Genomic DNA, 57671 nt, shown 5'->3' with positions numbered 1-57671 from the left:
GTGATCAGCACATGACCTACGGGAATTGCGCAGCAGAGTCTGAACGCCCTCAAAACAACCCCAGGGCCGGCTCCGCACGTCTGTCGTCAAACGATCGTTTGCCGACACGGCCTTCGGGGATGGAGCACTCGTCGTCGGGGCCCGCGTCGCAATTAGGGCACGCGATCTTGGTACAACTGCGACGGGTTCTGCGACCGCTGCTAGCCTGCCGTCCATGATCAAGAGCGGACTGGCAGGCCGAATAGGCAGCATGGCGGGGGACAGCAGGCCGGAGCGCGTGCTGATCGCCGCCAGTTTCGTCAACCGGGTCGGCAACGGTCTGTTCAACGCGGCGTCGGCGCTCTATTTCACCTTGGTCGTGGGCCTGCCCGCGGTGCAGGTCGGCGCCGCACTCACCATCGCCGGAGTGATCGGCTTGTGCGCGGGGATACCCGGAGGGCACCTCGCCGACCGGCGCGGGGCGCGCACGATCATGATGGTGGCCCTCGCGGTCCAGGCGCTGTCGATGGCGGCCCTCGTCCTCGTCGAGAGCTGGGCCGCGCTCACGATCATCGCGACGGTCGACCAGATCGCCGCGGCGGCCGGTGGGGCGGCCTGGGCCGCTCTGGTGGTCCGGGTCGGGGGTGATCGCCCGGCCCTGTTCCGGGCGAAGTTGCGCACCTTCGTCAATCTGGGCGTCATTCTCGGAACGGTGGGTGCCGGGCTGGCCTTGGCCGCGGACACCCGTGGCGCCTATGTCGCGCTGATCCTCGGCAACGCGGCGAGCTTCGCCCTGTGCGCAGTGCTTCTGCTCCTGCTGCCCCGCTATCCGGTGCTGGCAGCACCGCCGCAGCAGCGTCGCTGGCTCGCTTTCGCGGACCGCCCGTTCCTGACGTTCACCGCCCTCTACGGGGCCATGGGACTGCAATACCCGGTGGTCTCCCTGCTCCTGCCGATCTGGATCTCCGAACACACCGAAGCGCCGCGCTGGACGGTGGCCGCACTGTTCGCCGTCAATGCCGCCTTCTGCGTGCTGATGCAGACCAGGATCGGCTCCCGGATCGAAACCCCGTACGACGGCGGCAGGGCCTTTCGCACCGCGGGGCTGCTCTTCCTCGTCAGCTGTCCGATGATGGCGCTGGCGGCGTACACCCCTGTCTGGGCGGCAGCAGGACTGGTCCTGGCAGCGATCTTCGTCCATAGCCTGGCAGAGGTCTGGGAGTCCTCGGCGTGCTTCGCCCTAGGCTTCGGTCTCGCCCCCGACCATGCCCAGGGCCAGTACCAAGGTCTCCTCGGCCTCGGCTTCAACGCGGGCCAGGCTCTTGCCCCCGCGATCCTCACCACGGTGGTGCTAGGCCTCGGCACGGCGGGCTGGCTGCTGCTGGCGTTGTTCTTCGCGGCGCTGGGCGCTGCCGGCCCCTCTCTTGCCCGCTGGGGCATGCGGACCCGGCCGCAGCCGGGCGTTGCTGCGGAAGCCACGGGATGACCACGGAGTAGGTGTGTCAGGCCGCTTGGCCGTAGCCGTCCACGCCGGGGACATCGCCGCGCAGCGGACTGAAGTCGACGTCCAGGTGCGGTCGTACTCCTCGGGCTGTATGCCGAGTTCGTGGGTGGAGTACTCGCCGAAAGCGGCGGCCGGAGGTGCGGGCGAGCTGCCGGGCCTGGCGCTCGGGCCGCCCGCACCCTGGACCGGCTCGCGCGTGCCCTCGTTGACAGCCCGGAGTTCACCCGGACCGCCCTGGACGCGGACGCCTGGCCCCACAGCGGGCCCTCCGCTCTTCTGTTCGCGAGCCTGCTGCACCTGTCCGGCCGGATGGAGGGCGCCCAGTTCTGGTTCCAGTACGCCGCTGGTGCCGGTTCGACTACCGCAGCCCGCGCCCTCTACCTCCTCCATCTGTCCCGGGCCGAGGTCGCCATCGCCCACCATTGGCAGGCGCAGACCACCAGCCCCACCAACGACGACGAGGCCGGCCTGCCGGTCTTGCCGGCCGTCCCCAATGACCTGGAGGTCGCTCGGGGTGCCTCTGTCATCTGGTCCTCGCCCCCCATCTCCACCACCGACCTGGCCACCAACCCGCCGACCAACCCCAAAGCCGTGCGTCAATTCCCACCGCCGCTGCACCGCGCGATGACCGCTCTCGTCCCCCGTGAGGACATCGAGTTCGGCGAGGTCTACAGGACCACCAGCCAGCTCGCCTCGGCCTTGGCCCGGTGCGCCCGCCTCACCCCCGCCGGACTCACCGCCGACGCCAAGCAGGGAGCCCGAATCGCCCGCCGAGCCCCCCAGCGGCCAGCCTGCTCCAGCCTGGCCGCCGCCCACCGGGCCCTGCGCGTGCTCGAGGTCGTCCACCGCCACGGTGGCGGGGTCCGCCTCACTCAGATCGCCCGGGAGACAGGACTGGGCCAGCTCCACATCAACCAGGCTCTGCAGCAACTCGTCCGCGCCCAGCTCGCCGCCCCGATCACTCCGGACGTCTACACCGCCGGCTCCGCCCTGCAGCTCGCGGCCGCCGACCGCGACCGGATGGGCGAGCTCCGCGACACCCTCGGATACCTGCGCGACGCGGTGGGAGCGGCCGTCTACATCGCCAGCTACACCGAGGGAGAGGTCTCCATCACCCAGTACGCCGACGGCCCGCGCACCCCGGTCGTGCACGAATGGGTCGACTTCCGTGAAGCTGCCCACGCATCCGCCGTCGGCAAGGCCCTCCTGGCCCAACTCGGCCCCGACGAACGCCACGACCACCTCAACCGATACCGCATGGAGCAGTTCACCCCCCACACGATCACCAGCCCGGAGGTACTCTTCGACGAACTCGACGACCGCTGGCCCGGCCAGCCCCTGCTCGATCTGCAGGAGTACACCCTCGGCACCGTCTGCGCCGCCGTCCCCATCGGTACCGGCACCGAACCCCAGTGCGTGGCCCTGTCCCTGCCCACCCCCGACCCGGACCGGCTCCAGCAGGCCGCCCGAGTCCTGCGCAACGAAGCCGTCGCGGTCGTCCTCGCACTCCTCGTCGCCGGCGACGACCTCCGCACTCCCCCCACACCACCTGCCACCCCGCACGTCACGGCCCCCCGCGGCCACTGACACACCATGCACCTGCCCCGCGGCCTGTTCGGCCGCGGGGCGCGCTGTACCGCGGCAGGGGCCTGAGCCCCGCTTCGGCCAGTCGGAGGTGCGAGTCGTGTGACCCGTTCTTTGCGGAATTCTGGGCGAGGACAGCTGCGCTGGGCGGCCGCAGTGTCGGTGTACTTCAGTGCCAGGGCCTGCGGACCGCCGACGCGGAGGGCGTCGGCGCCGAGTCGGGCGCGTTCCTGTTTGGCGGTGCAGCCGGCTACGGCCTCGGAGAGGGAGTCCGGCTGGGCAGCGGCGTGGCCATGTGGCCTTCCGGTGCGCTGCAGGTGCCGGGTGAGCGCGGCCGCGACGAGCTCCCACTGCATCTGGCGGTTCGCGAACGGCTCCCCGGCCTGAAGGCCACCGTCGTTCGTGCTGAACAGCGCCCTGAGATCCCGACCAAAACGAAGATCGCCGTGGGCCCAACCTACGCCCGCGTGGGCCCCATTGGGGTAAGCATGCCCGGATCCCGCGCCGCCCGCCTCGCGATGCTGGCGTATTGCGGCGCTGTTCTACGGAAATCGACCGGAGACAACAACCTCTCCCATGCTCCTGGCGGACCGGCCCGGATCGTCGTCTGGGGCGCTGTCCGCCGTCCCGCCGCGCAGCCGATCCGCGAAGGCATACGGCGTGTCCGGCCGGTTCATGCCGCCACAGTCGTCGGCGGGCCAAAAAGGGAGGGTGAGCTGCAGCTGTCCAGAAGTGCCATCGCGCTCACGGTTTCGGCCGAACCTCTGGGGATACTCGCCTGGCCGGGCAATTGGACGAGCGCGAGTCGCTGAGTGTCACGACCGGCTGACGCCGCAGGTCCGCGGCGTGCCCGCCGCCGCTGTTCGCCGCAGGGTGACCGCCCAAGGCGCCGTCAACTATTAGCCATTAACCAGAATCCAAGGCATTAGCCGCTAAGAATTCCCCAAATTGCGGTTCTGGTCTGAAGTTTTCCTGTGATCCGACTCACTACGGAAACCCTTTGGGCGGGATCCGTCAAGCGGGATACGTTCGGGGCACACGCAGCTCGCCGGCTCTGACCAGGCCAACTGGGCTCGTAGACATGGCAATTCGCACGGGGGGCGGAGCCAGGATCGGTTCGGGGCCGAAAGTGTCCAAGCCGCCGGCTCCACGAACAGGTTCCTGATCTCCGCACCCCTTTGTGCGTGACACAAAGGAAGAATACGTGAATCGCAACACGGTACGCATCGGGGGCGTCGCTGTACTCGCGGCCCTGGCCCTGGGTCTCGGCGGCACCGCCGCGCAGGCGAGCACCGCTCCTCCTGTTCCCCACGCCATCACCGCGACGACGCAGGACCAGCAGCAGGCGATCCGTTTGCTCGCCAACGGCCTTCTGAACTCTCCCATCGAGTACAGCGCAGCCGAGCGCGCTGAGCTTCAGGAGATCGCGAACGGCGAGAGCTCCACCGCCGGACGGCTCGACCCCCTCATCAAGCTGCTCAAGAAGGTTCCGGGCTTCGCCGCGGCGGTCGCCGGGAAGTACAGCGACTTCAAGGCGTGGTACGACGGCCTGTCCTGGTACTGGAAGGCTCCGCTGTCTGCCGCTGGCGTGGCTGGCGACCTCTACACCATCTGGGAGTTCTTCCACTAACCGGCAAGCCGAGCTCTGACTGAAAGGGGGTGCGCCGCAGCCACAGCTGCGGCGCACCCCCTGCATCGTCGCCCGTCACAACCCGAGAGGTCATGAGTCATGAGTAACCACTCGTACTCCATGCAGGAGGAGAAGCAGAAGCCGGGATGGTCACTGACCGTGCTGCTCTTCGGCGCGGTCAACGCCGTACTCAACTTCGGCGGCATCTGGTCATGGTGGACCTTGCTCTGGGGGCCGCTGTTCGCCATCGGTGTCGGGGCCATGATGTACGAGTGGCGGCTGCTGGCCCATAGCCGGTGGCGCATGAGCAGCCTGGAGTGGATATTTCTCGCTGTTGCCCACGTCGGCCTCGCCGCCTCGCTCGCAGCCGTCTTCGGCATCCTTCGCCCCTGACCCACTGGCGGCCAGCTTCAGCACAGCGCGAGCTGGGCGAAAGAGCTGCAAGGGCCACCCGGTGTCCCACAGCCGTCCGATCGGCCACCGACTACGGCGAGGCCCCCCAAAGCGGACGGCCGCCAGGCTTCGACCACGAGACCTACAAACAGCGGAACACCTCGAGCGGTGCATCAACCGCCTCAAACAGTGGCGCGGCCTGGCCACACGAACCGACAAACTCGCCATCGCCTACCAGGCCGCACTCCACCTCGCCGGCATCCTCTTTTTTTGCGGTCAACGGCATCACCTCGCCGCGATGGGTGACGGCGAGCACCTCGCAGGCCGCCGTGCTCACGGCGGCCTGGCGAAAGGGAGAAGTCAGCATTGACGCCGTGGACCACGCGGGCCTGTTCGATGAAGTCGTTCATCGCTTCCTGATGCTCTTGCCTGTGGCGGTTCAGCAGCGGCCGCAGGTCTTCCGCCCAGCAGTCCACGAGGAGAACGATCCGCTCCCGCGAGGTAAGCAGAGGTACCTGGCGGAGCGCCTCTTCCGCCGCGTCATGGAGGTCCAACATGCCGAAGGCGTCCACAAGCAGGTCGGGGCGCGGCACCGAGGCCAGGGTGCGGGAGGTGGACGGGCCGTTCCACAGTTTGCCGCCCTCGGTGCCGGCTTCGGCGCAGACGACGCGGAGCCAGTGCGGGTCGGCGGCTTCGGACAGGGTCCGGCCCCGGTACCCCCACACCCGGCGGCCGGTGGCTCGCAGGCCGAACTGGTCGGCGGCGTGCTGCTGGGCGGCCAGCATCCGGTCGACGGTGGTGGTGGCGGGGGCGTCGACGACTCCGTCGAGCGCCATGAACAGCTGCGCGCTGATCTTCCTCATGCCGGTTCTCCGCACACGATCGCGGCCATGGCACGACCAAAGTAGACGACGCGGGCACGTTGAACCCGGTACGCCGCCGCTCCGCCGTTCCGCGCGCCCCTACTTCACGAACTTCAAGACGGCGCGGCCGACTTTCCACGCTCCGCGGGCTGCCGCGCCACCCTCCACTGCTTTCTGACCGAGTGCGCGCATGCGAGCCCGGTCTTCCGTGGATGCCGACTGGTACGCCTCCTCGGCTTTCACTCCCGCATAGACGCCGCCCGCAGCGCCCGCGGTGACACCGACGACCATGCCCGTCGGGCCGGCGATCAGGAACCCCGCGATGCCCCCGCCGGCAGTTAGCGCCGCTGTCACGGCGGGGCCGACGACGTAGCCCACGGCCACGTCCGGTGCCGCTTCCACGAGGGTTTCGACATAGTCGAGGTACTGTTTGTCCGCACGCGCCTTGCGCAGATTGCGCAGGTATTCTTCCTTGTCTTCCTCGAAATTTCCCACCGTTGATCCTCTGCTGCGGCGATGAAGGTCTTGACGAAGACCTTGAGGAGGAACGAACTTGATGATGCCGGCGGCCCCAGCCTCGCGGGAGGCGCCCACACGACCGCGCCCACGGCAATACGGCGCCGTCACCTTTTGAGCCTGCCGCATGGATCCGAACAAAGGCAATCCCCTTCCTGATACGAATGCGCATCATGGAAGAAGAAAGGATTCTCTAACGGAATATCAATGTGTCTGCCGTGACAGGTGGAGACGGCAGGCAACGCGCGGGGCAGGGGCTACCGGTCTGCCGCGGGGCGCCTCGTCAGGAATTCCGCGAAGCGCTCCCCCCAGGTACGGGACGAGGAACTCTTGCAGCTGCTTGACGCCTGCGCGACAGACCTGGACATCGCACGCCCGGCGACGGCCCTCACGGACGCGCTCACGGCGTGCGGACTCTCAGGGGCGCGGGTCGAGTCGATCGGCCCGCAGGTCTGGCCGGCTCGACCAGCCCGGTGGCCAGCGGGGAGATGCTGTCTCCGAACCTTCGGCGCAGCACGCCGAGTTTCTGCGCGAGGCGGGCGCGAGTGGACCGCGCCGGTCCCGGTGCAGTTGCCGGTGATGTTCCGTCTCGGCCGCGACGCCGTGCCGGGCATCTGGGGGCAAGTGCCGGTGTGGCGGTCAGAGGTTGATCAAGTCGCGGACGGCGTCGGTCAGCGTACGCGCCTGGTCGGGGTGGTCGAAGTAGTACTCGCGGATGCGGTCCGCGAGTTCACAGTCGACCGTGAACGGCTGCGGGGTAGCCGGCAGGCATAGTGCCGCACGCGCCGCATCGTCCAGGTGCTCGGCCAGCGGCTGGTAGACCCTCGCGTCGGCTTGGCCCATCAGCTACTCAAACGAGGGGCGCGGGCCGACCTGCGTGAGCGGCCTGGTCGAAGTCCTCCACGACCTCGTCAGCCGCCCCCGGATCCGGCACTTCCATTCCTACGGCAGCTGTGGCTGGCACCACTCGAAGTTCCACAACGGGCCGGCCCGCATCCTGTACCGGGCGAAAGTCAACGAGCTGCTGCGCGAGGCCGGCACGGGCTACGAGCTGGCCGCAGAGGGCGAGGACCTGGGGCGATTGGTCGCCGTCATGGACGACGCCCGCAGCGACCTCGTGCACCAGGCGCTCAACGACAGCCCGCCCGACATCACCGCCGGCGTCCGGCACGCCATCGCGCTCTTCCGTAGCCGTGACGCGTCGCCTGAGAGCAAGCGGTCGGCGATCTTCAACCTCGGCCGCATCCTCGAGGAACGCCGCGCCCTGATCAAGGAGCAGCTCGGGAAGGACGAAGGCGCCCTCTTCGAGATCGCCAACCGGTTTGCAGCGTGACCGCCGGACTTCCCGGTTCCGGGTTTGGAGCACCGGCCGGGCAGGAACCATGGCCCGCGTGAGACGTCGCGGCTCTTGCGACGCCCCACAGCTGCACGGATGCACGGCGCCAAGGAACTGGCTCCCTCTAGCTCGGAGTGCCGATGGACTGCACCAATTCGCCCCTCGATTTCACCCAGGTCGCGAACCTCTACGCGCAATTGTCCGGCACACTCGCGGGGTTCGCCCTTGCGGCCGTGTTCATCGTGGTCTCGCACCTGCTCGGCGGCGCCCCGCCCGTAGGTCGCCGGGAAGAGGCGCTGGACAAGGCGGTGCCCGTCCTGCTCTCGGCGCTCCTGGGTCTCATCTTGACCTCGCTCGCGTACTGCATCATCGCGTCCGACGGCCAGAACACCGGCCGGGCGATAGTCGAGCACGACGTCGCGGGCGTCGCGTTCTCTGTCTCCGGAGCGATGCTGATCTTCGCGGCCATCCTCCTCCTGGAGAGCGTGCTGCCGCACACGGCGGCCGACCACGGGCGCCGCCTGCTCGGCCAGTGCGCGCCTCTGCCGATGTTCACGCTCCTGTGCAACGGGGTGTACGAGTACGGCAGGGCGTACTACACAACGGTGCCCGGTTGGCTAGGCCTCCTCATCGCAGGCCTGCTCGTCCTGCTGCTCGGAGTCTCCGTGGTCGGCTACATCGCGTACGGCCGTCCCGGCTTGGACGGAGTCCGTCTGGCGGGGGACGGGGCGACGCGGGGGATCGCCGGGGGCGGGCTGGCGGTCGTCACCGTGTGTGTCCTGCTGGTGAGCTGCACGGTCGCGCTCGGCGGGAGCGGCTGCCCGGTGCCGATGGCCGGCGTGGTGGCGGTCATGGTGGCCGGTTTCCTGGCGGCGGTCGGCCTCGCCGTCTGGCTGTTCCTGACCCGCCCACCACGTCCCGTGATTCCGGTACCCGCACCGGTACCCGCGCCGGCCTCGGCCCCCGCCCCTCCGGCAGCTCCGGCAGATTAGTCGCGGCCGCCTGCCGCGTGCTGCCCCGCAGGCGGCGCAGGGGACTCCCATGCCTACGCGGAGGCCCCGGCCGCGACGTTCCCGACCCGATGAGCCAGGAAGAGAACACGTTCAACGACTGCGCCGTGATGATCGAGGCCGGCACAGCCCTGCACATCGGACGACGCCGCCCGTAACGCGGATGATCAGCCGGCTGCGGCGGACAGCACCACATCCACGAGCCTGTCCGCTGCATCCGGCCGCCCATGCGCCCGAGCCCGCTCCGCCATCGCCGCCCGCAGGGCGGGGTCGGTCAGGAGCGGGCCGACCGCGCTCTCCAGGGCCTGCCCGGTGACCTCGCCGAGCAGAGCGAGTGCCGCACCCGCGTCGGCCAGATGACGGGCATTGTGCGCCTGCTCATTCCCGGCCGACGTGGCGAGCGGGACGAACACCGCCGCCTTACCGAGTGCGGTCAGCTCAGCCAGAGTGCCGGCCCCGCTCCGGGACACCACGATGTCGGCCAGCGCCAGCACGTCAGGCAGCTCCGGCCCGACGAACCCGGTCAGGTGATACCGGCCGGCGAGAACCGGGTCCAGTCCGGCAGCGGCCACCCGCAGCTCATCGACGTTCGCCGGACCACACTGGTGGATCACGTTCGCGTGACTCAGCAGCCAAGGCAGCACGTCCCGGATCACAGCGTTGATCTGCTGGGCGCCCTGCGCCCCACCGGTGACATAGACCGTCGGCAAACGCCGGTCGAACCCGTACAGGTTCAGTGCCTCGACCGCCTTGTCCGCCTGACCGCCCAGCACTTCCGGCCGCACCGGGTTCCCGGTGACGACTGCACGCTCGCGCACGTTGGCAGGCAACAGCGGCAGCGAGGACTCCGAGGACACCGCGATACGCGTTGCTGAACTCGCGAGCTTGCGGTTGGCCAGGCCAAGCCGGACGGTCTGCTCGTGCAAGACCAGCGGACGGCGGCACAGCCGCGCGGCCAGCCCGGCCGGGACCGCGACGTACCCACCCGTCGCGAGGACGACGTCCGGCTGGAATCCGGACACGATCGTCCGAGCCTGGGCCACACCGAGCGGCACCCGCGCCATGTCCTTGACATTCGAGGCGGACATCATCTTGAGCGGGTTCGCCGAACGACGGATCTTCCCCGTGGCCACCGTCCTGAACGCGATCCCCTCCGCCGGAGCGACACGCGCCTCAAGACCCTCCGCGGTCCCGATCCACAAGACGTCCAGCGTGCTGCCCGCGTCCGCGAGGCGGCCCTGCAAAGTCCGGATCGCCGTAAGAGCCGGGTAGGTGTGACCGCCAGTCCCACCGCCCGTCACGAGCAGACGGAACGAACGCGGGAGCGCGGAGGAAGTGTTCACCCCACGCACCCTACTGGCTTCCCAGCCCCGCACAGTGACGTATCCAAAGCGGCCCGGGAGGTGCACCTCCGGTCAGAGTCAGACTTCCGACCTCGCGTTCGGCAGCTGCGGGCATGCCCGCAGTACGCCCCGACGCGGGCCAGCCGGAGTGGCTGCTCAATCGGCTCGAGGAAGGAGGCCGTCCGTGTCGCCGGGGAGCCGCCATGGTGCTCCCCGCCGACGCGGGTGGTCCGGCTCCAGACCCGGTTCCATGGGATACGGGGCCGTGGTCATGCGTCCTGCCCGACCGCCCATGACGGCTTGATCACTACGACAGTCTGTAAGGCCAACTTCATGGATGGCAGTGAGTTGGGAGGGCAAGGTGGGGGTTGATGCGGGGTGACAGGCGGCAGGCGGTACAGCGCCGTGGTCTGGCCGGGAGGTCACCCAGGCGGCCGCAAGCCGCCAGGCCTGGCCTGACCGACCCAACCCGGCCGGCTCCCTGAGCCTCTCGAACATTTTCCCGATCGCCTCGGGAGACGCCGGAGCTGGCCAGAAGGCTCCGTGAGGTCAGGCTCCGGAGTGGGCTGGCTTCTGCTGCGCCTCCCGCAGCTGAGTGCGGCACGCGTGGCATAGGGAGTTCGCCCCGACGCCGTAGCGGCAGCAGGGTTGGCGGCACTTCGCGCAGGGGCCGATCTGGGAGGGGGCGCAGCTCAGTGCGGGCGGTCTCGTGGACGGCTGGGGTGTGCTCACTGGTGAGGGCCTTTCGACGGGTGACGGTCAGAGCAAGAACGCTGTAGGAATCCGAGATGCTGAGCGTTTCCACCTGGAATAATTGCGATGGTTGAGCACAACTCAACGGCCCTGTGGAGCGGATAATTGAGCAGGGCACGGGCCCGATCGGGGCCCGTGTCCAGGTGCTGCTTCTGCATCGCTACCGGCAGGCAATAATCGGGATCCGTACTGGTCACCTATGCTGCCCGGATGACCGCACCGTCGCCCCCGCCACTGACTCTGGAAGCCGCCAGGGACCTTCAGAACATGCTCGGAGCCGAGATCGGCCCCGGCCTCAGCGAGTGGGAACTCGACGCGGTCGAAGCTCGGTTCGGCTTCACTTTCTCGGCGGACCACAGGGTCTTTCTTGCCGCCGGGCTCCTGCATGGGTCGCGAAGCTGGCCCGACTGGCGGAACGGCGACGCCGAGGACCTGGCCGAGCGGCTTGCCGGACCGGTCGAGGGCGTGCTCTTCGATGTGGAGCACAACGGCTTCTGGTACCCCGGCTGGAGTCCGAGGCCCGCAGGGACATCCGACGCGGTGCAGATCGCACGGTCCGAGTTGGCGGCCGTTCCGCAGTTGGTCCCCGTCTACAGCCACCGCTACCTACCTGGCACAGCAGGCGAATGCGGCCACCCCGTGCTGTCCGTCCACCAGACCGACATCATCATCTACGGGAACGACCTCGCCGACTACATACGGAACGAGTTCATCGGCCGGGCGAGCAGCCTTCCCGGCCACTCAACCGTTGGCTTCTGGTCGTACTTCGTCCACGGCGGTCCCGGCACCGACGTCGCCACGCCCATCCCGTACACCCCCTATGCCGTCAGCGCGCAGGAGGCTGTCGAGTGCCTCCGGATGCTGGCACTGGAGCGCCTGATCGGCAGACAGCACTACCCGCACCAGCTGATCGAGGCAGCCCTTACGGCGTTGGTCCTCGAAGTCGAAACGGAGTCGCTTCCGCTGCTCGCCGACCTGCCGCGCACCGAGCATGAGAGCGCCGATGCGCTCTTCGACCAGGTACTGGCTGAGCTGGGCCTGACCGAGGGCCTTCCCGTCGATGGCACCGGTATCCCCTGGGAGGCGGCACGCTGGGAACTCGTGCGCTGGTGGCTTCGGCTGATCGTGAACGGGAGTCTGGCCCCGGGGGCCGGCGGTGACGTGATCACGTACGAGGGCTGGGGCGCACTGGCCCGGCCTCAGTCGCTTCGGCCGCTGGTCGACCAGGTCGGTGCGTACAACGACTGGGAGGCGATCCGGCGCGGCACACGCGAGCAGTTGGCCGGAGCGATCGTCGCGGAGGCCGAGCGCCTGCTCGACGGTCCCTGGCCACCGCTGGACTGATCTTCCGGAGGTCCGTTTCGGACTGCTGAACTATCCAACATTGCTGATGTACCGCTGAGATACGAGCTCGATAGCTGAACTACATCGGGCCCCTACAAACGCTTTTCCGCTGGTTATCCGCGTGGGGCTCGGGTTCTGGTGGTGGCGAGGGTGGCCGGGCGGAGGGCGCCGGGGCCGTAGCGGGCTCGAGCGCGGTCGGTGATGGCCTCGATGGCGAGGGCGCGGTCGTCGCCGGGGTCGAGGGTGAGTTGCTGGGAGGCCTCTGCCGCAGGGCGGAGGTCTTGTGCCCGCAGGCTGATGGCGCGGACGCGGGCCCTTTGAAGGCCGAGCAGGTCGTAGAGCTCCCACGCGCTGGTGGCGAGGGGGCGGGTGTGGGCTGTGGGTTCGGTCAGGGTACGGCTGCGGGTGCTGCTGGTCCGGTCGGCGTAGCGGACCAGCAGGGTGAGGTTTCCGGCGGCCTGCTGGTCGTCGCGGAGCCGTGCGCCGAGCTCTTCGGTCAGGTCCAGCAGGGTCTTGCGGTGCTCGGCGGGGTCGAGGACGTCGTGGTCGAAGGTCCGTTCGGCGCTCATGGATTTTGCGATCGGCACGGGCTGGACGGTGCGCAGGTCCTGGCCGTTGGCGTGGGCGTGGAGGGAGCGGCCGGTGGCGGCGCCGAAGAGACGGACGAGAGTGGGCACGGGGGCGTCCGCGATGTCGCCGATGGTGTGCAGGCCGTAGGTGCGCAGTTTCGTCGCGGTCGCGGGGCCGACCTGGTGGAGTGCTGCGGCGGGCCGCGGCCGCAGCCACGCCTGCACATCCCGGGCCTCGATGACCGTGGTGGCGCCCGGCGGGGTCGCGGCGGCCGCCATCGCGGCGAGCATCCGGTTGGGGGCGATCGCGCAAGTGGTCTGCACGCCGTGCAGGGCCGTCGTGCGCAGCCGCAGGAGAGCGGCCACCTGTTCCGGAGTGCGGTTCCAGTAGCGGAGCGCGCCGGTGATGTCGAGGTGCGCGGCGTCCGGGGGGATGGCCTGGACCCGCGGGGTGATGCCTTCGGCGAGGGCGAGGAGCTGCCCGTACAGGTCCGGGTGGGCGCCGTAGGGGAGGTGGAAGTGGGCGTGGAGGATGCGGCGTTCGTTCATGGCGGTCACCCGGCGCTTCCGGGGCTGGTGTAGCCGAGGCTCTTGAGGTCGGCTGAGCGGGTGCCGGCGGGCTGGAGGTCGGCGTAGGGGTGCAGGCGCGCGCCGGTGGCGCCGTTGGCGAGAGTCCGCTGCCGCGCCGGGCCTTGGGCGGGCGTGGGGGCGAGTTCACTCTGGCCGAGGAGGGAGAGGACGGCTTCAGGTCCGTGGTCGCGGCGCGCGGCTGCGAGTTCCTCCAGGTCCCACACCATCTGCCCGACCACCGTGCGGCGCGGGCCGCGGGCCTCCACGGTGCCGCGTACGAGCAGAAGGGCGGAGTGGAAGACCGTGTGGGCGACGGCGTCGTGGCTGTCCTCGAAGAACGCGATGTCGACCAGGCCGAATCCGTCCTCCAGGGTGACGAAGATGACGCGCTTGCCGGAGGGGATGGGCGGGGTCTGGGTGGAGGCGCGCACCCCGGCGACCAGGACCTTCTGTCCGGGGTGCATGGTCGTGAGGTGGGCGGCGTCGGTGGCGCCGACTTCGCGCAGCAGCCGGTGGTGGTGGGTCATCAGGTGCTGGGACACGTCGATCTTCAGCACGCCGATCTCGGCGCTGAGGGCTTCGCGGCTGGTCATCTCCGGCAGGCCGGAGGGTTCGGCGGTGACGAGTTCGCCGCCGAGGGGGAGCTGGCCGTCGGCGGGCCGGGCGCGGGTGTGGGCGTGGAGCTCGGCGGTCTGGAGGAGGAGGTCGCGGCGGGTGAGCGAGCCGCGTAGCGCGTCGAGGGCGCCGATCTGGATGAGGCGTTCGGCGATCGGCAGTGCGGGGCGGGCGCGCTGCCAGAAGTCCTGGAGGCTGTTGTAGGGCTGGCCGGCCGCGATCCGGGCGACCTGGTCTTCGCTGATGCCTTTGACCGAGGACAGAGACAGCCGCACGCCCCACACGCCGGGCTCGGTCTGCTCGATGCGGTAGTCAGGCTGGGAGTGGTTGATGTCGACGTTCAGGACGGGGACGTGGTGGCGGCGGGCGTCGGAGACGATCACGCGCGGCGGCCACATGCCCGGGTCGTGCTCCAGCAGACCGGCATACAGGGCGGCCGGGTGGTGGGCCTTGAGCCACGCCGACTGCAGGGCGGGCACGGCGAACGCGACGGCGTGCGCGCGGCAGAAGCCGTACGCGCCGAAGCCCTTGATGATCTCCCAGACCTCGTCGAGGACGGCGGGCGAGTAGCCGCGGCGGCCCGCCTCGCGGCGGAACCAGGCCTCCACTTGCGGCAGGCGTTCCTTGTCGGCGAGCGCGCGGCGGGCGACCTCGGCGAGCGCGCGGTCGCAGCCGGTCAGGACGGAGAACATGTCGATGATCTGCTCGTGCCAGATCGTCACCCCGTAGGTCGAGGACAGGACCGGGATCAGGTCGGGGTGCGGGTATTGGGGTGTGGCGCCGTGGCGGGCGGCGATGTAGAGGGCGGGCATGCCGCCCTTGACCGGTCCCGGGCGGAAGAGGCTGATGTCGGCGATGACGTCCTGGACATCGCGCGGCTGGAGCCGGCCCACCAGGTCCTGCTGACCGGGCGATTCCAGCTGGAACATCCCGACGGTGTCGCTCCGGCGGATCAGGTCGAAGGCGCCAGGGTCGCCGAGGGGGACATGGTCGGGATTGTCGAGGTCGATCTGCCGGCCTGAGGTCCGGCGGATCTCCTTGACGGCGTGCGCCATCGCGGACTGCATCCGCACCCCGAGTACGTCCAGCTTGAGCAGGCCGAGGTCTTCGACGTCCTCCTTGTCGGCCTGGACCATCGGGTACTGGCCGCCCGGGGTCGGCTGCACCGGCAGCCGGTCCAGCAGCGAGGAGTCGGACAGGATCACCCCGCACGGGTGCATGGCGATCCCCCGCGGTAGGGCGTCGAGGCCTTCGGCGAGCTCCCACAGCGGCCCGAACGAGTCGGCCTCGGCGGCGAGCTGCTTCAGCTCCGGGAGCGTGGTCAGCGCGTCGCGGATGTCGCAGGCCCGGATGTGCGGGAACGACTTCGCGATCCGGTCGACCGTCTGCGGCGCGATGCCGAGGGCGAGGCCGGTGTCACGCAGGGCATGCCGGGCCCGGTAGGTCTCCGGCATCCCTGTTACCGCGACCCGCTCGAGCCCGAACCGTTCGATGATCCGGTCGTAGACCTCCAGCCGGCGCGCGGACTCCACATCGACGTCGATGTCCGGCAGCGACGACCTGCGCACCGACAGGAAGCGTTCGAAGAGCAGGTCGTGGTCCAGCGGATTCGCCGTCGCCACGAACAGCGCGTGGTTGACCATCGAGCCGGCGCCCGACCCCCGGGCCGCGACCCGGATGCCCATCGCACGGACGGCGGCGACGACCTGGGCGACCGCCAGGAAGTACGCCTCGTACTCCAGCTTCCCGATCACCCCGAGTTCGTACTCCAGCTGCTCGACCGCCCGCCGCTCTCCGTCCAGGCCGCGCGCGAACATTCCTGCCTCGCAGCGCTGGCGCAGCAGCCGCAACGCACCGCCCGGCCCCGGCTCGGCTCCCACCACTTCCGGCTCGGGGAAGTGCGGCCGGCCCAGCCCCAGGTCGGCGACCGGATCGACGACACACTCCTCACCGGACCGCGTGGTCTCCGCGAGCAGCGCGGCCGCGCGGCCCGGGCCACCGCCGGACGCCTCCGCAATCCGCTCCGCGGCCGCCGCCATGGAGGCGGGGTCCTTCAGCCAGCGCTCGCCGCAGTCCAGCTGACGGCGGTCGATCGGCCGCAGCAGCCGGGCCGCATCGAGCACGTCGGCGATGCGGTGCTGGGCAGGGTCGGCGTAGCGGACCGCGTTGGCCAGCACCGCGCGGATGCCCAGCTGGTCGGCAAGACCGAGCGTGCGCGCGGCCAGCCGCAGCGAGCCCGGACCCGTACCGGGCACGCCCCACCACACCGTCTCCAGCCGCAGGTTCCCGCCGGCCACCTCACGCCACGGCGCGAGCAGCCGCTCGGCCAGGTCCGGGCGCCCGGCCGACAGAGCACGCACCGGCTCCGACACCGGCCCCAGCAAAACGAGCAGGCCCTCGTCCGCGTACCGGCCGAGCGTCTCCCACGACACCACCGGCGGCCCGCCCGCAGCACCAGCGTGCGCGGCCGACACCAGACGGCACAGCCGCCCCCACCCCGCGGCGCTCCGCGCCAGCAGCGTCACCCGCAGCGGCGGCTCCACCACATGCACGCCACCGCGCACCGGCGTGCGGGGGCGGACCGCGGAGCCGGGGGGAGCCGGTGAGCGGGGGGCGACGGCGACATCGACGCCGAAGAGGGGGCGGATCCCGGCGTCCGTGGCCGCCTTCGCGAACCGGACGGCCCCGGTCACGGTGTCGCGGTCGGTCAGCGCGAGCGTTTCGATCCCGCGCTCGGCAGCCCTTCGCACCAGGTCGCGGGGATGGGAGGCGCCGTAGCGGGCGGAGTAGCCGCTCGCTACGTGGAGGTGGCAGCCGTTGGTCATGACCCACCTCCCGCGAACGAATAGTTTCAGCCGGTATGGCCGGAATCTCTCCCTCCAAGATGTCGAACTAAAATCGAACAACGCGAATCGGTTACTCCGAAGTAGGAATGCGATCACCGCTGTGACTGAGTACTACATCTGTCCAATGAGCACCGGACTTGTCGTGCTGTGCATTCGAGTTGGCGGGCAGGGAGCCCTCGCGGATCGTCGTGGTCAGGGCTGTTTCTGTGATGCCGCACGATCAAGGTTCGGCGGCACAGGACATGTCTGGTCGGTTCACCAACGGCTGAGGCCCTTGCCAGTTCGGATGCTGTTGGTCAATTCCGGGCCTGGCGTGACGTCGGCCTTCAAGACCTGTTGTGGTCTTGAAGGCCGACGTTGTCGCATGGGGTGGGTACGGATGTCGATGGAGCCGAAGAGGCCTGAGAAGATCCCGGCCGGGCGGTGCGAGTGGCGAGAGCCTCGTTCCCACACGGAAGCCTGGCGATCCGGGTGAGGGACGAGCTAGAACCGCTGTTCATAGATGAGGAGTTCGCGGACCTGTTTCCGTCGCGAAGGCGGCCTGCCTGGTCACCGAGATGCCTGGTGCTGGTGCTGCAGTTCGTGGAGGGCCTGACCGACCGCCAGGCGGCAGAAGCAGCGGGGCACAGATCGACTTCAAATACGTCCTGGGCTCCGGCTGGACGATCGATTCTGGCTGCCAGGCCGGGACCCTACTGCGCGCCTCTGACAGGCCACGATGCATGCCCTGGCCTCCTCCGATGGGGGGCAAGGAGCTGATCGCCGCAAACGATTCGGGCGATGGCCGGCGAGATCACCTCATTGCCTTCAGCGTCGCGCTGCAAACCCTTCCTGAGCGCCTTCCGTAACGCCGCCTCGTTAAGGTCGATCTCATAGGACTTGCCGTCCAGGCCAGACTGCGCGTCCGCCGAACCATCCAAGTCGTCAGAGACGGTGACCGTTGTCTTATTCGCGTAACCCGGATGATGCCCGCCCCGGAGACAGCCAAGTAAACCGGCCCATCTCGTTCGGCTAGCTTTACAGCTCGTGGCTGGCGCGACGGCTGGACGCGAAGAACCCCCGAAGTCGAAACCCGGGGGTTCTTATCTAGCTGATCACGGAAGGTAAAGCGCTGACGAAAGCCGCCGCTCGCCCTCACCGCCAGTCAGCCGCAGGCCATCCGGCTTGCAGAAGATCGAGGAAGGCTAGGGAAGTTGGAATAGAGGTTCGAGCTTGGATCCCCACGTGTAGACACCATCCCCACCCGTCAGGGGAAAACCGCTCCTGTCGCTGAGTGGAGCACCGGATGAGGCCCCGGACTGTTTCAGGTACGAAAATTGGTTGTATCCGCCACCCATCCCTGCCAGGCAGTCTTCCCACGTGTAGTTGCCTGCCGCGAGATATAAGGTTCGGGATGGGTCGGTGGCGCCTCCCATGATCTGCGACCATCGATAATTCCCCGCAGCCAGATATATGTCCCGATGGTGACACCCTATGGATTCAATTCCAGGGGAGGCGTCCAGATATTCGGTTTTCGTATTATAGGCGGCATTGGCTGCTGCACTTGCGGGCGCGGCGCCGATGATGCCGAATGCGAAGGTGGCCGCAGTGGCCCCCAAGGTTGCGATTATCTTGAACCTAGCCATACCGCCCCTTACCCACGCGAAATAAAGCAGTGCCGTTCGATTAATTCGAACAAAAATGTAACCTACTGTGGTTTCCTGTTTGCTGCAAGAGTCAACCGGCAGTTCGGCAAGGTGTGTGCTGTCAGGCGGCAACCTGACCAGGCAGTTCGTCAAACCGACACGAAAGATCGGCCGAAGGGCCGGGATGTCTCATGAGACATAGAGAAGTCTGGAGAAATCAGGCTGGTCGCGGTCGCCGATCCGGACTGGTCCCGGTACTACGCCACCCGTGCCGAGGACTCACGCTTCCCCAAGACCCTCGCCAAACGAGACGAGACCGGCCGACGGATCGGCGCCGACGGGATGCGGCTGCTCCAGGCCGTCACCGCGCGTGAAGCACCGAGGGCATTGCGGCGGTGCCGGAGGTGGAGATCTTGCGGCAGGTGTGGGTGCAGCAGTTCCACCTGGTCGAAGGCGAGGCGCGGCGCCGCGACCCAAAAGACCGGCCGCCGGACGCGAAGCGCCTGGTCATCCCCTATGACATCGAGGCGCCGGGCAGCGTGAAGCGCGACGCTTTCTGGGACGGATACGAAGTCCACCTCACCGAGACCTGCGGTGGGGTGGACACACCGGACCTGACCACGAACGTCGTCGCCGCCGATGCCACGGTCAGCGCCTTCGACCTGGTCCCGGCTGTCCACGCCGCTCTCGCCGAACGCCGGCTGCTCCCTGATGAGCACCTGGTCGACAGCTGCTACGTCTCCGCTCGCCAGGTCGTGGCCGCCCGGCGTGACCACGACGTGGAGTTGGTGGGGCGATTCCCGCACGCGGGTGGCAGAACCAGGCCAGTGCCTCTGGGACCAGCTAGCTGGTGCACCGAAGGAACGAACCTCCGCCAGGAGCCCAAGAACGGTGGCCGCGACAGCCTGACAGTCGATTCTACCGACGGTAGAATCGGGAGTATGAGCAGCAGCAAGCCCACGAGCATCAAGGCGACCGAGGCAACCCGCGACCGCCTGCGCCTCCTCGCGCAAGAGCGCGGCACGACCATCACCGAGCTCCTGGAGGAGCTCGCCCAGAGCCGGCTGACCCAGTCTGAGCAGGAGCAGCGGGCCCACCTGGCCGCGGCGGAACTCGGGCTTGAGTACACCGAGGACCTCCAGCAGGCCGGGCAGTCCGCCTGGGACAAGATCCGCACCCATCAGGACGGCGCCGCCGCGTGAGCCTGACGGCCGTCTTCGACCACACCGCCCTGGTCGCCCTCTACCGGGCCGACCCCTTCTTTACCGGTCTCTACATCGAATCCTCCCGGGGTACCGGCCGCGTCCTGATCCCAGCGCTGTCCGTCCTCGCCGCCGAACGCGCGACTCCCGGCGCCGGCGCCCACGCCGCCCGACTGCGCTTCGCCGAAGCCGTGCCCTTCACGACCGCCCACGCATTGGATGCAGGCTCCTGGCCCGCCACCGACTGGGCGGTCACCCACCCCGCGGCCATCGCCTGGCAGGCCGCGAAGACCGGTGAGCCCGTCACCGTCCTCTCGCTGACCCCCAAGGCGTACGAGGGCACCGGTATCTACCCCCTTGACCCCACCTAGCGAGGACGGCCGCAATGTCGGAAGTCACGGAAGAGTCCGACCGCGACTTCCGGATCATCAAGTCCGGCCTGACAGCAGTAAACCTGCAGATCGGCAGCCTCGACCAGAAGGTCGAAGCCCTCGACCTGAAGATCGACCGCAACCAGGCCCAGATCATCGAGCTGCTCACGCAGCTGGTCGGCCAGCGCCCCGACGTCGGCTGACCTCCCCCGGCCCGCCTTGGCCAGGCGCAGGCGTCCGGTCTCGGTCAGGGGTGCATTACGGCGGGGCACGAAAGCCTTTCTGGTCGGCGTAGACGTCGCAATCCACACCGAACCCGGAAGGCGCTCACCCGTTCAAGACGCCTCAGCCGAGACCTCCATCACCCGTCCACGGCAATACACCTGGTCCGACAGGGCCTGGACGCCTCTCAGGAGCTGGGGGTCGGGGGCGGTGGTGCGGACGGCTCCGGGACAGTGTTGGGCTGGGCCGCCGCCGGGAGCGCCCAGACGTGATCCGGGGTCACGATCTTGGTGACCGTGTTGGCTATGAGGGAGCTCAGACTGCCGAACTTCCCGTCGATGTCGGAGTTCACCACGATCACCATGGTGGCGCGGGCCTGCGGGAGCCGGACGGCGATGGTCTCGTAGCCCGGCAGCTCGCCGTTGTGGCCGATCCAGCCGTCGAGCTCGGCGATGCCGAGCCCGTAGCCCACGTCGGGGTGCCCGGTGGGCAGCATGCGCAGCCGCTGGGCCTGGGTGGCCGGCTCCAGCAGGCGGTCGCCGTCGGGCAGCTTCCCGGTGACCAGGGTCGGGACCCAGGAGTGCAGGTCGTCCATGGTGGAGATCATCGCGCCGGCCGCCCAGCCCCAGGACGGGTTCCAGGTGGAGGCGTCGACGGTCGCGCCGTCCGGGGTGAAGTTCGTGTAGCCGTGCACGTACGGGGCGGCGATCTCCGCGGCGGTCGGCAGCGAGGTCGCGTCCAGGCCGGCCGGTTCGAAGACGTTCTGCTCCAGGTACGTGTGCAACGGCTGCCCGCTGACCTTCTCGACGAGCAGGCCGAGCAGCACGGTGTTGGTGTTGGAGTACTCCCAGCGCGCGCCCGGCGCGAAGTTGGCGGGGTGCCCGAATGCGATGTTCAGCAGCTCCTGCGGGGTCCAGGCGCGGTGCGGGTCGGCCTTGAAGGTGGCCATCCAGCGCGGGTCCTCGGTGTAGTTGTAGAGGCCGCTGCGCATGTCGGCGAGCTGCCGGACGGTGATCTTCTCGCCGCCGGGCACGCCGTCGAGGTACGTCGAGATCGGCGCGTCGAGCCGGACCTTGCCGTCGTCGACGAGCTGGAGGGCGGCGGTGATGGCGAAGGTCTTGGTGACGCTGCCGATGCGGGTGTGCATGTCGGTCTTGATGGGGGTGCCGGTGGCCTTGTCGGCGGTGCCGAAGGCGCGCACGTAGGAGTCTTCGCCGTCGATCCACAGGCCGACGCCCACACCGGGGATGGCGGCCTTGCGCATGGCCGCCGTGATCGCGTCGTCGAGCTGCTCGGCGACCGCGGGGTCGATGTCGACCCGGCCCGGCGGGGCGGCCGCGGGGGCCTGGCCCGCGCACAGCGCGGTCAACAGCAGCGAGGCGGCTGCCAGGACGGTGGGCGTCCGGTAACGGCCCATGGAGGATCACCTCTGATGCACGTCCCCGAGCGGTCCCGGATCCCTGAGCGGACCTTCTCATCGTAGGAAGCCGCGTCCGGGGCGGCGACCGGTACCGCGGTCAGGCACGGGCGGGCCCTCTCCGGGTTCTGGCGCTGAGCCCCCGCCCCCGGCCGGGGCGTTGTCGGTGGCGCCGGGCATGCTCGGCGCCATGAACTCACCCGTGCCGCCGGTCCGCTCGTCCTGGGACCGCACCGACGGCTGGCTGTGCGAGCACGCCCCGACCTCGTACGGGAACCTCGCGCGGCCCGCCGGTCCCGGCGCGGTCGAGGCGGCGCAGGCGGAGCTGGGCCTGCGCTTTCCGGCCGACCTGACCGACTCGCTGCTCTGCCATGACGGCCTCCTGAGCTGGGACAACGTCCTGCCAGGCCCGCCGCCGCAGTCGGTGGCGCAGATCGTGGGGCACTGGCGGATGTGCATGGAGATCGCCGGTGACGACGAGGACCTCGTCGCGCCGTCCGAGTCGGGAGGCGAGCCCTGGTGGCACCCCCGATGGATCCCCTGGGCCCAGAGCGACGGGAACGCGCAGGTGATCGACATGCGAGAGGGGCCGCAGCAGGGTCGGCTGGGTACGGCGTGCCACGACGACACCGGCCCACTTCGAGGACGGGTGGCCCTCGCTGGCCGCGTACCTCGCGGAGGTGGCCGACGCACTGGACCACGGCGGCATGGTCGACGGCTGCGCGCCGTACCTGACCTGCGACGGGGAGCTGTGGTGGGACCTGGAGGGGGAAGACGGAGCTGAACGGCGACCCCCTCACCCCGGCTCCCGCCCCCGCACATGCCGGCGCACTCGCGGCCCGGACCTCCAAGAGCCTGACGGCACTGCTCGGGGAGCCGGTCCGTCCGGTGGGCGAGGACGCGCCCGTCATCGAGGCCCTGGCGCGCGACTGGTCTGTCGTCCTCCCGCCCGACTACGTGACCGTGGAGAGCGGCGAGGTGCGGCGCCAGGCGGCGCGGGTCAGGCAAGATCCGAAAGAGACGGCCCAGGGGCGCACCAGGTGCGGTGCGAGGGCCCGGTGGCGCGCACCGGGATGCGCGCGGTGCGGTGCATCCGTCCGGCGGTGGTGCGCACCCGATGCACACCACCAGCATCGACGCTGCGCACTACACGGCTGTGATGCGCACTGGGCGCGCACCGGCCGGTGCGGGGTGCGCCTGCATCGCCTGGCCCATGGCGATGGCCTGCAGGAGGTGCAGGTTGTCGACGATGTCCTCCTAATCCTCGGTGAGGACCTCAGTGATGAAGCCGATGACTGCCTGGGCGATGCCCTGCGCCGCGCCCGGTCCGGCCTGCTGCCAGGCGTGCAGGGCGGCCGTGAAGACGTGACCGAGGGCCTCCAGGGCGAAGGTGTCAGCGCACGGCTCGTCGTCGTCCTGGCCGGGCAGCGCAGTGACCGGGACGACGATCTGCTCGGCGACGTCCACGAGCAGCATGGGCATCCGCGGTTCGGCGGCGACGAACGCGGAGGTGGCCTCGGCGTCGCCGGCCTGGACCGCCCGGAGGTAACTGAAGGCGCTCATCACCGCGGCCGGGGTCATGGCGGCGAGCGGCGAAGCGACGGTGGTCTGGGACATGGACGGCTCCTCGAGTACGGGCCGCCTCGCTGATCGCGGCGGCCTGACTGGGAGCCTGCGCGGATGACCGCTGAGCAGTTGCCGTTCCCGGTGCCGGACCAGCGCGCCCACCTCTTCGTGACGCACTACGCGGACATGCACGAGCTCGTGGAGGACCTGGTCGATTCCGACGGCGTCCCCGAGGCCGCGGCGACGGTGCTGCGCACAACCCGCGAGCTGCTGCGCCACTCGTACCACTGCTACGAGTTCTCCACCGCGGCCGTGCTGCACTCCCTGATCGCGGTGGAGACCGTCCTGCGCGCCCAGACCGCGGACGCGGGCAAGAAGCCGCTGCACCAGCTCATCGAGCAGGGCGCCGCCTCCGGGCTCCTGACGGCCCGGCAGGCCGAGTTCCTTCACGATGGACGCAAGCTCCCCACGGCATGGCTCACGGGCAGAGCAGTCACATGGCGATGCCGCCGGCCATGGCGGCCGGGATGGTGCGTACCGCGTTCACCTCGTCACTGAGCTGCGTGCGGCCCGGCCCCGCCCCGCCTGATGATCACGAACTGGTAACGGCGCTCAGTGGAGTGTCACACCGTCGACTTTCGCCACACCTCTAACAAGTGACGGCGGGATTCCGTTCGGAGTCCCGCGCCATCTGCGTGAGGAGCATCGTTATGACGTACACCAGCAGTGCCCGGCAGCCCGAGCAGGAGCCGCGCTCAACCTGGTCAAGGGGTGCTGAGCGCCCTTCGGATGGCCCGGAAGGCAGTGCCGCGTCCAGTGCCGTGAACGAATTCAACGTCGTGCCCATCACCGCAGCTGACACCGCCCGCCAGGGGGTCTCCCGGGAAGCTGACACCTCTCTCCCTTCCCCTGGGGAATCAGCGCAGGGGAAGGGGTCTACTCCCACGGCGGCGAAGGTTCGGGCTGACGCGCTGCGGATGCTGGGGTGTGTGCGGATAGCGACGGTGCGGCAGATGGCTCAGGTGATCACGGCGGAGGAGTCGGACGGCCGGTCGTACGTGCGCAGGGCGATGAAGGAGCTGGCGGAGCTGGGGCTGGCGGAGACGAACGGCAAGGACGGCAAGGACCAGATCTGGAACCTGACGGTGGCGGGGCAGAAGGCTCTGGCCGAGGGCAACGAGCTGCCGCTGCGCCCGAAGGCCGGCACCGGTGCGAAGGCGGTCAGGGCCGGGTTCGGTGCGCACGGCGTCGCGGTGACGGACATGATCCTCGCGTACGGCGGCCGTAGGTATCTGACCGACTGGCAGGTGGAGGTCAACCACGCGATCCGGGAGACCAGCCTGAGCTTCAACGCTGATGCCGTCCTGGCCCTGCCGACGAAGACCAGCGAGGTCCGGATCTTCGAGCTCGACAACGGGTCGATGAGCCAGGCCCGCCTCACCAAGGAGGTCTGGGACTACGAGCGGTACGCCGGGCACCGGATCTGGGAGGGAGCGCGCGGCACCATCGGTGGCACGTTCCCGTTCTGGCAGCGCCACCGCTACACGCGCTCCGAGCGCTTCCCGACGCTGTACGTCGTCCTGGCGGGGAAGGAGGAGCATCTGCTCGACAACCGCCTGAAGGCGCTCGCCAAGGACGTACACGGCATCACCGTCGCCGTCCTGGCGACAACCCTGCCGGCGCTGCAGCGCGGCGAGTCCTGGTACGAGATCGGCATGGACAGCCCGGACAAGCGCCGCCGTCGCTACCCCGCGCCCGTCGGCCGCTGAGCCTGCGCACGATGCCGGGCAAACCTCCCGCACGGGGGGCTTGCCCGGCGCGGCTCGCCGCCGGGCCCGCCGGGCGGGACCGTCCCCGAAGTTGTCGCCTCACCGTCTGGGACGTGGCAGCCCGACGGAGGTACGCCCCACCGAGGAGGGCGTAGACCGGAGTCATGAGACGAAGCAAGCAGGAGAGTGTTCGACATTGAGGGTGCCCTGTTCGCGGCGGCGGTCGTCTGTGCCGAGCGGGTGCGGATTCTGTCCAAAGGGCAGCGCGGGTATCTCGTGTGCGAGAACCTGGTTGTGCGCGGGGCCTCACGCCGGCACCTGGACTGGCCACACTGGGCCCTGAAGAACCTCTATAGCGGCGTGGGGCTGATGTTCGGCAAGTTCTGGGAGGGCGAGGAGGACACCAGCCGCCACGGCGGCGACCTCCCGGTCCCTCCGGTGACGTTCCTGTCGATCCGGCCCGCCGTGCGTCCGCGCGACCCGCAGTTCCTGCACAACACGCCCGTGCTGGCCGACACCATCCGCGACGCCCAGGACGACGGCCGCAACGTCTTCAACGGCCTCGAGCGCGACTGGGCCACGGTACGGTCCTGGGCCGCCCGCCTGCCGAAGCCTTCGAAGGAGAGCACCCCTTGAGCACTCCCTCCCCGATCCCGGCCACCGCCCATGCCGCCGCCACCGAATACTGCGGCCACGACCTGGTCCTCACCGAAGTCACCGACCGGCGCGGCTCCGCAGTCTGGAAGGCCACCGGCCACAAGGGCGCCGCCGCCCTGAAAGTCGGCGGCGGCGCCGGCGCCGAGATCACCGCCCGCGAGGCCGCCGCTCTCGCCGCCCTCAAGGTGGACTACTTCGCGGGCGCCGGCGTCACCCACGGCTCCGCCTGGCTGCTGACCCACTGGCTCGAAGGCCCCTCCACGTGGGATGTCTTTGGCCCCGTCCGGGCCGGCGGGGCTGGCCGGGAGCAGGCTCTGGCCGCGGCCGCCGACTTGTGCTCTGCCGTCGCTGGCCTTCACATGGCGGGCTGGGTGCATGCCGACCTCCAGCCCTCCCACGGCATCCACACCGACACCGGCGTCAGGCTCATCGATCTTGCTTGGGCCTGGCGTCCCGGCTGGGACCAGGGCACCGCCTTCAACGGCGGTATGACACACCTGCTCTCGCCCGAGCTCGCGGCCGCGATCATCACCGGGGACAAGCCCGTTGCCGTGACCCCGGCCGCTGACGTCTACGCCCTCGCCGGGACCATCTGGACCTGCACCACCGGAAGGTGGCCGCTGGACTACCAGGCCGCCGGGATCAACCCGAAGGCCTGCACCCCGCACGAGCTCCGCCAGCACATCGCCACCGGCCACGTCCCCGTCACGGCCGAGCGGCCCTGGCCCGAGCTGCAGGACGTGCTGCTGCCCGTGCTCCTGGACGATCCGGCCAACCAGCCCACCGCCGGCGAACTCGGCAAAACGCTGGGCCCGTAGAATATTTCGCTCCACGAGGGCATCGCGTCCGGTCTGGCCACGGTTCGTCAGCAACTCACAGGACTGGAGCAGAAGACGGATGGGCTCGAGGGCCGTTTTGAGGCCCTCGACCAGAAGATCGAGCGGAACCAGGCCCAGATCATGGAACTGCCCACCCAGGTGGTCAGCCAGCGCCCCGACGCCGGCTGCCCATCCCGGCTGGGTCCCGTCCCTTTGGGTGTCAGCCGACCGGGGAGGGGCTGCGGGGATCGGTTGGGCGGGGGACGAAGACCGGGGAGTCCGACTGGTAGAAGAGGTCGATGTCTGCTTCCTCGCCGCCGACGATGAGGGTGTCCCAGGCGCCGCTCTCCCGCAGGGTGCGGAGGGTGGCCGGGGCGATCGAGGCGAGGTGGGAGCGGAGTTCCCCGTCGCTGGGCAGGCCGGGCATCCGGGGCGCCAGCCGTTCGCGGATCCCGGCCATACGGTCCAGTAGTGCGTCCAGGTCGCTCCCGTCCGCGGCACCGGAACTGGCCTCCGCGCTGCGCGCGATGATGTCCTTGATGGCGCGGGTGACGCCCTGTTCGTCGGTGGTCACCATGGCGTTCCAGGCGCGGCTCTTGTGCCGGTACTGGAGCATGGACATCGCCGCCTCGTGCCGGATGAAGTCGGCGTCCCGCAGGGGCTTGCCACGCCATGCGCGGCTGAGCGAGCGGGCCAGCGAAGTAGCCGAGGCCAGGCCGCTGTTGAGGCCACGGCCCGGCCAGAAGTGGATGGCGTTGGCCGCGTCGCCCAGCAGGAAGCCGTAGGTGCCGGGGGTGGTCGCGGTCGGCCGGTGCAGCTGTGCGGTGAATCGCGGGCGCTGCACCATCTCCAGCCGGAACGAGGTGATCGCGGACAGGTCCTCCTCGGCCACCCCGAACAGACTGAGACCCTGCCGGATCTCCTTCCACAGCGGGGAACCGCGCAGCAGGGCGGGCAGGAAGAGGGTGCCGTGGGTGGGGCAGCGGAACTCGTTGTCCTCCTCCTGCCGGCTCATCAGGCAGGGGCGGGTGGCGATGCATTCCTCGAAGACGTGGCGGACCGGGTCGATGCCGATGACGCTCTTGGTCTCCTCCCGGGTGAGCCGCATGTTCAGGAAGCCCTCGCCGCGCAGCGAGTTGAGTAGGAACCGGTTCTGCGACACGGTGAGCAGCACGCTCATCGGGTCCGGAAGCTTCGATTTGACGCGTAGCCCCAGCACGATGTCCTGGAGGTGCTCGCCGTCGAGGGAGTAGATAGAGGCGTCGGCCGCGCCGAAGCGGTCTGCGTAGTGGTCCCGGGTGCGGGAGCGGCCGCCCTCGGCGACCACCAGGACGTGTTCCCGGGTGATCCGGTTCTGCTCCTCCGCCACGTCGAAACGCTTGGGAACCAGGCGGATCGACGGCCTCCGGTTGGCCAGGTCCAGCAGCCGGTCCTCGATGTGGGCGATCCGGATGTTGCGGGGCGGGCGGCCGTCTACCGAGTCGGGGCCGACGGGCCACATCTCGGAGTAGGCGGCGCCGTCGTCGAAGAGGGCGGAGAGCGCCTCCTCGGACAGCGCAAGGTACTGCCGGCTCTGGACGGTCACCACCTGCTGGCGGCGGAAGTTCCCCTGGGTCTCGTCCTTCCAGACAACCGAGGAGCCCTTCCTGGTCCAGCGCCCGTCGTAGAGGGTGATGGCGGTCCGCCCGGGCAGCATCTCTTCGAGCGCCAGGGCGAAGGCGAGGCCCACCGGGCCGCCGCCGGTGATGGTGACCCGCAGCGTGCCGGGGTCCGCGGCGCTCGGCCGGGGCACATCCAGGAGGGAGAGATCCATGACCGTCTCCATGGCGTCCTGGGCCTCGTAGAGGAACGTTTCATCGCCGATCCGGATGCAGTCGTTCGGAACCAGCACATGCCGCGTGACGCGCTGGTCGTTGACGAATGTGCCGTTCCGGCTGTCCCGGTCGTAGAGGACGAAACCGGCGTCCTCCGTGAGGATCTCGGCGTGCAGCCGGGAGGCGCTGGGGCTGACGATCACGACGCCGTTGTCGCTCTTGCGCCCGAAGCTGAGGGGCTCGCTGCCCAGAACCACGCTCTGCCCGGTGAAGGGACCCGTGCGTCCAACGATGACCGAAGGCACGCCACACTCCTTGAAAAAGACGCCTGCTGACTCCTCGTACGACAGCAACACGCCATCGCGAACGTGTTCGGTTCAATCATTTTCGAAAAATTTCGGTCACCCCGTTGAACCGGAGATCCCAGTCCGTACGTGATGTTGGCGTCGGTAGGCGATCAGAGGAGAACCGCCCCCATGCACAACGAGGAATCCGAGACCGTGACGGAGAGCACGCTCACGGCCACCACCGCGGCCGCGGTGGGTGCACCGGGCGGGGAACGGCTGATCGCCGGCCGCTACCGGCTGCTGTCCCGGCTCGGCGAGGGCGGTATGGGCACCGTGTGGCGGGCCCGCGACGAGACGCTGCACCGCGAGGTCGCCGTCAAAGAGGTCCGGGCCCCGGCCCATCTGCGGGCCTACGACATCGCGCGGATGTACAGCAGGCTGGAGCGGGAGGCGTGGGCGGCGGCCCGGATACCCGACCGCAACGTGGTGATGGTCCACGACGTGGCCATGGAGGACGACCGGCCCTGGATCGTCATGGAGCTGATCCGCGGGCAGTCGCTGGCCGATCTGCTGCGTGCCGAGGGGCCGCTCGCACCCCGGCACGCCGCGCACATCGGCGCGGAGGTGCTGAGCGCGCTGCGCGCCGCGCACGCCGTCGGGGTGGAGCATCGCGACGTGAAGCCGGCGAACGTGCTGCTCGCCGAGGACGGGCGGGTGGTGCTCAGCGACTTTGGCATCGCGATGGTCGAGGGCAGCACCGCGCTGACCATGACCGGCGAGGTTGTCGGCTCCCCCGAGTACCTGCCGCCGGAGCGGGCGTTGGGCCGCCCCTCGGGCCCCGAGTCTGACCTGTGGTCCCTCGGCGTGATGCTGTACGCAGCCGTGGAGGGGATCACCCCGTTCCGGCAGGACACCGTGCTGAGCACCCTGCGGGCCGTCGTGGATGAGGAACCGCCGGTGCCGACCCGGGCCGGCCCGCTCGCCCCGGTCATCGCCGGGCTGCTCCGCAAGGAACCGGCCGAGCGGACCCCTGCCGCCGATGTCGTCGAGGCCCTGCGGGGCATCGCCTACGAACCAGACGCCACCAAGACCGCAGCCCGCGTCCTGCCGGCCCCATCGGAACCCGCCACGGCAGCCACGGCAGCGGCAACAGTCCCCACGGCGCTGGCGCCTACCACCACCTCGGAGCCCGCCCCGCCCGCGCACCCGACAACCGCAGCGCCCGCCGGCCCGCCCCGCAAGCGCCGTACGGCGGCCTTTGTCGCGGCCGGCGCGGCCGCCTGCGTACTGACCGGCGCCGGGCTGGTCTATGCCCTCAACGGCAACGACGAGGACTCCGCCCCCGGTTCGGGCGGCGTACGGATGTCGGTGGCGGGCGCGAACACCACCTACACCGGCAGCTGCCCGACCCGCGAGAGCCAGGCCCCGGAGTTCACCGCGACCTTCACCGCCTCCGAGCCGACCCTGATCTCCTACCGCTGGGTGTCCGGCGACGGCTCGGTGGTGGATCCGCACTGGCGCACCATGTCCATCGGGGACAAGGCCAACCCCACCGGGCATGACACCGTGCGGCTGACGACCTATGCGAAGGCCGGCACCCTGACCACAGGGATGGCCGTGGAACTCCAGAGCCCCACCCGCGCCACCTCCAACCCAGTCCCCTTCTCGATCACCTGCACCGGCTGATCGCGGCCGGTCAGCCGGTGGCCGCCGGGATGACGCGCTGTCCGTAGGCGTCGATGGTCGCGGAGGGTACGGAGCTTCTCGATGTGGGCCTCGGCCGGGCCCAGCAGGCAGAAGCGGTCGACGATCTCGTCGGGGACGAAGTCCGGCGTCGACGGCTCGGGGGAGTTGGCTGGCGTAGTCGTCGAGCAGCGGCTTCAGCTGCTGGTGGAAGGTCATGCTGTTCTGCCTGAGCCAGTGCCTGGTTGTGCACCGGGCAGGCTCCATGCCGCTTTGCGCTCGGAGTTCCTCGCCCCAGTGGAACACCGGCGACCCGGAGGGTGAAGACCTCCGCGCCGCTCCGTCGGGCAGCTCTCCCTCGTCTAGGTGATCAACCGGCTCACACGGCACCTGTCCGTTCCGGACGTTGTCTGGCTCGGCTGACCGCCAGCGGCGGTGCGTCCGGGGTGAGGCAGGCGCAGCATTCGCACGGCCCCAGCGACATATGGCCAGCTCGTCTGGTGACTGCCGCCGCAGTGGTCGTCCTGCCAGTACGGCACTGCACGAATACGGTGTTCCACTCGCGGGTTCAACACCGGGGCGCAGTCGCAGGAGCATCCCCGGCCTCGGTTCGGGCGGTAAGCCCAGTCGTGCGGGCCGGCTCTGCCCGGCACGGGTTCGGCGGTTGCCGTGGCCCGTCAGACGGGCAGCGCGGGATCCGGCTCTGGCGTGCGTCGGACGTGCACAAATTCCTGATGGTTTTCGCAGGTCAGAGCCGTGGTGGTGGTGCGGCTGAGAAAAGTCGGGGTCCAGTATCCGGTTTTGGGGCTCGTGTGGCGTGTAGGGGGTGAGGGGCTTTCGGGTTCCTCATTCAACGAGTCGTCATGATGGGAGGCCGGTCTGTGACTTGGCTTGAGTGGTTGGGGGCGGGTGGGGTTTCGGTTCCGCTCATGCGTCTTCTGTTGTACGCGGCGCGCCGTACCAAGGGCGTGCTCGAGGTGTATCTGAAGGCGTTCCTGGAGGTCCGCAGCGAGCGCGAGCAGCGCGCGACGATGGTCGCGATGGCGCAGGCGCTGCCCGAGGGCGGTTCGGTGGCCCGTTTCGAGGAGGGGCAGCCGGCCTGGCTGTTCCACAAGCACGCCGACCCGGGCAAGCGGGCGCTGGCCGCGCGGAGGCTGCGTGAGCGAGTCCGACCGGGCCATGGACTTCGAGGCGTTCGTCCTTGAGACCAGCGCGGTCTTCTCCCGCGTGGCCCGGGCCGAGGCGGGCGACCTGCACAGCGCGGAAGACGCTGTGCAGGTCGCCTACCTCCGGAGCAGGAATCCGTCACCGGCATCCCCGACGCACACGGTCCGCCAGCGGTAGACAGCACGGCCGGCGCGCTTACGGCCTCCACAATCACGGCCGGGGTGTGATGTTGAAGCTGAGATGGGACGGTTCGTCGGGGCCTCCGCTCTCGCGGTGACGGTGATCTCGACGGGCGGGTGCAGCACTGGGGGTATGACTGTGTGCCAGCTTGCCCCGCTCTTTGGGGTGTCCAAGTCGGCAGCGGACTGCATCATCGACCACGTGGCCGGGCCGTCCGGCACCAGGACGGCCCGGCCACGGACCGTTCATGCGACCGCGAAGTCCGCGACCACCCAGGTGGCGATCTCCCGCCACAGTTCGACGCCCCGCACGTGGTCGGGGTGGTTCAGGTAGCGGTCGATTGCCTCCCGGTCGGCGAACGTTCCGATCAGAGCGAAGTCGTAGGCGACTGCCCGCTCGGTCATGTTGCGCCCGAACTCCCACCCCAGGATCTCCTCGATCTGCTCCGGGTGGCCCGCCGCGGCCGCTTCGGCGGCCTGCGCCCGGGTGTCGGACCAGTCGACTCCGGGCCTGAAACGAAAGAGGACGGTATGGCGGATCATCGGTTCCTCCTCAGAGATGGACGGGGGCCTCGTGGACCTGCGTCAGCCAGCCGTGGTCGCGGATTTCCCGGCCGCGGACGGACTGTTCGTAGGCGCGCATGACCGTCTTGGTGACGGGGCCCGGTGCGCCGGCGCCCACGGGCCGGCCGTCCAGGGCGACCACGGGGACGATCTCGCAGCCGGTTCCGGTCAGGAAGATCTCGTCCGCCGTGCAGAGCTCCGACCGCAGGACCGTGCGCTGCTCGACCTCGATGTCCTCGTCCCGCCGCAGCAGCGAGATCACCGAATCCCTGGTGATGCCCTCCAGGATGTCGGAGTCCTGCGCCGGGGTCGCCACCCGCCCGTCCCGCACCAGGAAGAGGTTGGCCGTGCTGGCCTCGGCCACGTGTCCGGCCTGGTTGAGGAAGATCGCGTCGTCGTATCCGGCCTGCGTCGCCTCATCGGTGGCCAGCGCGTTGTTGGCGTACGCGCCGGTGATCTTGGCGCGGGCGGGCAGCGAGCTGTCAGGGATGCGCCGCCACGAGGAGACCCCGCATGTGATCCCCTCCTTCGGCACGTAACTGCCCATTGGCAGACTGACCATGGTCAGGGAGGAAGACACGCCCTGCAGTCGGACACCGAACGGGACCCCCGGCTCCAGGGCCGTCTTGTAGGCGAGCGGCCGGACGTAGGCGTCGCCCGTGTGGCCGTTGCGCCGCAGCAGCTCGGTCGTGATCTCGACCAGCTCGTCGGCGCTGCGGTCGATCGCGATGCGCAGGATGCGGGCCGAGGCGATCATCCTGGTGAAGTGGTCGCGGGCCCGGTAGAGGTGGGCGGTGTCCGGGCCGGCTGCGTAGGAGCGGATGCCCTCGAACACGCCGGTGCCGTACTGGAGGGCCTGGAGGCTGGGCCCCAGCCGCACGTCGGCCGCGGGGACGAAATCGCCGTTGTGGAAGACCCACTGGCCGCTGGCTGGAGCGGCGGTGCGCCCGGCGCTCATCGCGCGTCCCGCTTGCGGGCGATGGCCATGGCTGCCTCGTGCTCGGCGTCCACCGCGGTGCGCAGGTCCCGTACCCGTGCCGCCTTCCAGCTGACCATGGCTCCGGTCGTGGTGATCGCGCCCAGCTGCGTGGTGCGGACGCTTACCGGGCAGCCCCAGTTGTCTGCAGTCGCTGCGATGAGCGCCTCATGGATCTCCTTGTGGATTTCCTCGTCCGGGGCGGGCATTTCGAGATCGACGGCGAGCACGTCGACGCCGGACACTCGGTCGATGGTGATGTGGTAGTCGCGGCAGCCCTGCACGCGGGAGAGGACGAAGTCCTCCAGCTCGTAGGCGGTCACCGCCCTGCCGTTGAGGTCGATGCGGTCGCGTACCCGGCCGAGCGGCGTCAGGATTTCCGAGGGGTAGCTCTCCGCGGGGCCGGTCGGCTCCAGCCGGACCAGGTCGCCGGTCCGGTAGCGCACGAGGGGCTTGGCGCCCTGGTACAAGTGGGTGATGACCAGCTCGCCTTCGCGCACCTGCTGCGCGTCCGGGTCCACGACCGCCCCGGTGTCCGGGTCGATGACCTCGTAGTACACGTTTAGCGGGACGGTGCGCAGCCGGCCGTCGGCGTGCGCGACGCCGAGGATGGAGGCCTCTTGCGAGGCGTACATGCAGCTGTACGCCTCTGCGTTCCAGACGGCTCCGAGGTTGTCCAGTAGCTTCGGGGTGACTAGCTCACCCACGAACATCAGCAGCCGCAGGTCGAAGTCGGTGGCCGGGTCGAGGCCTGCTTTCCGGGCCTCCTTGGCCAGCGTCATCGCCATCCCGGGCGTGCAGAAGATCGCCGTCACGTGGAGTTCGCGCAGCATCTGGAGGGCGCGGTCGAATCCCACGACGGGGGAGTGCGGCCACATCTTGACGACCGCGTGGCCGAGGTTGCGGCAGACGTCGCCGAAGGTGTCGCCTGTCGAGTGCAGTTCGGTCGGCCCCAGCACGGCGACGACGTGATCGTCGCCGTGCTTGTCGAATATCTCCTGGTAGGCCACGGTGAGGGCGGCGTTGTTGACGATGGAGTCCGTGTTGTCACGGGGACACGGGGTGGTCGGGCCGGTGGTGCCGGTGGTCTCGTAGAACACCCAGGACTCGCTCACCGGCTTGGAGAGGAGGTCGTGGCGGCGGTCCCGTAGGTCCTGCTTGGTGGTGAAGGGCACGGCACGGGCGAAATCGGCGGCTTCCAGCCGGTCGATCCGGGACTCGGCGAGCCCGGCCAGCCTCTCGGCGTAGAAGGGGGATCGGCTGCGCACGTATCGCAGGCCCTCCCGCAGGTTTTGCAACTGGTGGGCCGGAAGGCGTTCCCTGCTCCATTGCCCGCCGTGGAATTCGCGCTGCTGGGTGACCGAGCGCCGCGCGAGGGCGTCGAGCTCGTCGTCGAAGATGGTGAACACGTGAAGCGAATGCCTTCCTGGAACGTTGCGTGGACAAACCGGTCGACGGTGCCCTTGGTCAGTCGGCGCTCTCGAGCAGGACGAGCTCGGTCTGCACGCCTCCCCTGAGCACCAAGACCTCCTGGTATTCGGGGGACACGAGCCACTCACGGGCGCTCGCGCCGTCCGGAAACTCGATCAGCGTCAGGTGGACCGGGGACCAGTCGCCCTCGAAGACCTCCACCCTCCCTCCCCTGATCACGAAACGCCCGCCGTACGGCTCCACCGTGGCGCCCACCCGGCGCCGGTACTCGGCCAGTTCGTCGCTGGTGTCCAGCGTGGTCACGTTCCCCAGGACGTACGCGGGCATGGCGTCCTCCGTTCCCTTCCGTTGCTTCACTGGATCGACGTACCGGCCGTGATCGTCACCGCGGTGCCGCCCAGCAGTACGTGGTCGTCCGCGACGGCGACGCGGACCGTTCCGCCGCGGCGGGACATCTGGTAGCCCCGCAGCTCGTCGCGGCCCAGCCGCTCGGCCCAGTACGGGCCCAGGCAGCAGTGGGCCGACCCGGTGACCGGGTCCTCGTCGACGCCGTACGCCGGTGCGAAGAACCGCGAGACGAAGTCGAACTCCGTGTGGGAGCCGGCGCGGGCGGTCACGATGACGCCGCGCGTCGGTACTGCGGCCAGGGCCGCGAAGTCGGGTTTGAGGTCGGCCACCACCTCGGCGTCGGCGACCTCGACGAGGTAGTCGAACCTGTTCCGGCCGATCCACACAGGGTCCACGCCCAGGGCCTCGCACAGCCCGGCCGGCGGCTCGGCCTCGACGGCGAGTTCCGCCGGGAAGCGCATGACGATCCCGTGGTTGTCGCGGCTGACGTTCAGGACGCCGCTGCGGGTGTGGAAGTCGATCTGACGGTCCTTGAAGCCGCGCTGCCACAGCACATGGGCGCTGGCGAGCGTCGCGTGGCCGCAGAGGTCGACTTCCTTGACCGGGGTGAACCAGCGCAGTTCGTAGCCGTCGCTGCGAGCACTGACGAACGCCGTCTCGGACAGGTTCATCTCCCGGGCCAGGGACTGCATCCAGTCCTCGTCCCTTGGCTCCTCCAGCAGGCACACTGCGGCCGGGTTGCCGGTGAACGGACGTTTGGCGAACGCGTCGACGACGAAGAGCTTCGTGGCCCTCAGACTCGACGGCCGCGTCTCAGACATCAACACCGATGCCGCCCTTCCGCGCACGGGACGCGATGGAGAAACCGGAGGCGACGTCCTCGACGGCCAGCCCCAGGGACTTGAACAAGGTGATCTCCTCCGCGCCGCTGCGTCCTTCGGCCGTGCCGAGGAGGACCTCCCCGATCTCGCCTCTGATGGCCTTCTCGGTGATCAGGCCCTCGGCGATCGGGTCGCAAATGTCGCTGGACTCGTTCAGAGCCGATTCCCTGCTGTCCACGTAGATCGCGCAGCGGGCGACCGCGGCGGGGGCCAGCTCCCTGGCTCCGCGCACCGACGCTCCGACCGCGTTCACATGGGCGCCCGGACTCAAGTCGCCCGGCAGCACCACCGGTTCGATTGCCGAGGTCGTGGTGCACACCAGGTCCGCACCGCGCAGTGCGTCCTGCGGGGTGGCGGCGACCTCTACGGCCACTCCTCGGTTGTCGGCCCAGTCCCGAAAGGCCCTCGCCCGGTCTGGGGTACGTGACCACACGCGGACCCGGTGGATGTCACGCACCAGCCGCATGGCTTCGAGGTGCGCCCGTGCCTGGGTTCCCGAGCCGAGAATTGCGAGATCGCCGGCGTCCTCCCGTGCCAGCGCCCGGGTTGCCGCGGCAGATACCGCGGCCGTGCGGATTTCCGTCACCGCGCTCCCGTCGAGAATAGCCGACAATTCACCGGTGACGGGGTCGAAGACGGAAACCGATCCGATGTGCGTGCTGAGTCCGCGTGCCCGGTTCCCCGGATTGTGCATGATGGCCTTGAAACCGTACCCAAGGCCTTCCACATGGCACGTCATCATCGCGAAGACGCCCCCCTCGGAAGGCGGTGCGAGGATCGATCGGAGCGGCTGTGTGACTTTTCCGGAGGAGAAGCTACGCAATGCCTGATCCATGACAGAAATTGCCTCGGCCATGGGGTAGGCAGCGTGGACCTCCTCCCCGTTAAGCATGAGCATGGTTGGTCCTCCGTACGTCGGCCGTGTCGGTGGGGAGCGGGGCGAACGCGTCGTTGCTCGACATGAACACGGACCAGAGCATCCTGATCACGCGTTGTCTGGAAATGAATTCCAGGCCGTGGGCCTCGGCGGCCGGCACGGTGGTGAGAGCCAGGTCTGTGATGCCGTCCTGCACCGCCTGGGCAGCCGCGCTCGTGGACGTCACCTGGAGGATCTCGCGGTCGGTGAAGCTGCTGGGCAAGAGCTCGTCCACGAGCGGGCGTGGCGCCGGGTGCGTGGCGACCACCGGCCTCGCCGGGATGGACCGGCCGGGCAGCCGCACGATCCCGTAATTCGGCGTGTCCATCACGAATACGCCGGCGAGAGCCAGCCGGGTGTCCATATAGAACTCGCTGATGCCACTGTAGGCATTCGCCACGACCAAATAGTTCACGTCGTGATTAAGTAGTGCCTCGGCAGCATCCTCGTACGTCCGATGCAGCTCGATACCAGGGGTGCTAGGGAAGTCGCCGTCCAGGCTTTGCCAGACGACGTCTGCGGCGACCTCGCTGCTGGTACCCGCAGGTCCCAGCGTGGCTATTCCCGGACTGCCGCGATGGGTGGCGAAGGAAGGCGTCAGCCAATTTACCATCTGCATCATGCGGGCGGTTCCTCCGAAAGATTCCGGTAGGTGGCGCAAACGAAAAGCGGCCATGCAGGGCACCGCTGGGCGGATGCGCCGCAGGGTGGTTGGGATGTGACGACGCTAACCCCCTCGATAAGCCGAAGCCATGAATCTTTGAATGTCGCCGTCAAAGTGCCGATCGAAGATGCCCCTTGACGGCGGCCCCTGCGCACACCTGCAGTGGACGGCTGTTGGGGACGGCCGGGAGCAGGCCGGGAGGAGAACGGGACCGGTTGGAGGCAGCGTTTCTTCCCCATCGGTCATCTGCAGAGGAGCATCACGTGACACATCCCCCGGACCACCCGACGGCTGCGGGCCACCTGCGCCGTCCCCTGCAGGACCTGTCCGCCATCGAGCGGTGGGCCGGGCATATCGGTGCCCACTGCCCGCCGGACGGTACGAGCGAGGACGGGACCTGCGAGGGAGCAGAGTTCGATGTCGACACCATGACCAGGACCGGAATGCACCAGGTCACCGGCATCACCCCTCGCCGGCAGGGCGGATCGGACCCGGCACGCGAACCCGCCGAGGCGGAACGGGCCGTGTTGCGCTCATCCGTCAGGGCCCTGCTCGACATGGCGGGGCACGAGTCCGGGCCCGCGCGCACCGTGGTCGCACTGACGCCCCAGGGTGCGTGCGTGCTGTCCTGTCGGCTCCGCGGGGATGTGACTGTCTCCGAGCCGCAGGAGGATCCCCCCACTCAATCCCCTGGTCAGGGCCCGGTGCCGCTCGGTCCCAGCAGGCGGTAACGGAGCGGGAACCTTTGGGGAATGGCCTCGGCCATATTCGAGGTGTCGGACAGAGCAGACACACAACAGGGGGCGGGAAACATGGCACGCAAGCTGACCAAGTCCATCGGGATCATCGTGGCGGCGCTGGCGCTGGCGCTCGGCGCGGCGGCCGGGATCGATGATGCGGCAGGGCAGCAGGGCGGCCACCACACGTACGCCGAGGACAAGGGGCCGACCATCGTCCCTCCCGTCACCCCCCAGAGCTGACAGCCCGGCAGACGCGACGGCGGCCCGCGAGACACCTCGCGGGCCGCCGTCGTTGCAGCGCTCAGCTGCGCCGGACCTCCCGGGCCACGCCCATCGCAGCGAACAGCTCCTCGGCGGCGGCCGCATGCTCGGCCGCCTCTCGCTCTGCACCCAGAGCCGCGGCTGCCTCGGCCATCCCGGCCAGGGCATAGGCCTCCTCGGTGCGGTAGCCGACCCCGGAGGCGAGCTCGTACGCGCTGCTGTGCAGGTCCAGCGCCGACGCGTACTCCTGCCTCCGCTGCAGGACGCGGCCGACCACGTTCTCGACTTTCGCCTGGCGCAGCGGCGACGAACCCGCCTGCACGAGGGCCAAGGCCCGCTCCGCGAAACCGGACGACTGCTCGAGCTGCTCCAGCCGCTGAGCCACGTCGGCCGACAGCGCGAGGGCCATCGCCACATGGCCCTGGTCCATGGACTCGTCGTACAGCCCGCGCGCGAGGGCCAGGGCCTGGTCGGCCGCCGCATACTCGCCCAGGTCGATGTGTGCGAAGGCCAGGTCGGTGTGCGCGACCAGCTCGATACCCCGCCGGTCCAGCTGCCGGGCGAGCTCCACCGCCTGCCGGGCCGCCTCGGCGGCCTCGTGGTGCCTGCCCCACTGCTCGTACAAGGCGCTGAGGGCGGTGAGGCTCTCGGCCTCCGCACGGGGCGAGGCGAGTTCTCGTTCACAGGCGATCGCCCGCTGGAGGTGGGCGAGTGCTTCGGGAAAGCGCCCCAGCAGGCTTTTGTACAGGCCGAGCGTGCTCTCGCTGTGCGCCTCCGTATGCCGGTCGCCCATGCGCGCGGCGACGTCACGGCCCTCCTCGACCACCGTGACGCCTTCGTCGAGCCGGCCGAGCTTCCAGCAGGCGACGCCCAGGTTCGACAGGCTCACCCCCAGCAGGGCGAGGTCGCCGAGCCGCCGGGAGGCCGTGACCGCGAGGCGGCACAGGTCCGCGAACTCGCGCAGGTGTCCACGCGCGTTGAGCTGGAAGACGATGTTGCGCGTCAGGCACACCGCGTGGCGGTCGTAGCCAAGCCGCTCGGCCAGGGCGACGACGGAGAGCAGTGCCGCGTGCTCCCTGGTGAACCAGGCCTGGGTGTGCCCGACGTCCTTGAAGTCGGGCAGCTCTGCCGTCGACTCCAGGATTCCGGTGGGCCGGTGGCGACGGCCGGGGAACAGGATTTCGCAGGCCGCCTCGGTGGCCGTCAGGTAGTAGTCGAGCAACTGTTCCAGTGCGCCCTCGTCAGCCCGCGCGGTCGGCTCGCCGCGCAGGCTCTGGGCGAAGCTGCGGACCAGGTCGTGCAGGGTGTACAGGCCGATCTCGGGCTGCTGCACCAGATGCACGTCGAGGAGCCGCTCCAGAATGTCCTCGGCGTCGCGGGGGCCCAGGCCCAGCAGGGCGGCCGCCGAATGGACGTCGATGTCCCCGCCGGGGTGCAGCGCGAGGATCCGGAACGCGGTCCGGGACTCCTCGTCCAGGGCCTGGTAGGAGAGCCGGAGTGTGGCGGCGACGCTCCGCTCGCCCGAACTGAGCTCGTCGAGTCTGCGGGTCTCGTCCCTCAGGCGGTCGACCAGGTACGCCAGCGTCCAGCGCGGGCGGTTGCGCAGCCGCGCGGTAGCGATGCGCAGGGCGAGCGGGAGATGACCGCACAGGCGGGCCAGCTCGGCGGCAGCCTCGGGTTCCGCGGCCACCCGCCGCATGCCGACGGTGTCCGCGACCAGGGCCGCGCTCTCCTCGGGCGCCATGATGTCGATGGAAATCCACTCGGCCCCGTCCAGATCCACCAGGCGGGCCCGGCTGGTGACAAGGACCAGGCAGCCCGGCGAGGTGGGCAGCAGGGGACGGATCGAGGCGGTGTCCGCGGCGTTGTCGACGAGGAGCAGCAGCCGCTTGCCGATGAGGGTGGCGCGCCACAGGGCCGCCCGGCCGATGACGTCTTCGGGGATGCGATGTCCGGGGACGCCCAGCGCCTGCAGCAGGGTGTCGAGGGCGGCGCCGGTGGTGATCGGCTGCTCGCCGGGGGTGTATCCGCGGAGGTCGATGTGGATCTGGCCGTCGGGGTAGGCGGCGGCGAGCCGGTGTGCGGCGCGTACCGCCAGCGAGGTCTTCCCGCTGCCGCCCATTCCGTCGAGCGCCACGATCCGGGTGGCTTGCCCGTCCTCCCCGCGCGCGTAGTGCAGCAGCTCCTGCAGTTCCCGGCTTCGCCCGGTGAAGTCCGCGAGGTCGTGCGGGAGCATGGCGGGAGCCTTGAACTCCTCGGGTTCGGGTAGGGGCAACGGCACAGCGCCCGAGGGCTGTTCGACGCCCGCCATCTCGGGACTCTCCTGCAGGATTCCCTCGTACATCTTGGCGAGTTGCGGACCCGGATCGATGCCGAGCTCCTCGGCGAGCAGCTTGCGGACCTCGGCATACTCCTCCAGCGCAGCGGCTTGGCGGCCCGACCGGTACAGGGCGAGCATCAGCTGGCCGCGCAGCGTCTCCCGCAGCGGATCCTGCTGGACGAACCCGCGCAGGTCCCCGACGAGCTCCGCCGCTTCACCGCGGCCCAGGCGGAGATCGAAGAGCTGCTCCGCGGCGGCCAGCCGACGCTCTTCGAGCACCGTGGAGGCAGTGTTGAGGACTGGGCCGCCCTCACCGGAGAGGAGCGGACCGCGCCAGAGGGCTAACGCGGTCTGCAGCGCTTCGACTGCCTGCGCGGAGCGCCCAGCGGCCACCGCTTCCTTCGCAGTGCGCAGCCGCGTGTCAAATTCGGTCAGGTCGAGCTGGGTGTCGGTGACCAGGACGTGGTAACCGGGGCCCTCGGTGACCACGATCTCTCTGCCACCGGGAATGCGCCGGCGTATGTCGGCCACGGCTTTGCGTATCTGATGGGCGGCCGTCGCGGGGGGCTCTTCCTCCCAGGAGGCCGTGACGAGCCGCGATACGGGCAGCATCTTGCCGGGTTCCAGCAGCAGTGCGACGAGTACGCGTTCCTGGATCGTCCCGCCCAGGCGGAGTTTGGCTCCGTCCGCCCATCCCTCCAACGGCCCGAGGATGTTGAACCGCAGTGGCCCCCCTGCACCTGCCACCCTGATGCCCCCCCGGACTCAGATCTCATGATCGTGGTGATCATATGTCGAGGGAGTGGAACTGTCGTGCGGAAGCGGGACACTGCCGCAGATCTGCCCTTCGCGCTGCCCGCACCATGCGCGACCGGCTCCTAGTGTGAAGCCCGAAATGCAGGCCGGTCGATTGCGTCATCGCTTCAGCAAAGGTGGAAATCGTGGCAACCAACCCTTTTGAGGATCCGGAAGGCCGCTACGTCGTACTGGCTAACGAGGAAGGACAGCACTCCCTCTGGTCGGCCCGGATCCAGCAGCCGTCGGGCTGGGAACAGGTGAGGGGCGAAGGGACCAAGCAGGAGTGCGCCGAGTACATCGAGGCCCACTGGACGGATCTTCGGCCGAAGTCAGCGATCGCGGCCATGAGCGGCTGAGCCCGCCCGAACACCGCAAGCGGTGGTGGCAGTGCCCGTCCGGGCGCCGCCGCCACCGCTTTCGTGCTGCCGGAGAACCGGGGGTGTCGGACAGGGGGGACGGCGTGCGCGACCGCTGCTGGATTCGCGGTCGCGACACACGGTCCCGGATCAGGAGGCCGCCTGGGCGTCCGCGCCGACGACGCACCACTCCAGAACCGCCATGGCGGCCGTCATCTTGTGGTGTGCCTGGCGCCAGGCGAGGCTGCGCTCGCCATCCAGGATCTCGTCGGTGACCTCCTGGCCGCGCACAGCGGGCAGGTCGTGCAGGAAGACCGCGCCCGGCCCGCTGAACCGGTCGAAGAACGCGCGGTCGATCCGGAACCCTTCGAAGTCGGCGAGCCAGTCGGGGTTCGCCTTGGGAACGCCCATCGTCTGCCAGCGGCTCGTGTAGACCGCGTCCACGGGGCCGGCCACATCGTCGGGCGAGGTGACCTGGGTGACCAGGGCCTGGCCGTTGCTGAGCTTGTCGACGAGGTCGAGGGTGGCCTGCGGCACCTCGTACCCGTTGGGGCACAGCAGCGTCAGCCGCAGTCCGGGCGTGAGCGCCGCGGCCAGCGCGAGGGCGGCACCCGAGCTGTTCCCCTCACCCACACACAGAACATGCAGGCCCGCCAGATCGCCGAACTCCTCAGCGAGCGTGGCCAGGTCGGCGATGGCCTGCGTCGGGTGCTCGTCCAGGCTCAGGGCGTTGACCACGGCGAGGTCCGGGCTGTTGCCCAGCCGCCGCATCTCCTCCACGTCCCCGTTGGTGCGCACGACGAGCGCGTCAAGGTACTCGCCCAGCACCCGGGAGGTGTCCTCGACGGTCTCCCCCGTGCTGAGCTGGAGCTCGTCCGGGCCGAAGGTGATGACGTCGGCGCCGAGGCGGGTGGCGCCGCTCCAGAACGAGGTGCGCGTACGGGTGGAGGACTTGCGGAAGAAGATACCGACCTGGCGGCCGGCCAGCGGCCGATCTTCGACCTCCTTCCGGCCGAAGGCGACCGCGCGCCGGACGATGAGAGCGAGTTCCTCGGAGGTCAGATCGGACAGCGAGATGAGATTGCGCATGACGGGTGCCGTCACCTTTCTTCTTGGGGGAGCAGCTTCGAAACGGGAACGGGGAGCGCGGAGCGGCCCGCCGACTACGCGGCGCCGCCGGCCAAAAGATGCGCGGCGAAGGGCGCGGCGCTCTCGTCGGCCGCGCGCCCGCCGGTGACGAGTCCGCGTACGAGGTGGAGCACCGCGAAGCGGCTGGGGCGGGCGGCACCGCCCGGCTCGGCGGGAAGCTGACGGATCAGACCGCGCAGGAGCAGGGCGTGCACGCCCTGGGCGGCCTCGGGCGCAGGGATGCCCAGCGCCCGGGCCGCATCGTCGACCGTCCAGGGGGAGTCCAGCGACATCGCCCCGGTCAGCAGGGCTTGCTGGGGCGGCCGGAGTTCGTCGACGGCCGCGGCCAGCAGGCTGCCCAGGGTGGCGGCACTGTCGGAGGAGAACGGAGAGGGTCCGTCGACCAGAGCCATCGGCCTGGCCCTGGCCGTCGCCAGCAATTGGTCGAGCGAGTAGAGCAGCAGCCATGAGGCAGCCGCTTCGAGGGCCTGCGGTAAGCCGTCCAGCGCCTCGCAGACCTCGGCCACGGTGGCCGTGACGGAGTCGGTGAGGAGCAGGTCGGGCCGCATGTGGCTGACGTACGACAGCATCAGCTCGACGGCGGGCCGGTTTGCCGTGAGCGAGTCGCCCGGCAGTGGAGGCAGTGCCGCCGCCCCGGGCTCGCACGTCGTCGGCAGCGGCGCGAGGGGAAGCACCCGGCCGCCGGGAACGTGGTTCGAGCGCCGGGATGTCACCAGGACCTTGAGCCGCTTGCAGGAGTGCAGCAGGTGCAGCAGGGCGGGGCTCGCGGCGGGCGATACCTCGTGGCCGTCCAGGACCAGCAGGGTCGCCTTGTCCCCGATCAGCGAAGCCAGTTCATCGGCGTCGCCGCCCTCCGATATGAGTGATCGGACCCAGCTCACCAGTGCCGCCTGCGGTCTGCCCGGTGCGTGCGCCGGCGCGTCCTCCAGGCGGTCCATGGCCAGCCACAGCACGGGAGTCCCGCTTTGGGCGTGCACCTGCAGGGCAGCCTCCTGGGCGAGGCGGGACTTCCCCACGCCGGGCAGCCCCACGATGGTCACCAGGCGCTCCCGCTCGCTGCCGAGCAGGTCTCCCAGCGCGCGCAGTTCGGATTCGCGGCCGAACAGGCTCCCCAGCGGTGTGGGCGGGGAGGCGAATTCGGCACTGTATACATCGCGGAGTGCCGTGCTCGTCGAAGCGCCCTCGACGGCAAGTTCCAGCGTGGCGCGGCGCGTGTCGCTGAGACGCATGGCATCGGCCAGGAGCCGGACGGTGTCCTTGCGCGGACGTCCCACCTGCCCCCGCTCCAAATTGCGGATCGCTCGGACGCTGACCGTTGAAAGCCCGGAAAGCTGTTCCTGGGTGAGCCCGGCCGTCCCGCGGGCTCTTTGCAGTACGGCGCCGAACTCAGCCGACGGAGCCTGACGGTTCGTCATCGCTGTCTCCCTGGTCTGGGTGCTTACAGGAGAAGACTCCGACGCCTGCTTCCTGATCCCTTCCCGAAGCGATACCGATTCGCCGGGAAGGGAAAGAACGTCGGTCCCGCCCGGGGCGGCAACTGCCGCTGCGCTGCCGCCGCCGACGCCGGTGGGTCACCCGCCTGGCTCCTAGGCTCGTGGGCGTAGGGAGCTCCCAATTGGCGAGAACCTCCTTCTCCCGCTGGCATCAATGATGTGGACGAAGCGAAGAATGAAGCCTGCAGAATTGGCGACCTGTGACCGCTCGGTGCCACTCGACGTGGTTGTCACTGGATTGCCGTCCGATGCGCACACGTGGAATCTCGTATTCATTCAGCTGTTGCTCGAGGACCTCGGACACGAGGTCATCAACTTGGGGTCCTGTGTTCCCCATGACGAAATCGTCGAGTCCTGCGTGAAACACCAGCCCGACCTGCTGGTCGTCAGCAGCGTCAACGGTCACGGATTCAACGACGCCAAGCCGTTGATCGCTGGCCTCCGGTCCCGTCCGGAACTGGACGCCTTGCCGGCCGTCATCGGCGGCAAGCTCGGCGTCTCGGGCGACCGGCAGGAGGAACAGGCACGCGACCTCATGGCGGCCGGTTTCAACGCCGTCTTCCAGGAAGGCGTGGAACTCGCCTCCTTCGAAGCCTTCGTCGGCTCACTGCACCGGGAGGTGGCACGTTGACCGCCCGGTTCGGACGTACGCCGACGACAGCGGCGCTGCGGCCGGCCTCATCCCGTGGCACGGCCACCCTGCACACGCCGCGGATGTCCTTCGCGCGGTACGTGGCGGACGCCCACGCCCGCGGTGCCCTCGTGGTGCAACCGCGGATGGGATTCTCGGACCCCACCCTTATGCGTTCAGGACTACAGGCCACCAAGGAGGCAGCCGAGGCCGTCGTCGGAACCGTCACCATTGACAGTTACACCCGCGTGGGCGACGAGCAGTCAGCAGTGCGCGCGCTCAACGACAACTTCCCCCTCAACGGATACCCGATCACCTCGTTCAGCCCGTCCACCTCGCGCTGGGTTCTGGACGGGGTGCGCGACGCGTCGTTCCCCGTACAGATCCGGCACGGGTCCGGGCGCCCCCAGCGCATCATCGCCGCAATGGCAGCTCTCGGCCTGGACGCCACCGAGGGCGGACCCGTCTCCTACTGCCTTCCTTACGGGCGCACCCCGCTGGCCGACTCCGTGCGCAACTGGCAGCAGAGCTGCGAGTTCCTCGCCTCGCTGCGCTCCACAGGAGCAGAGCCCCACCTGGAGACGTTCGGCGGCTGCATGATGGGCCAGCTCTGCCCGCCCGGCCTCCTGGTGGCGATCAGCGCGCTCGAAGCGCTCTTCTTCCACCGGGCGGGCCTGCGGTCCATCTCGCTCAGCTACGCCCAGCAGACCAGCCCCGAGCAGGACCGCCAGGCGATCCACGCCCTGCGCCGGCTGGCAGCCGAGCTGCTGCCCGACACCGAGTCGCACATCGTTCTCTACACCTACATGGGGCTGTACCCGCGCTCCCGGGAGGGGGCGCTGGAACTGCTCGAGCGTTCGGCCGAACTCGCCGTCGAGACCGGCGCGGCCCGGCTGATCGTCAAGACGGTCGCGGAAGCACACCGCATCCCCACCGTCGCGGAGAACGTCGAGGCGCTGCGCACTGCCTCGGCGGCCGCCGCCCGGACATCCCGGACCGCCGCCGGCGCCGTCGAACTGGCCGCGGCTGCCGACAATCCGGTCTACGCAGAGGCCCGGGCCCTGGTGGACGCGGTGCTCAACCTCGACGCCGATCTCGGCCAGGGCCTGCTGAAGGCTTTCGAACGCGGCTACCTGGACGTCCCCTATTGCCTGCACCCCGACAACGCAGGCCGGACGCGCAGCCACATCGACGAGTCTGGCCGGCTGACCTGGTCCAAGATCGGGTCGATGCCCATCGGCCGGGTCACCGAGAGCAGCGGCCGGCTCACCGCCCGCGGGCTCTACACCGCCCTGTCGTACGTCCAGAGTCGGCACGACAACCCCTCGCTCACCCCGACCGCTTCGCCGACCCGGCCCCGTCCTCTCGCCGGCCTGTCCGGCGGTACTTCCAGGAGCTAACACCCATGACCGCGGTATCCGCCGAATTCTCCGGGCCGGCTTCATCCGCCATCCCCGCCTCGCCCGCGATCCCCGCCTCGCCCGATGCGCACCTGGCCTCCGAGGAGACCCGCGCCACCCTGCGCGTCCAGAGCCAGATGCTGGCCGCCACCCGCGCCTTCCTGACCCGCCAGGGCTTCCAGGAGCTGCTGCCGCCCATCATCGGCCCGGTAACCGACCCCGGCACCCGGGGGTCCAAGCAGGTGGACGTCGACTACTACGGCCACAAGTACAAGCTGATGACCAGCGCGATCCTCTACAAGCAGGCCACGCTGACAGCCTTCGACAAGATCTTCTACATCGCCCCCAACGTGCGGCTGGAACCCCTGGAGACCGCCGTCACCCACCGCCACCTCGCCGAGTTCCACCAGATCGACGTGGAGATACGAGACGCCCGCCGCGAGGACGCGATGGCAGTCGCCGAAGCCCTGGTCTCCCACGTGGTGGCGGACGCCGTCCAGGAGATGCCCGGCGAGCTGGAGCTGCTCGGCCGCGACACGGACGCCCTCCGCGAGGTCGTCACGCAGGCCTTCGGCCGTATGAGCCACCAGGAGGCCACTGACGACCTGATCGCCGCCGGCCACCCGCAGAACCCGGGTGCCGAGATCGACTGGGAGGGCGAGGAGATGATCTCCGCCAAGTCGACCCGCCCGTTCTTCGTCGTCGACTACCCCAAGGGCTCGCGCGGCTTCTACGACCGCGAGCGCACCGACGCCCCAGGTGTCCTGCGCAACTTCGACCTGATCGCCCCCGAGGGCTACGGCGAACTCGCCAGCGGCAGCGAGCGCGAGTACGACTACGCCACCCTGGTCACCCGCATCCGGGAGACGGGGGAGAACCCCGCCAAGTACGGCTGGTACCTGGACCTGGCCCGCCGCGGCCTCCCCGCGAGCTCCGGATTCGGCATCGGGCTGGAGCGCTTCACCCGGTACGTCACCGGCCGCCCCAGCGTCTGGCAGGCCAGCGCCTACCCGAAGCTCCCGGGCGTGGTCTCCGCATGAACTCCGCGCTCACCGCCGCGGGCTTCCCCGAGGAGCAGGTCCGCTACCGCGCCCGGCACGGTGCCGAGGCGGCGTTCCCCGAACTCGCGGGCTACGGGAGCGGACTGCTGGGCTCCGTACCGGCCGGCCACGACCCGCACGACCTGCTCGAGAACTGCCGCATCGTGCCGCCCGTCTTCATGCCCGAGCGGCTGAAAAAACTCATCGACCTGGCCCGCGAACCCCTCTACACGGATGTCGACCTCACCACCCGGATCGGCGGTTTCACCTCCCGCCTGCCGCTGTACGTCTCGGCCTTCGGCTCCACCCAGGTCGCCAGCCGCGACCTCGGCGAGGCCGCCGGCAGACAGGCCGGTGCCCTCGGCATCCCCATGGTGATCGGCGAGAACGTCGTCCCCGTGAACGGCTACCGCGCCTCCTCCGACGCCCAGGCCTCTCCGCTCCTCGGCCGGATCGCCGCCTACACGGCGGCCGCGGACGACACGCACGGCGGGGTGGCGGTCCAGCAGTCCACGGAGGACGCGGACGCCGAGGTGTGGAACCTGCTCTACAGCGATCCGGTCGCCGAGCCTCTCCTCGCGACCGGACGCCTCGCCTTCGAGCTCAAGGTGGGCCAAGGCGCGAAGCCCGGTCTCGGCGGCCTCACCGTGCTGGACCGGAACACGGCGCGCAGGGTCGACGAGCAGTACGCCATCGACGAGGTCTTCGGCGGTGACAGCGAGCGGATCCTGCGGGTCAGCAGCCCAGGCACCTTCACCGAGGAGATCCTGCGCCGACAGGTGATGCTGATGCGCAACAACTTCCCCCGCGCGAAGGTGTGGGTCAAGCTGCACCCGGGCCGGGACGTCGCCGAGGCCGCACGGGTCGCGTGGGCGGCCGGAGCGGACTCCGTCACCGTCGACGGAGCGGAAGGCGGCACCGCCTGGGCCCCCACCGGCTTCCTCGGCCATGTCGGCCTGCCGCTCGGCGAAGCCCTGCTGCGCATCGGCCGCACCGACGACTGCCTGCTCGCCAGCGGCCGGATGTGGGAGGGCACCCGCGCGGCCAAGGCCATCGCCCTCGGGGCCAGGGCGGTCGGGCTCGGCAGAGCGGCGCTGCTGGCCGTCGACGAGGACAACGAAGCCGGACTTTCCCGGCTGGTCGAGAGCATCGCGCTGGAACTGCGCATGCTGATCAGCGCCGTCGGCAAGTACCGGACCAGGGACCTGTCGCCGGAGGACCTCCTGCTCCCCGTCGGCACCCCCTCCCCACTCGCGGGCTAGTCCCGCGTCCCCTGCCCCACCCCCGGCGCCGGTCACGGCCGCAGCGGCTCCCTGTACGCCGCGCACCCCAGTGCAGCCCCGAACTTTCGAGAATGGTGTGTCGAGATGTCCCAGCAGCAGGCCGGTCAGGCCCACCCGGTCGACACCGACGGGTACAACAGCACGGCGGTGGCCCTTCCGGAGCTCCCGCTGCACGAGTTGTTCACCGCCCAGGTGGCCAGGTCACCGCAGGCCGTCGCGCTGGTCTGCGGAGAGCAGGAGCTGACCTACCGGCAGCTGGACGGGGCATCCGACGCACTCGCCCGACGGCTCGTAGAAGCCGGCGCACGCCCTGGGGACAAGGTCGCCCTTCTCCAGGACCGCTCCCTCACCTACGTGGTGGCCGCGCTCGCCGTACTCAAGGCGGGCGGCACGTTCGTCCCGCTGGATGCGCGCCAGCCGCAGGAGCGCCTTGCCTGGGTCCTGCGGGACACGGAGGCGGCGCTGCTGCTGACCGACCGCCTGTCAGGAGTGACGGAGTTCGCCGGAGAGCTGCCCGTCATCAAGGTGGGAGCGGAGACCGCCACGGAGTACGAGGAGACCGCGCCGCTGGGGCTGCCGGTCTCGCCCGACCAGGCGGCGTACGTGATGTACACGTCCGGGTCGAGCGGGACGCCGAAGGGCGTCGTCAATACGCACCGCAATGTGGTCGAGTTGGCGCTGGACCCCTGGTGGGCCAGCGGGCGGCACCGCCGTGTCCTGGCGTACTCGCCGCTCGCGTTCGACTCGTCCACGTACGAGCTGTGGGTTCCGCTGCTGAGCGGGGGGCTCGCGGTGATCCTTCCGGCTGCCAAGATCGACCTCGGGGAGGTGGGCGAGGCCATCGTCCGCCACCGCGTGACCGCCGCCTACTTCACCACCGCGCTCTTCGACGCCATGGCCCAAGAGGAAATGGACAGCCTCGGCCGCCTCGAGGAGATCTGGACCGGAGGCGACGTCCTCCCCGAGACCGCGCTCCGGGCGGTCCTGGAGCACTGCCCCGACACGACCGTCGTCCACGCTTACGGACCCACCGAGGCGACTGTCTTCTGCAGCTACCAGGCCTTCACCCCTGACACCCGGACCTTCGACCGCCTCCACCTGGGCGTTCCCATGGCCAACACCGCCATGTACATCCTGAATGATCAGCTGCGCCCCACCGTGCCGGGGGTCGCGGGCGAGCTCTACGTCTCCGGAACGCACCTCGCCGAGGGGTACCTGGGCCGCCCGGCCCTCACTGCCGAGCGGTTCACGGCCAACCCGTACGGTCCGGCGGGCAGCCGGATGTACCGCACCGGTGACCTCGCCCGCTGGAACCACCACGGGGAGATCGAGTTCCTGGGCCGCGCCGACCAGCAGATCAAACTCCGCGGCTTCCGCATCGAACCCGGCGAGATCGAGACCGTCCTGTGTCGGCATGCGTCGGTGGCGCAGGCCGCAGTCGTCGTCCGCGAGGACCGCCCCGGCGACAAGCGGCTCATCGCCTACCTCGTCCCCGTCGGCAGCGGTCCCATCGACACCGACGACATACGCCGCCACGCCGAAGCCGCACTCCCCGAATACATGCTGCCGTCCGGCTACGTCGCACTGGATGCCCTGCCGCTGACAGCCAACGGCAAACTGGACCGGCGGGCACTGCCCCAGCCGGCGCAGCAGAGCAGCGCGGAGGGAAGCCGAGCCGCGCGGACACCCGCCGAGGCGGTCCTCTGCACCCTGTTCGCCGAGGCCCTCGGCCTGCCCTCCGTCTCGGTCGACGACGACTTCTTCCGGCTTGGCGGTCACTCCCTGCTCGCCACCCGACTGGTCGGCCGAATCCGCAAGGCTCTCGACACGCAGCTGTCGCTGCGGGACTTCTTCCAGTACCCGACGGCCGCCCTGCTCGCAGGCCAGCTCACCCCGGGTGCCGCCGAGGACCGTCCCGCGCTGCTTGCCGCAGCACGGCCGGAGCATCTTCCGCTGTCCGCAGCCCAGCAGCGGCTGTGGTTCCTGGACCAGATGGAGGGCCCGTCGGCGACGTACAACATCCCGATGGCCATCCGGCTGACCGGGCCCCTGGACCGCGGAGCACTGCGCGCAGCTCTGACGGATGTCGTGGGCAGGCACGAGGTACTCCGCACCAGGTATCCCGTCCCGGACGGCGAGCCCGGCCAGCACGTCATACCGGCCGAGGAGGCGCAGGTCCCGTTCACCGTCGTCAGCGCCACCGAGGACACCCTGGCAGCCGGGATCACCGAGCACGCCGGCCTGCCGTTCGCACTGGACACCGAACTACCCGTGCGCAGCGTCCTCTTCGAACTGGCGGCGGACGAACACGTCCTCCTCCTCGTCGTGCACCACATCGCCTCGGACGGCTGGTCGAACACCCCGCTGATGCGGGACCTCAGCACTGCGTACGCCGCCCGCGCCGAGGGCACCGCGCCCGGCTGGGAGCCGCTGCCAGTCCAGTACGCCGACTACACCCTCTGGCAGCAGGAACTCCTCACGCAGGACGGGGAGCGGCAGATCGGGTTCTGGCGCGAGGCACTGGCAGATCTCCCGGACGAGGTGTCGCTGCCCGCGGACCGGCCGCGCCCGGTGGTCGCCTCGTACCACGGCGCGACCCACTCGGTGTCCTGCCCGGCCGAGGTGCACGACGCGCTCACCGCTCTTGCCCACGAGACCGGGACCACGTTCTTCATGGTGGCCCAGGCGGCGGTGGCCGTGCTCCTGACCCGTTCAGGGGCGGGCACGGACATCGCCATCGGATCCACCGTCGCTGGACGGGCCGACGAAGCCCTCGACGATCTCGTCGGTTTCTTCGTCAACACGCTCGTGCTGCGCACCGACACCGGCGGTGATCCGACGTTCCGGGAGCTCCTCCAGCGCGTCCGGGAGACCGACCTGGCCGCCTGGGCCCACCAGGACGTGCCCTTCGACCGCCTCGTGGAGGCCCTCAACCCCGAACGCTCCGCCTCCCGCCACCCGCTCTTCCAGGTCATGCTCACCGTGGCCGACGCCGTGAATCCGGCGCCCGCCCTGCCCGGTGTGCAGGCCCGGATGGACCAGCTCCCGCTGGGCACCGCCAAGTTCGACCTCACGGTGAACTTCCACGAGCACCGGACCCGCGACGGCCGGCCCGGCGGGCTCGACATCACCGTCGAGTACGCCACCGACCTCTACGACGCCCGCACCATGCAGGCCGCCGCAGAGCGCCTCGCCCGGATCCTCGGCGCGGCCGTCACCGACCCCGAGTCCCCCGTGGGCCGGATCGACCTGCTGGGAGAGGCCGAGCGCGCGGAACTCCTCGTCGCGTACAACAGCACGGAGGCGGCCCTGCCCGTCGACTCCCTGCCGGACGCGTTCGCCGCGCAGGTGGCGCGCACCCCCGACGCCGTCGCACTGGTCTGCGGTGACACCCAGCTGACGTACCGCGAGCTGGACGCGGCGTCCCACTCCCTGGCGCACCGGCTGGCCGGCCTGGGGCTCACATCAGGCGACGCGGTCGGCCTGTTCCTGAACCGGTCCCCGGAGTACGTCATCGCCATGCTGGCGGTCCTGAAGGCGGGCGGCGCCTACGTCCCGCTGGATGCGCGCCAGCCGCAGGAGCGGCTCGCCTGGATCCTGCGGGACACAAAGGCAGCACTGCTGCTCACAGACCCGACCACCGAGGAGCCGGTCGCCTTCGCGACAGGACTGCACGTCCTGCCCGTCCCGCCGGTGGCGGAGCTGCTGGAGAGCACCGCCCACGAGGACTTGGCCGCACCTTCGCCCGACCAGGCGGCGTACGTGATGTACACGTCCGGGTCGAGCGGGACGCCGAAGGGCGTCGTCAATACGCACCGCAATGTGGTCGAGTTGGCGCTGGACCCCTGGTGGGCCAGCGGGCGGCACCGCCGTGTCCTGGCGTACTCGCCGCTCGCGTTCGACTCGTCCACGTACGAGCTGTGGGTTCCGCTGCTGAGCGGGGGGCTCGCGGTGATCCTTCCGGCTGCCAAGATCGACCTCGGGGAGGTGGGCGAGGCCATCGTCCGCCACCGCGTGACCGCCGCCTACTTCACCACCGCGCTCTTCGACGCGATGGCCCAGGAAGCCATGGACAGCCTCGGCCATCTCGAGGAGATCTGGACCGGAGGCGACGTACTCTCCCCGACCGCCCTGCAAGCCGTTCTGCAGCACTGCCCCGACACGACCGTCGTCCACGCCTACGGACCCACCGAGGCGACTGTCTTCTGCAGCTACCAGGCCTTCACCCCTGACACCCGGACCTTCGACCGCCTCCACCTGGGCGTTCCCATGGCCAACACCGCCATGTACATCCTGAATGATCAGCTGCGCCCCACCGTGCCGGGGGTCGCGGGCGAGCTCTACGTCTCCGGAACGCACCTCGCCGAGGGGTACCTGGGCCGCCCGGCCCTCACTGCCGAGCGGTTCACGGCCAACCCGTACGGTCCGGCGGGCAGCCGGATGTACCGCACCGGTGACCTCGCCCGCTGGAACCACCACGGGGAGATCGAGTTCCTGGGCCGCGCCGACCAGCAGATCAAACTCCGCGGCTTCCGCATCGAACCCGGCGAGATCGAGACCGTACTCCTCAAGGAGCCGTCCGTCGCGCAGGCTGCGGTCGTCGTCCGCGAGGACCGGCCTGGTGACAAGCGGCTCGTCGCCTACGTCGTCCCGGCCGACGGAAGCGGGATCGACCCGGGCGCGCTGCGCCGCCACGCCGAGTCGGCACTGGCCGAGTACATGGTGCCGGCGGCCTACGTCGAGCTGGACACCCTGCCGCTGACGGCCAACGGCAAGCTGGACCGGCGGGCGCTGCCCCAGCCGGCCCCGCTGCGCAGCGGTACGGGAGGCCGCTCTGCACGCACCCCCGCCGAGGAGATCCTGTCCACCCTGTTCGCCGAGGCCCTCGGCCTGCCCTCCGTCTCGGTCGACGACGACTTCTTCCGGCTCGGCGGTCACTCCCTGCTCGCCACCCGGCTGGTTGCCAAGGTGCGGGACGCTTTCGGGGTGCAGGTGCTGGTACGGGACCTGTTCCAGCATCCGACAGTGACCGCGCTCGCCGAGCGCATCGCGGCCGGGCACGGCGCAGGCAGCCGTCCCGCCCTGGTGGCCGCGGCACGGCCGGAGCGCCTGCCGCTGTCCGCGGCCCAGCAGCGGCTGTGGTTCCTGGACCAGATGGAGGGCCCGTCAGCGACGTACAACATCCCGATAGCCATCCGGCTGACCGGCGAACTCGACGAGGACGCCCTGCGCCGCGCCTTGGCCGACGTGGTGGACCGGCACGAGACCCTGCGGACGGTGCTCCCCGCCGTGGACGGCACCCCGTACCAGCGCATCTTGGCGGCGGAGGAGACCGACCTTGCGCTGCCCGTGATTCCGGCGAGGGAGGAAACCCTCCAGTCCACCCTTCGCGAGCTGGCCGGGGCAACCTTTGACCTCGCCGGCGAGCTGCCGGTTCGGGCCACCCTGCTCGCCCTCGCCCCGGACGAACACGTCCTCCTCCTCGTCGTGCACCACATCGCGTCAGACGGCGGATCGAACGCTCCGCTGATGCGGGATCTGGGCACTGCGTACGCCGCCCGCGCCGAGGGGACCGCACCTGGTTGGGACCCGCTGCCCGTCCAGTACGCCGACTACACGCTGTGGCAGCAGGAGGTTCTGGGCGATGTGGACGATCCCGGCAGTGTGATCGCTTCGCAGCTCGAGTACTGGAAGTCTGCGCTGGCGGATCTGCCGGATGAGGTGTCGCTGCCGACGGACCGGTCGCGTCCGGTGGTTGCTTCGTTCCGGGGGGCCACGCATTCGGTGTCTGTCCCGGCCGAGGTGCACGAGGCGCTCGCCGCTCTGGCGCGTGAGTCCGGGACCACGTTCTTCATGGTGGCCCAGGCGGCGGTGGCCGTGCTTTTGTCCCGTTCGGGGGCTGGGACGGACATCGCGATCGGATCTCCTGTCGCGGGACGCGGGGATGAGGCCCTGGACGACCTGATCGGTTTCTTCGTCAACACGCTCGTGCTGCGGACCGACACCGGCGGTGATCCGACGTTCCGGGAGCTCCTCCAGCGCGTCCGGGAGACCGACCTGGCCGCCTGGGCCCACCAGGACGTGCCCTTCGACCGCCTTGTGGAGACCCTCAACCCCGAACGCTCCGCCTCCCGCCACCCCCTCGCCCAGGTCATGCTCTCGGTCACGGACGCGGGCGTGCCCGTTCCGGACCTGCCGGGTGTGACGGCCGACTCGGAGTTCACGCCCCTGGAGATCGCCAAGTTCGACCTCACCTTCACCTTCCAGGAACACCACGGCCAAGCCGGCTTCGACGTACACGTGGAGTACGCCACCGACCTCTACGACGCCCGAACCGTGCAGACCGCCGTCGCCCGACTGGTCCGGCTCCTCGGCACGGCGGCCGACGCCCCGGACCTGCCGACCGGCGAACTCGACATGCTGGGCGACGAGGAACGCCACCGCTTGCTCGTCACGTGGAACGGCGCCTCGATGCCCCGAACCGGAACTTCTCTGCCAGAAGCGTTCGCCACGCAAGTCGGTCGTACACCGGACGCCCAGGCCGTCGTGGCGGGCGAACGGAGCCTCACCTATGCCGAGTTGGACGAGCGAGCCGACCGGCTGGCCCATCGGCTCATCGACGAGGGCATCCGCCCCGGGGACCCCGCCATCCTCTACAACGAGCGGTCGCTGGAGGCGGTGGTCGCGACGCTCGCCGTGGTGAAGGCCGGAGCCGTCTACGTCCCGCTGGACATCCGCTACCCCACCGACCGGATCAATCTGATCATCCGGGAGTCGAAGGCCACCGTCTTCCTCACCGACCGCCCCCTCGGGGACCTGGACCTTCCCGAGGACGCCCGTACTATCCCGGTCGCCGGCGTGGCTGACCGTACGGACGGCACGGCCGACCGGCCCGGACGGACGCCCGCGGTCCACCCCGACCAGGCTGCCTACGCGATGTTCACCTCCGGCTCGACCGGCGTCCCCAAGGGCGTCGCGGTCACCCACCGCAACATCACCGATCTGGCCGCCGACGCACCTTTCCCCCTCGCATCGCGCGCCCGCATGCTGCTGCACTCGCCGATGGCCTTCGACGCGTCGACGTTCGAGATATGGATGCCGCTGCTGGCGGGCGGCACGCTGGTGATCGCACCGCCCGGACTGCTCGACGCGGCCGCTATGAGCCGCGTGCTGTCGGAAGGACGGATCACCGGGCTCATCCTCGCGGCCGGACTGTTCCAGATGGTGGCCGAGGAGGAGCCGGCAGCCTTCGCCGGTGTACAGACCGTGGTGACCGGCGGTGACGTGGTGCCGGTGGAGGCAGTACGGCGCATACAGGAGCACTGCCCCGACACCACCGTGCTCAACGCGTACGGCCCGACCGAGGCCACCGTCATGGCCGCTGCACACCCGGTCCGCAGGCCCTTCGACTACCCGGGGGCACTGCCGATCGGCACTGCGCTGGACAACACCCAGGTGTACGTCCTGGACAGCGCCATGCGCCTGGTACCGCCCCTGACCCCGGGCGAGCTCTACCTGGCGGGCGCCGGCCTCGCCGCCGGCTACCTCAACCGCCCCGCGCTCACCGCAGAGCGGTTCACCGCCGATCCGTACGGCCCGGCGGGCAGCCGGATGTACCGCACCGGTGACCTCGCCCGCTGGAACCACCACGGGGAGATCGAGTTCCTGGGCCGCGCCGACCAGCAAGTCAAACTCCGCGGTTTCCGCATCGAACCCGGTGAGGTCGAGACGGTCCTGTGCCGGCATGCGTCGGTGGCGCAGGCGGCCGTGATCCTGGGGGAGACCGCGCCGGGCAACAAGTGCCTCATCGGATATGTGACAGCGGTCGAAGGGGCCCGCATCGACGTCGCCGAGCTGCGCGCGCACGCCTCCGCGGTCCTGCCCGACTACATGGTCCCGACGGCATTCGTCATGCTGGATGCCCTGCCGTTGACCGCCAACGGCAAGCTCGACCGCCGGGCACTTCCCGTGCCGGAACCGGCCGATGACACCACCCAAGGTCGGCCTCCTCGTACACCCAAGGAAGCGATGCTCTGCGACCTGTTCGCGGAGATACTCAGCCGCCCGTCGGTGTCCATCGACGACAACTTCTTCCACCTGGGCGGGCACTCCCTGCTCGCCACCCGGCTCGTACGCCGGATCAGCAGCGTCATGGGCGCCGACCTCACGGTCGGAACACTCTTCGAAAACCCGATCGTGGCCACGCTGGTCGAACAGCTCGACGGCGCCAACAGTGCCCGGCCCAAGCTTCGGCCGATGCGCCGGATGGGAGCAGTGAAGTGATCCCCTTGTCCTATGCCCAGCAGCGGCTCTGGTTCCTGGACCAGATGGAGGGCCCGTCGGCGACATACAACATTTCCCTGGCGATCCGGCTGACCGGTCGCCTCGACCACGAAGCACTGCATGCAGCCTTGGCCGACGTGGTGGGCCGGCACGAGGCCCTGCGGACGGTGTTCCCCGCCGTGGACGGCACCCCGTACCAGCGCATCTTGGCGGCGGAGGAGATCTCCCTTGCGCTGCCCGTGATTCCGGCGAGGGAGGAAACCCTCCAGTCCACCCTTGGTGAGCTGGCAGGGGCAACCTTTGACCTCGCCGGCGAGTTGCCGGTTCGGGCCACCCTGCTGGCGCTCGGCCCGGACGAACACGTCCTCCTCCTGGTCATGCACCACATCGCCTCGGACGGCGGATCGAACGCTCCGCTGATGCGGGATCTGGGCACTGCGTACGCCGCCCGCGCCGAGGGGACCGCACCTGGTTGGGACCCGCTGCCCGTCCAGTACGCCGACTA

At 69.7% G+C, this 57671-nt stretch carries 45 protein-coding genes and 6 pseudogenes; 32 read left to right on the top strand and 19 right to left on the bottom strand.

The window, feature by feature from the left end; all coding sequences use genetic code 11:
- The first annotated feature begins 277 nt into the window (after window positions 1-277).
- From AB0M76_RS22025 to AB0M76_RS21995, 7 genes and pseudogenes are all read left to right on the top strand, one after another.
- Window positions 278-1465: an MFS transporter gene (locus AB0M76_RS22025; protein ID WP_365954483.1), complete on the top strand. Its 1188-nt coding sequence runs from the start codon at window positions 278-280 to the stop codon at window positions 1463-1465.
- Between the two features lie 120 nt (window positions 1466-1585).
- A complete protein-coding gene (locus AB0M76_RS22020; RefSeq protein WP_365954482.1) occupies window positions 1586-3070 on the top strand; it encodes an IclR family transcriptional regulator C-terminal domain-containing protein in 1485 nt (494 codons plus the stop codon).
- Window positions 3071-3360: 290 nt separating this feature from the next.
- Window positions 3361-3879: a hypothetical protein gene (locus tag AB0M76_RS22015; protein WP_365954481.1), complete on the top strand. Its 519-nt coding sequence runs from the start codon at window positions 3361-3363 to the stop codon at window positions 3877-3879.
- A gap of 392 nt (window positions 3880-4271) precedes the next feature.
- Window positions 4272-4697, top strand: a complete 426-nt coding sequence (locus AB0M76_RS22010; protein WP_365954479.1) for a hypothetical protein — start codon at window positions 4272-4274, stop codon at window positions 4695-4697.
- A 99-nt stretch (window positions 4698-4796) separates the two neighbouring features.
- Window positions 4797-5090 (top strand): hypothetical protein, encoded by a 294-nt coding sequence (locus tag AB0M76_RS22005; RefSeq protein WP_365954478.1) that lies wholly within the window; start codon window positions 4797-4799, stop codon window positions 5088-5090.
- 113 nt (window positions 5091-5203) lie between these two features.
- A pseudogene (locus AB0M76_RS22000) lies at window positions 5204-5460 on the top strand (hypothetical protein); the annotation flags it as partial.
- A 4-nt stretch (window positions 5461-5464) separates the two neighbouring features.
- Window positions 5465-5998 carry a hypothetical protein gene (locus AB0M76_RS21995; protein ID WP_365954477.1) on the top strand — a complete coding sequence of 178 codons (534 nt, stop codon included), beginning with the start codon at window positions 5465-5467 and terminating at the stop codon, window positions 5996-5998.
- Window positions 5999-6052: 54 nt separating this feature from the next.
- Here the strand turns inward: AB0M76_RS21995 and AB0M76_RS21990 are convergent, their stop codons facing one another.
- Window positions 6053-6448, bottom strand: coding sequence for a hypothetical protein (locus AB0M76_RS21990; RefSeq protein WP_365954476.1), 396 nt, complete (start codon window positions 6446-6448; stop codon window positions 6053-6055).
- A gap of 660 nt (window positions 6449-7108) precedes the next feature.
- Complete coding sequence (locus AB0M76_RS21985) at window positions 7109-7312, bottom strand: hypothetical protein (protein ID WP_365954475.1); 204 nt, start codon at window positions 7310-7312, stop codon at window positions 7109-7111.
- Window positions 7313-7352: 40 nt separating this feature from the next.
- On the opposite strand from AB0M76_RS21985, the pseudogene AB0M76_RS21980 reads away from it, so the two are divergent.
- Window positions 7353-7793, top strand: a pseudogene (locus AB0M76_RS21980) (hypothetical protein); the annotation flags it as partial.
- Between the two features lie 152 nt (window positions 7794-7945).
- The gene (locus tag AB0M76_RS21975) at window positions 7946-8797 is read left to right on the top strand and encodes a hypothetical protein (RefSeq protein ID WP_365954474.1); all 852 of its coding nucleotides are present in this window, start codon (window positions 7946-7948) and stop codon (window positions 8795-8797) included.
- 185 nt (window positions 8798-8982) lie between these two features.
- On the opposite strand, the gene AB0M76_RS21970 is transcribed toward AB0M76_RS21975, so the two are convergent.
- Window positions 8983-10116, bottom strand: coding sequence for a UDP-N-acetylglucosamine--N-acetylmuramyl-(pentapeptide) pyrophosphoryl-undecaprenol N-acetylglucosamine transferase (locus AB0M76_RS21970; RefSeq protein WP_365954473.1), 1134 nt, complete (start codon window positions 10114-10116; stop codon window positions 8983-8985).
- A gap of 1005 nt (window positions 10117-11121) precedes the next feature.
- Between AB0M76_RS21970 and AB0M76_RS21965 the strand changes: the two genes are divergently transcribed.
- Window positions 11122-12255: a hypothetical protein gene (locus AB0M76_RS21965; RefSeq protein WP_365954472.1), complete on the top strand. Its 1134-nt coding sequence runs from the start codon at window positions 11122-11124 to the stop codon at window positions 12253-12255.
- 113 nt (window positions 12256-12368) lie between these two features.
- On the opposite strand, the gene AB0M76_RS21960 is transcribed toward AB0M76_RS21965, so the two are convergent.
- Both AB0M76_RS21960 and dnaE read right to left on the bottom strand, forming a co-directional pair.
- Entirely contained in the window at window positions 12369-13373 is a 1005-nt protein-coding gene (locus tag AB0M76_RS21960) for a hypothetical protein (RefSeq protein WP_365954471.1), read from the bottom strand.
- 5 nt (window positions 13374-13378) lie between these two features.
- Entirely contained in the window at window positions 13379-16834 is a 3456-nt protein-coding gene (gene dnaE / locus AB0M76_RS21955) for a DNA polymerase III subunit alpha (RefSeq protein ID WP_365954470.1), read from the bottom strand.
- A gap of 400 nt (window positions 16835-17234) precedes the next feature.
- On the opposite strand from dnaE, the pseudogene AB0M76_RS21950 reads away from it, so the two are divergent.
- Window positions 17235-17508, top strand: a pseudogene (locus tag AB0M76_RS21950) (transposase); the annotation flags it as partial.
- Between the two features lie 180 nt (window positions 17509-17688).
- Here the strand turns inward: AB0M76_RS21950 and AB0M76_RS21945 are convergent.
- A pseudogene (locus AB0M76_RS21945) lies at window positions 17689-17775 on the bottom strand (Lsr2 family protein); the annotation flags it as partial.
- Between the two features lie 939 nt (window positions 17776-18714).
- Here AB0M76_RS21945 and AB0M76_RS21940 point away from each other — a divergent pair.
- The 3 genes and pseudogenes from AB0M76_RS21940 to AB0M76_RS21930 all read left to right on the top strand — a co-directional run.
- Window positions 18715-19274 (top strand): annotated as a pseudogene (locus AB0M76_RS21940) (IS5/IS1182 family transposase); the annotation flags it as partial.
- A 404-nt stretch (window positions 19275-19678) separates the two neighbouring features.
- Window positions 19679-20053, top strand: a complete 375-nt coding sequence (locus tag AB0M76_RS21935) for a PIN domain-containing protein (protein WP_365954469.1) — start codon at window positions 19679-19681, stop codon at window positions 20051-20053.
- Window positions 20054-20067: 14 nt separating this feature from the next.
- Window positions 20068-20256 carry a hypothetical protein gene (locus tag AB0M76_RS21930; protein ID WP_365954468.1) on the top strand — a complete coding sequence of 63 codons (189 nt, stop codon included), beginning with the start codon at window positions 20068-20070 and terminating at the stop codon, window positions 20254-20256.
- A 206-nt stretch (window positions 20257-20462) separates the two neighbouring features.
- Here the strand turns inward: AB0M76_RS21930 and AB0M76_RS21925 are convergent, their stop codons facing one another.
- Complete coding sequence (locus AB0M76_RS21925) at window positions 20463-21692, bottom strand: serine hydrolase domain-containing protein (protein ID WP_365954467.1); 1230 nt, start codon at window positions 21690-21692, stop codon at window positions 20463-20465.
- 190 nt (window positions 21693-21882) lie between these two features.
- On the opposite strand from AB0M76_RS21925, the gene AB0M76_RS21920 reads away from it, so the two are divergent.
- Window positions 21883-22476 (top strand): SMI1/KNR4 family protein, encoded by a 594-nt coding sequence (locus AB0M76_RS21920; RefSeq protein WP_365954466.1) that lies wholly within the window; start codon window positions 21883-21885, stop codon window positions 22474-22476.
- 473 nt (window positions 22477-22949) lie between these two features.
- Here AB0M76_RS21920 and AB0M76_RS21915 read toward each other — a convergent pair whose 3' ends face one another.
- On the bottom strand, window positions 22950-23309 hold the full coding sequence (locus AB0M76_RS21915) for a hypothetical protein (protein ID WP_365954465.1): 360 nt from the start codon (window positions 23307-23309) through the stop codon (window positions 22950-22952).
- Window positions 23310-23372: 63 nt separating this feature from the next.
- Between AB0M76_RS21915 and AB0M76_RS21910 the strand changes: the two genes are divergently transcribed.
- The 4 genes from AB0M76_RS21910 (at window position 23373) to AB0M76_RS21895 (ending at window position 26502) form a co-directional block, all read left to right on the top strand.
- Window positions 23373-23816 (top strand): hypothetical protein, encoded by a 444-nt coding sequence (locus tag AB0M76_RS21910; protein WP_365954464.1) that lies wholly within the window; start codon window positions 23373-23375, stop codon window positions 23814-23816.
- Window positions 23817-23968: 152 nt separating this feature from the next.
- Window positions 23969-25027, top strand: coding sequence for a replication-relaxation family protein (locus tag AB0M76_RS21905; RefSeq protein ID WP_365954463.1), 1059 nt, complete (start codon window positions 23969-23971; stop codon window positions 25025-25027).
- Window positions 25028-25213: 186 nt separating this feature from the next.
- Window positions 25214-25663 carry a hypothetical protein gene (locus AB0M76_RS21900; RefSeq protein ID WP_365954462.1) on the top strand — a complete coding sequence of 150 codons (450 nt, stop codon included), beginning with the start codon at window positions 25214-25216 and terminating at the stop codon, window positions 25661-25663.
- Complete coding sequence (locus AB0M76_RS21895) at window positions 25660-26502, top strand: hypothetical protein (RefSeq protein ID WP_365954461.1); 843 nt, start codon at window positions 25660-25662, stop codon at window positions 26500-26502. The genes AB0M76_RS21900 and AB0M76_RS21895 overlap by 4 nt, the downstream gene beginning before the upstream one ends.
- Before the next feature lie 220 nt (window positions 26503-26722).
- On the opposite strand, the gene AB0M76_RS21890 is transcribed toward AB0M76_RS21895, so the two are convergent.
- Complete coding sequence (locus tag AB0M76_RS21890) at window positions 26723-28621, bottom strand: FHA domain-containing protein (protein WP_365954460.1); 1899 nt, start codon at window positions 28619-28621, stop codon at window positions 26723-26725.
- A 171-nt stretch (window positions 28622-28792) separates the two neighbouring features.
- On the opposite strand from AB0M76_RS21890, the gene AB0M76_RS21885 reads away from it, so the two are divergent.
- The 4 genes and pseudogenes from AB0M76_RS21885 to AB0M76_RS21870 form a co-directional block, all read left to right on the top strand.
- On the top strand, window positions 28793-30289 hold the full coding sequence (locus AB0M76_RS21885) for a serine/threonine-protein kinase (RefSeq protein WP_365954459.1): 1497 nt from the start codon (window positions 28793-28795) through the stop codon (window positions 30287-30289).
- A gap of 926 nt (window positions 30290-31215) precedes the next feature.
- Window positions 31216-31491 (top strand): hypothetical protein, encoded by a 276-nt coding sequence (locus AB0M76_RS21880; protein WP_365954458.1) that lies wholly within the window; start codon window positions 31216-31218, stop codon window positions 31489-31491.
- Window positions 31445-31630: a hypothetical protein gene (locus tag AB0M76_RS21875; RefSeq protein WP_365954457.1), complete on the top strand. Its 186-nt coding sequence runs from the start codon at window positions 31445-31447 to the stop codon at window positions 31628-31630. The genes AB0M76_RS21880 and AB0M76_RS21875 overlap by 47 nt, the downstream gene beginning before the upstream one ends.
- Window positions 31631-31765: 135 nt before the next feature.
- A pseudogene (locus AB0M76_RS21870) lies at window positions 31766-31846 on the top strand (IS5/IS1182 family transposase); the annotation flags it as partial.
- A gap of 32 nt (window positions 31847-31878) precedes the next feature.
- Here the strand turns inward: AB0M76_RS21870 and AB0M76_RS21865 are convergent.
- Genes AB0M76_RS21865 through AB0M76_RS21835 form a run of 7 tightly spaced genes read right to left on the bottom strand, consistent with a single transcriptional unit; the run spans window position 31879 to window position 37370 of the window.
- Window positions 31879-32175 carry a Dabb family protein gene (locus tag AB0M76_RS21865; RefSeq protein ID WP_365954456.1) on the bottom strand — a complete coding sequence of 99 codons (297 nt, stop codon included), beginning with the start codon at window positions 32173-32175 and terminating at the stop codon, window positions 31879-31881.
- A 10-nt stretch (window positions 32176-32185) separates the two neighbouring features.
- The gene (locus AB0M76_RS21860) at window positions 32186-33154 is read right to left on the bottom strand and encodes a branched-chain amino acid transaminase (RefSeq protein ID WP_365954455.1); all 969 of its coding nucleotides are present in this window, start codon (window positions 33152-33154) and stop codon (window positions 32186-32188) included.
- On the bottom strand, window positions 33151-34581 hold the full coding sequence (locus tag AB0M76_RS21855; protein WP_365954454.1) for an AMP-binding protein: 1431 nt from the start codon (window positions 34579-34581) through the stop codon (window positions 33151-33153). The genes AB0M76_RS21860 and AB0M76_RS21855 overlap by 4 nt, the downstream gene beginning before the upstream one ends.
- 58 nt (window positions 34582-34639) lie before the next feature.
- Complete coding sequence (locus tag AB0M76_RS21850; RefSeq protein WP_365954453.1) at window positions 34640-34930, bottom strand: DUF1330 domain-containing protein; 291 nt, start codon at window positions 34928-34930, stop codon at window positions 34640-34642.
- 26 nt (window positions 34931-34956) lie between these two features.
- On the bottom strand, window positions 34957-35772 hold the full coding sequence (locus AB0M76_RS21845) for a PhzF family phenazine biosynthesis protein (protein ID WP_365954452.1): 816 nt from the start codon (window positions 35770-35772) through the stop codon (window positions 34957-34959).
- Window positions 35765-36730, bottom strand: coding sequence for an ornithine cyclodeaminase family protein (locus tag AB0M76_RS21840; RefSeq protein ID WP_365954451.1), 966 nt, complete (start codon window positions 36728-36730; stop codon window positions 35765-35767). The genes AB0M76_RS21845 and AB0M76_RS21840 overlap by 8 nt, the downstream gene beginning before the upstream one ends.
- Entirely contained in the window at window positions 36717-37370 is a 654-nt protein-coding gene (locus AB0M76_RS21835) for a hypothetical protein (protein WP_365954449.1), read from the bottom strand. The genes AB0M76_RS21840 and AB0M76_RS21835 overlap by 14 nt, the downstream gene beginning before the upstream one ends.
- A 305-nt stretch (window positions 37371-37675) precedes the next feature.
- Here AB0M76_RS21835 and AB0M76_RS21830 point away from each other — a divergent pair, with 305 nt between their 5' ends.
- Window positions 37676-38143, top strand: a complete 468-nt coding sequence (locus tag AB0M76_RS21830) for a hypothetical protein (protein WP_365954448.1) — start codon at window positions 37676-37678, stop codon at window positions 38141-38143.
- Between the two features lie 81 nt (window positions 38144-38224).
- Window positions 38225-38392 (top strand): hypothetical protein, encoded by a 168-nt coding sequence (locus tag AB0M76_RS21825; RefSeq protein ID WP_365954447.1) that lies wholly within the window; start codon window positions 38225-38227, stop codon window positions 38390-38392.
- Window positions 38393-38453: 61 nt separating this feature from the next.
- Here AB0M76_RS21825 and AB0M76_RS21820 read toward each other — a convergent pair whose 3' ends face one another.
- Window positions 38454-41435: a BTAD domain-containing putative transcriptional regulator gene (locus AB0M76_RS21820; RefSeq protein WP_365954446.1), complete on the bottom strand. Its 2982-nt coding sequence runs from the start codon at window positions 41433-41435 to the stop codon at window positions 38454-38456.
- Window positions 41436-41674: 239 nt separating this feature from the next.
- Here AB0M76_RS21820 and AB0M76_RS21815 point away from each other — a divergent pair, with 239 nt between their 5' ends.
- A complete protein-coding gene (locus AB0M76_RS21815) occupies window positions 41675-41887 on the top strand; it encodes an MbtH family protein (RefSeq protein ID WP_365954445.1) in 213 nt (70 codons plus the stop codon).
- Window positions 41888-42037: 150 nt separating this feature from the next.
- On the opposite strand, the gene AB0M76_RS21810 is transcribed toward AB0M76_RS21815, so the two are convergent.
- Entirely contained in the window at window positions 42038-42976 is a 939-nt protein-coding gene (locus AB0M76_RS21810; RefSeq protein WP_365954444.1) for an ornithine carbamoyltransferase, read from the bottom strand.
- A 74-nt stretch (window positions 42977-43050) separates the two neighbouring features.
- Complete coding sequence (locus AB0M76_RS21805) at window positions 43051-44451, bottom strand: helix-turn-helix domain-containing protein (protein WP_365954443.1); 1401 nt, start codon at window positions 44449-44451, stop codon at window positions 43051-43053.
- A gap of 253 nt (window positions 44452-44704) precedes the next feature.
- On the opposite strand from AB0M76_RS21805, the gene AB0M76_RS21800 reads away from it, so the two are divergent.
- From AB0M76_RS21800 to AB0M76_RS21775, 6 genes are all read left to right on the top strand, one after another.
- A complete protein-coding gene (locus AB0M76_RS21800) occupies window positions 44705-45160 on the top strand; it encodes a cobalamin-dependent protein (protein ID WP_365954442.1) in 456 nt (151 codons plus the stop codon).
- An 83-nt stretch (window positions 45161-45243) separates the two neighbouring features.
- Window positions 45244-46560: a methylaspartate mutase gene (locus AB0M76_RS21795; protein ID WP_365954441.1), complete on the top strand. Its 1317-nt coding sequence runs from the start codon at window positions 45244-45246 to the stop codon at window positions 46558-46560.
- A 5-nt stretch (window positions 46561-46565) separates the two neighbouring features.
- Entirely contained in the window at window positions 46566-47600 is a 1035-nt protein-coding gene (locus AB0M76_RS21790; RefSeq protein WP_365954440.1) for an asparagine synthetase A, read from the top strand.
- Window positions 47597-48862 (top strand): glutamate synthase-related protein, encoded by a 1266-nt coding sequence (locus tag AB0M76_RS21785; protein ID WP_365954439.1) that lies wholly within the window; start codon window positions 47597-47599, stop codon window positions 48860-48862. Before AB0M76_RS21790 ends, AB0M76_RS21785 begins: the two co-directional genes overlap by 4 nt.
- Before the next feature lie 105 nt (window positions 48863-48967).
- Window positions 48968-57166 (top strand): amino acid adenylation domain-containing protein, encoded by an 8199-nt coding sequence (locus tag AB0M76_RS21780; protein ID WP_365954438.1) that lies wholly within the window; start codon window positions 48968-48970, stop codon window positions 57164-57166.
- A partial coding sequence (locus AB0M76_RS21775) for a condensation domain-containing protein (protein WP_365954437.1) occupies window positions 57163-57671 on the top strand: 509 nt, incomplete at its 3' end. The genes AB0M76_RS21780 and AB0M76_RS21775, both read left to right, overlap by 4 nt.

The organism is Streptomyces sp. NPDC051364 (assembly GCF_040682115.1).
In the GTDB taxonomy this organism is placed as follows: Bacteria; Actinomycetota; Actinomycetes; order Streptomycetales; family Streptomycetaceae; genus Streptomyces.
The sequence above is the reverse complement of the archived record's forward strand: the minus strand, read 5'-3'. Positions and strand labels throughout refer to the sequence as shown.

Bases quoted from the DNA above. Each gene is read 5' to 3' on its own strand.
- AB0M76_RS21835 (WP_365954449.1), bottom strand. From the start codon at position 37,370: ATGATGCAGATGGTAAATTGGCTGACGCCTTCCTTCGCCACCCATCGC.
- AB0M76_RS21785 (WP_365954439.1), top strand. From the start codon at position 47,597: ATGAACTCCGCGCTCACCGCCGCGGGCTTCCCCGAGGAGCAGGTCCGC.
- AB0M76_RS21850 (WP_365954453.1), bottom strand. From the start codon at position 34,930: ATGCCCGCGTACGTCCTGGGGAACGTGACCACGCTGGACACCAGCGAC.
- AB0M76_RS21885 (WP_365954459.1), top strand. From the start codon at position 28,793: ATGCACAACGAGGAATCCGAGACCGTGACGGAGAGCACGCTCACGGCC.
- AB0M76_RS21910 (WP_365954464.1), top strand. From the start codon at position 23,373: ATGACCGCTGAGCAGTTGCCGTTCCCGGTGCCGGACCAGCGCGCCCAC.
- AB0M76_RS21840 (WP_365954451.1), bottom strand. From the start codon at position 36,730: ATGCTCATGCTTAACGGGGAGGAGGTCCACGCTGCCTACCCCATGGCC.
- AB0M76_RS21800 (WP_365954442.1), top strand. From the start codon at position 44,705: ATGAAGCCTGCAGAATTGGCGACCTGTGACCGCTCGGTGCCACTCGAC.
- AB0M76_RS21985 (WP_365954475.1), bottom strand. From the start codon at position 7,312: ATGGGCCAAGCCGACGCGAGGGTCTACCAGCCGCTGGCCGAGCACCTG.
- AB0M76_RS21780 (WP_365954438.1), top strand. From the start codon at position 48,968: ATGTCCCAGCAGCAGGCCGGTCAGGCCCACCCGGTCGACACCGACGGG.
- AB0M76_RS21920 (WP_365954466.1), top strand. From the start codon at position 21,883: ATGAACTCACCCGTGCCGCCGGTCCGCTCGTCCTGGGACCGCACCGAC.
- AB0M76_RS21825 (WP_365954447.1), top strand. From the start codon at position 38,225: ATGGCACGCAAGCTGACCAAGTCCATCGGGATCATCGTGGCGGCGCTG.
- AB0M76_RS21795 (WP_365954441.1), top strand. From the start codon at position 45,244: ATGTCCTTCGCGCGGTACGTGGCGGACGCCCACGCCCGCGGTGCCCTC.
- AB0M76_RS21965 (WP_365954472.1), top strand. From the start codon at position 11,122: ATGACCGCACCGTCGCCCCCGCCACTGACTCTGGAAGCCGCCAGGGAC.
- AB0M76_RS21930 (WP_365954468.1), top strand. From the start codon at position 20,068: ATGTCGGAAGTCACGGAAGAGTCCGACCGCGACTTCCGGATCATCAAG.
- AB0M76_RS21905 (WP_365954463.1), top strand. From the start codon at position 23,969: ATGACGTACACCAGCAGTGCCCGGCAGCCCGAGCAGGAGCCGCGCTCA.
- AB0M76_RS21915 (WP_365954465.1), bottom strand. From the start codon at position 23,309: ATGTCCCAGACCACCGTCGCTTCGCCGCTCGCCGCCATGACCCCGGCC.
- AB0M76_RS21860 (WP_365954455.1), bottom strand. From the start codon at position 33,154: ATGAGCGCCGGGCGCACCGCCGCTCCAGCCAGCGGCCAGTGGGTCTTC.
- AB0M76_RS21960 (WP_365954471.1), bottom strand. From the start codon at position 13,373: ATGAACGAACGCCGCATCCTCCACGCCCACTTCCACCTCCCCTACGGC.
- AB0M76_RS21925 (WP_365954467.1), bottom strand. From the start codon at position 21,692: ATGGGCCGTTACCGGACGCCCACCGTCCTGGCAGCCGCCTCGCTGCTG.
- AB0M76_RS21790 (WP_365954440.1), top strand. From the start codon at position 46,566: ATGACCGCGGTATCCGCCGAATTCTCCGGGCCGGCTTCATCCGCCATC.
- dnaE (WP_365954470.1), bottom strand. From the start codon at position 16,834: ATGACCAACGGCTGCCACCTCCACGTAGCGAGCGGCTACTCCGCCCGC.
- AB0M76_RS21865 (WP_365954456.1), bottom strand. From the start codon at position 32,175: ATGATCCGCCATACCGTCCTCTTTCGTTTCAGGCCCGGAGTCGACTGG.
- AB0M76_RS21805 (WP_365954443.1), bottom strand. From the start codon at position 44,451: ATGACGAACCGTCAGGCTCCGTCGGCTGAGTTCGGCGCCGTACTGCAA.
- AB0M76_RS21810 (WP_365954444.1), bottom strand. From the start codon at position 42,976: ATGCGCAATCTCATCTCGCTGTCCGATCTGACCTCCGAGGAACTCGCT.
- AB0M76_RS21975 (WP_365954474.1), top strand. From the start codon at position 7,946: ATGGACTGCACCAATTCGCCCCTCGATTTCACCCAGGTCGCGAACCTC.
- AB0M76_RS21845 (WP_365954452.1), bottom strand. From the start codon at position 35,772: ATGTCTGAGACGCGGCCGTCGAGTCTGAGGGCCACGAAGCTCTTCGTC.
- AB0M76_RS21880 (WP_365954458.1), top strand. From the start codon at position 31,216: ATGCGTCTTCTGTTGTACGCGGCGCGCCGTACCAAGGGCGTGCTCGAG.
- AB0M76_RS22015 (WP_365954481.1), top strand. From the start codon at position 3,361: ATGTGGCCTTCCGGTGCGCTGCAGGTGCCGGGTGAGCGCGGCCGCGAC.
- AB0M76_RS22005 (WP_365954478.1), top strand. From the start codon at position 4,797: ATGAGTAACCACTCGTACTCCATGCAGGAGGAGAAGCAGAAGCCGGGA.